At 66.0% G+C, this 52,874-nt stretch carries 54 protein-coding genes, 1 tRNA gene and 2 pseudogenes; 4 read left to right on the plus strand and 53 right to left on the minus strand.

Going from position 1 to position 52,874, the window contains the following annotated elements:
- Positions 1–111 precede the first annotated feature (111 nt).
- The 36 genes and pseudogenes from BT108_RS10910 to BT108_RS11085 form a co-directional block, all read right to left on the minus strand.
- Positions 112–606 carry a JAB domain-containing protein gene (locus tag BT108_RS10910; RefSeq protein WP_072293666.1) on the minus strand — a complete coding sequence of 165 codons (495 nt, stop codon included), beginning with the start codon at positions 604–606 and terminating at the stop codon, positions 112–114.
- 181 nt (positions 607–787) lie between these two features.
- Positions 788–1,570, minus strand: coding sequence for a DsbA family protein (locus BT108_RS10915; protein WP_072294563.1), 783 nt, complete (start codon positions 1,568–1,570; stop codon positions 788–790).
- A 13-nt stretch (positions 1,571–1,583) separates the two neighbouring features.
- Positions 1,584–4,451 carry a conjugative transfer ATPase gene (locus tag BT108_RS10920; protein ID WP_072294564.1) on the minus strand — a complete coding sequence of 956 codons (2,868 nt, stop codon included), beginning with the start codon at positions 4,449–4,451 and terminating at the stop codon, positions 1,584–1,586.
- The gene (locus BT108_RS10925) at positions 4,451–4,891 is read right to left on the minus strand and encodes a TIGR03751 family conjugal transfer lipoprotein (RefSeq protein ID WP_072294565.1); all 441 of its coding nucleotides are present in this window, start codon (positions 4,889–4,891) and stop codon (positions 4,451–4,453) included. Before BT108_RS10925 ends, BT108_RS10920 begins: the two co-directional genes overlap by 1 nt.
- Entirely contained in the window at positions 4,872–6,278 is a 1,407-nt protein-coding gene (locus BT108_RS10930; protein ID WP_072294566.1) for a TIGR03752 family integrating conjugative element protein, read from the minus strand. The genes BT108_RS10925 and BT108_RS10930 overlap by 20 nt, the downstream gene beginning before the upstream one ends.
- On the minus strand, positions 6,268–7,185 hold the full coding sequence (locus tag BT108_RS10935) for a TIGR03749 family integrating conjugative element protein (RefSeq protein ID WP_072294567.1): 918 nt from the start codon (positions 7,183–7,185) through the stop codon (positions 6,268–6,270). Before BT108_RS10935 ends, BT108_RS10930 begins: the two co-directional genes overlap by 11 nt.
- Positions 7,182–7,874: a PFL_4703 family integrating conjugative element protein gene (locus tag BT108_RS10940; protein WP_072294568.1), complete on the minus strand. Its 693-nt coding sequence runs from the start codon at positions 7,872–7,874 to the stop codon at positions 7,182–7,184. The genes BT108_RS10935 and BT108_RS10940 overlap by 4 nt, the downstream gene beginning before the upstream one ends.
- Positions 7,871–8,269: a TIGR03750 family conjugal transfer protein gene (locus BT108_RS10945; RefSeq protein WP_023082303.1), complete on the minus strand. Its 399-nt coding sequence runs from the start codon at positions 8,267–8,269 to the stop codon at positions 7,871–7,873. Before BT108_RS10945 ends, BT108_RS10940 begins: the two co-directional genes overlap by 4 nt.
- A gap of 12 nt (positions 8,270–8,281) precedes the next feature.
- Positions 8,282–8,641: a TIGR03745 family integrating conjugative element membrane protein gene (locus tag BT108_RS10950; RefSeq protein WP_023095489.1), complete on the minus strand. Its 360-nt coding sequence runs from the start codon at positions 8,639–8,641 to the stop codon at positions 8,282–8,284.
- A 16-nt stretch (positions 8,642–8,657) separates the two neighbouring features.
- Entirely contained in the window at positions 8,658–8,891 is a 234-nt protein-coding gene (locus tag BT108_RS10955; RefSeq protein WP_003050225.1) for a TIGR03758 family integrating conjugative element protein, read from the minus strand.
- The gene (locus tag BT108_RS10960) at positions 8,888–9,268 is read right to left on the minus strand and encodes an integrative conjugative element protein, RAQPRD family (protein ID WP_072294569.1); all 381 of its coding nucleotides are present in this window, start codon (positions 9,266–9,268) and stop codon (positions 8,888–8,890) included. Before BT108_RS10960 ends, BT108_RS10955 begins: the two co-directional genes overlap by 4 nt.
- 98 nt (positions 9,269–9,366) lie before the next feature.
- A complete protein-coding gene (locus tag BT108_RS10965; RefSeq protein ID WP_072294570.1) occupies positions 9,367–10,116 on the minus strand; it encodes a TIGR03747 family integrating conjugative element membrane protein in 750 nt (249 codons plus the stop codon).
- Positions 10,113–12,305 (minus strand): type IV conjugative transfer system coupling protein TraD, encoded by a 2,193-nt coding sequence (gene traD / locus BT108_RS10970; RefSeq protein WP_072294571.1) that lies wholly within the window; start codon positions 12,303–12,305, stop codon positions 10,113–10,115. The genes BT108_RS10965 and traD overlap by 4 nt, the downstream gene beginning before the upstream one ends.
- Before the next feature lie 4 nt (positions 12,306–12,309).
- The gene (locus BT108_RS10975) at positions 12,310–12,849 is read right to left on the minus strand and encodes an integrating conjugative element protein (RefSeq protein ID WP_072294572.1); all 540 of its coding nucleotides are present in this window, start codon (positions 12,847–12,849) and stop codon (positions 12,310–12,312) included.
- Entirely contained in the window at positions 12,846–13,436 is a 591-nt protein-coding gene (locus BT108_RS10980) for a transglycosylase SLT domain-containing protein (protein WP_072294573.1), read from the minus strand. Before BT108_RS10980 ends, BT108_RS10975 begins: the two co-directional genes overlap by 4 nt.
- On the minus strand, positions 13,418–14,143 hold the full coding sequence (locus BT108_RS10985; protein ID WP_072294574.1) for a TIGR03759 family integrating conjugative element protein: 726 nt from the start codon (positions 14,141–14,143) through the stop codon (positions 13,418–13,420). The genes BT108_RS10980 and BT108_RS10985 overlap by 19 nt, the downstream gene beginning before the upstream one ends.
- A 14-nt stretch (positions 14,144–14,157) precedes the next feature.
- Positions 14,158–14,799, minus strand: a complete 642-nt coding sequence (locus BT108_RS10990) for a hypothetical protein (RefSeq protein ID WP_072294575.1) — start codon at positions 14,797–14,799, stop codon at positions 14,158–14,160.
- Entirely contained in the window at positions 14,796–15,395 is a 600-nt protein-coding gene (locus BT108_RS10995; RefSeq protein ID WP_072294576.1) for a PFGI-1 class ICE element type IV pilus protein PilL2, read from the minus strand. The genes BT108_RS10990 and BT108_RS10995 overlap by 4 nt, the downstream gene beginning before the upstream one ends.
- Before the next feature lie 159 nt (positions 15,396–15,554).
- Complete coding sequence (locus tag BT108_RS11000) at positions 15,555–16,424, minus strand: hypothetical protein (protein ID WP_072294577.1); 870 nt, start codon at positions 16,422–16,424, stop codon at positions 15,555–15,557.
- Between the two features lie 115 nt (positions 16,425–16,539).
- Positions 16,540–18,822, minus strand: coding sequence for a helicase-related protein (locus BT108_RS11005; RefSeq protein WP_072294578.1), 2,283 nt, complete (start codon positions 18,820–18,822; stop codon positions 16,540–16,542).
- A gap of 104 nt (positions 18,823–18,926) precedes the next feature.
- A complete protein-coding gene (locus tag BT108_RS11010; RefSeq protein ID WP_143142475.1) occupies positions 18,927–19,226 on the minus strand; it encodes a hypothetical protein in 300 nt (99 codons plus the stop codon).
- Between the two features lie 91 nt (positions 19,227–19,317).
- A complete protein-coding gene (locus BT108_RS11015) occupies positions 19,318–20,427 on the minus strand; it encodes a DUF6094 domain-containing protein (RefSeq protein ID WP_072294579.1) in 1,110 nt (369 codons plus the stop codon).
- Positions 20,428–20,492: 65 nt separating this feature from the next.
- Positions 20,493–21,143 (minus strand): hypothetical protein, encoded by a 651-nt coding sequence (locus BT108_RS11020; protein ID WP_072294580.1) that lies wholly within the window; start codon positions 21,141–21,143, stop codon positions 20,493–20,495.
- Positions 21,144–21,254: 111 nt separating this feature from the next.
- Entirely contained in the window at positions 21,255–21,596 is a 342-nt protein-coding gene (locus BT108_RS11025; protein ID WP_072294581.1) for a hypothetical protein, read from the minus strand.
- 70 nt (positions 21,597–21,666) lie between these two features.
- A complete protein-coding gene (locus tag BT108_RS11030; RefSeq protein WP_072294582.1) occupies positions 21,667–21,993 on the minus strand; it encodes a conserved plasmid protein in 327 nt (108 codons plus the stop codon).
- A 93-nt stretch (positions 21,994–22,086) separates the two neighbouring features.
- On the minus strand, positions 22,087–22,776 hold the full coding sequence (locus BT108_RS11035; RefSeq protein WP_072294583.1) for a DUF3275 family protein: 690 nt from the start codon (positions 22,774–22,776) through the stop codon (positions 22,087–22,089).
- Positions 22,777–22,833: 57 nt separating this feature from the next.
- Positions 22,834–23,751 (minus strand): DUF3577 domain-containing protein, encoded by a 918-nt coding sequence (locus tag BT108_RS11040; protein ID WP_072294586.1) that lies wholly within the window; start codon positions 23,749–23,751, stop codon positions 22,834–22,836.
- A 262-nt stretch (positions 23,752–24,013) separates the two neighbouring features.
- Complete coding sequence (locus tag BT108_RS14185; RefSeq protein WP_177257308.1) at positions 24,014–24,514, minus strand: XF1762 family protein; 501 nt, start codon at positions 24,512–24,514, stop codon at positions 24,014–24,016.
- A 148-nt stretch (positions 24,515–24,662) separates the two neighbouring features.
- The gene (locus tag BT108_RS11050) at positions 24,663–25,016 is read right to left on the minus strand and encodes a DUF3085 domain-containing protein (protein WP_072294587.1); all 354 of its coding nucleotides are present in this window, start codon (positions 25,014–25,016) and stop codon (positions 24,663–24,665) included.
- A gap of 105 nt (positions 25,017–25,121) precedes the next feature.
- Positions 25,122–25,934, minus strand: a complete 813-nt coding sequence (locus BT108_RS11055; protein WP_072294589.1) for a GTPase — start codon at positions 25,932–25,934, stop codon at positions 25,122–25,124.
- 283 nt (positions 25,935–26,217) lie between these two features.
- The gene (locus tag BT108_RS11060; RefSeq protein WP_047783378.1) at positions 26,218–26,496 is read right to left on the minus strand and encodes a hypothetical protein; all 279 of its coding nucleotides are present in this window, start codon (positions 26,494–26,496) and stop codon (positions 26,218–26,220) included.
- 96 nt (positions 26,497–26,592) lie between these two features.
- A complete protein-coding gene (locus BT108_RS11065) occupies positions 26,593–27,330 on the minus strand; it encodes a DUF5983 family protein (RefSeq protein ID WP_072294591.1) in 738 nt (245 codons plus the stop codon).
- A gap of 209 nt (positions 27,331–27,539) precedes the next feature.
- On the minus strand, positions 27,540–27,932 hold the full coding sequence (locus tag BT108_RS11070; protein ID WP_072294592.1) for a hypothetical protein: 393 nt from the start codon (positions 27,930–27,932) through the stop codon (positions 27,540–27,542).
- Positions 27,933–27,953: 21 nt separating this feature from the next.
- On the minus strand, positions 27,954–28,166 hold the full coding sequence (locus BT108_RS11075) for a hypothetical protein (protein ID WP_072294594.1): 213 nt from the start codon (positions 28,164–28,166) through the stop codon (positions 27,954–27,956).
- Positions 28,167–28,496: 330 nt separating this feature from the next.
- Complete coding sequence (locus BT108_RS11080; RefSeq protein ID WP_072294596.1) at positions 28,497–29,054, minus strand: hypothetical protein; 558 nt, start codon at positions 29,052–29,054, stop codon at positions 28,497–28,499.
- 243 nt (positions 29,055–29,297) lie between these two features.
- Positions 29,298–29,750 (minus strand): annotated as a pseudogene (locus tag BT108_RS11085) (DNA cytosine methyltransferase); the annotation flags it as partial.
- A gap of 161 nt (positions 29,751–29,911) precedes the next feature.
- Here BT108_RS11085 and BT108_RS11090 point away from each other — a divergent pair.
- Positions 29,912–31,612 (plus strand): IS1634 family transposase, encoded by a 1,701-nt coding sequence (locus BT108_RS11090; RefSeq protein ID WP_072294597.1) that lies wholly within the window; start codon positions 29,912–29,914, stop codon positions 31,610–31,612.
- Positions 31,613–31,648: 36 nt separating this feature from the next.
- Here BT108_RS11090 and BT108_RS11095 read toward each other — a convergent pair.
- From BT108_RS11095 to BT108_RS11150, 12 genes and pseudogenes are all read right to left on the minus strand, one after another.
- Positions 31,649–32,845 (minus strand): annotated as a pseudogene (locus tag BT108_RS11095) (DNA cytosine methyltransferase); the annotation flags it as partial.
- Between the two features lie 532 nt (positions 32,846–33,377).
- Positions 33,378–35,390, minus strand: a complete 2,013-nt coding sequence (locus tag BT108_RS11100; RefSeq protein ID WP_072294598.1) for a DNA topoisomerase III — start codon at positions 35,388–35,390, stop codon at positions 33,378–33,380.
- A 273-nt stretch (positions 35,391–35,663) separates the two neighbouring features.
- Complete coding sequence (locus BT108_RS11105) at positions 35,664–36,116, minus strand: single-stranded DNA-binding protein (protein WP_072294600.1); 453 nt, start codon at positions 36,114–36,116, stop codon at positions 35,664–35,666.
- Between the two features lie 73 nt (positions 36,117–36,189).
- Positions 36,190–36,723: a DUF3158 family protein gene (locus tag BT108_RS11110; RefSeq protein WP_072294601.1), complete on the minus strand. Its 534-nt coding sequence runs from the start codon at positions 36,721–36,723 to the stop codon at positions 36,190–36,192.
- A complete protein-coding gene (locus BT108_RS11115; protein ID WP_072294602.1) occupies positions 36,720–37,502 on the minus strand; it encodes a PFL_4669 family integrating conjugative element protein in 783 nt (260 codons plus the stop codon). The genes BT108_RS11110 and BT108_RS11115 overlap by 4 nt, the downstream gene beginning before the upstream one ends.
- A gap of 316 nt (positions 37,503–37,818) precedes the next feature.
- Positions 37,819–39,063, minus strand: a complete 1,245-nt coding sequence (locus BT108_RS11120) for an STY4528 family pathogenicity island replication protein (RefSeq protein WP_072294603.1) — start codon at positions 39,061–39,063, stop codon at positions 37,819–37,821.
- Positions 39,064–39,065: 2 nt separating this feature from the next.
- Positions 39,066–39,626, minus strand: a complete 561-nt coding sequence (locus BT108_RS11125) for a DUF2857 domain-containing protein (protein WP_065985248.1) — start codon at positions 39,624–39,626, stop codon at positions 39,066–39,068.
- A gap of 15 nt (positions 39,627–39,641) precedes the next feature.
- Entirely contained in the window at positions 39,642–41,297 is a 1,656-nt protein-coding gene (locus tag BT108_RS11130; protein ID WP_072294604.1) for a ParB family protein, read from the minus strand.
- On the minus strand, positions 41,290–41,538 hold the full coding sequence (locus BT108_RS11135) for a hypothetical protein (protein WP_023907650.1): 249 nt from the start codon (positions 41,536–41,538) through the stop codon (positions 41,290–41,292). Before BT108_RS11135 ends, BT108_RS11130 begins: the two co-directional genes overlap by 8 nt.
- Complete coding sequence (locus BT108_RS11140) at positions 41,522–42,397, minus strand: ParA family protein (RefSeq protein ID WP_072294605.1); 876 nt, start codon at positions 42,395–42,397, stop codon at positions 41,522–41,524. Before BT108_RS11140 ends, BT108_RS11135 begins: the two co-directional genes overlap by 17 nt.
- 42 nt (positions 42,398–42,439) lie before the next feature.
- Positions 42,440–42,652, minus strand: coding sequence for an AlpA family transcriptional regulator (locus BT108_RS11145; RefSeq protein WP_011347600.1), 213 nt, complete (start codon positions 42,650–42,652; stop codon positions 42,440–42,442).
- 118 nt (positions 42,653–42,770) lie between these two features.
- Positions 42,771–43,526: a hypothetical protein gene (locus BT108_RS11150; RefSeq protein ID WP_072294606.1), complete on the minus strand. Its 756-nt coding sequence runs from the start codon at positions 43,524–43,526 to the stop codon at positions 42,771–42,773.
- Positions 43,527–43,555: 29 nt separating this feature from the next.
- Here BT108_RS11150 and BT108_RS13840 point away from each other — a divergent pair, with 29 nt between their 5' ends.
- Together BT108_RS13840 and BT108_RS11155 are read left to right on the plus strand one after the other, a co-directional pair.
- A complete protein-coding gene (locus BT108_RS13840; protein ID WP_177257309.1) occupies positions 43,556–43,699 on the plus strand; it encodes a hypothetical protein in 144 nt (47 codons plus the stop codon).
- Between the two features lie 761 nt (positions 43,700–44,460).
- Positions 44,461–44,534 (plus strand) — tRNA-Cys (locus tag BT108_RS11155).
- A 188-nt stretch (positions 44,535–44,722) separates the two neighbouring features.
- Here the strand turns inward: BT108_RS11155 and BT108_RS11160 are convergent.
- From BT108_RS11160 to BT108_RS11180, 5 genes are all read right to left on the minus strand, one after another.
- Positions 44,723–45,316: a hypothetical protein gene (locus BT108_RS11160; RefSeq protein WP_072294607.1), complete on the minus strand. Its 594-nt coding sequence runs from the start codon at positions 45,314–45,316 to the stop codon at positions 44,723–44,725.
- Positions 45,317–45,443: 127 nt separating this feature from the next.
- Positions 45,444–48,515, minus strand: a complete 3,072-nt coding sequence (locus BT108_RS11165) for an error-prone DNA polymerase (protein WP_072294608.1) — start codon at positions 48,513–48,515, stop codon at positions 45,444–45,446.
- Between the two features lie 2 nt (positions 48,516–48,517).
- A complete protein-coding gene (locus BT108_RS11170; RefSeq protein ID WP_218184858.1) occupies positions 48,518–49,990 on the minus strand; it encodes a Y-family DNA polymerase in 1,473 nt (490 codons plus the stop codon).
- Positions 49,987–50,703 (minus strand): translesion DNA synthesis-associated protein ImuA, encoded by a 717-nt coding sequence (imuA, locus tag BT108_RS13585; RefSeq protein WP_072294610.1) that lies wholly within the window; start codon positions 50,701–50,703, stop codon positions 49,987–49,989. Before imuA ends, BT108_RS11170 begins: the two co-directional genes overlap by 4 nt.
- Before the next feature lie 23 nt (positions 50,704–50,726).
- Positions 50,727–51,320 carry a LexA family protein gene (locus tag BT108_RS11180; protein ID WP_072294611.1) on the minus strand — a complete coding sequence of 198 codons (594 nt, stop codon included), beginning with the start codon at positions 51,318–51,320 and terminating at the stop codon, positions 50,727–50,729.
- A 687-nt stretch (positions 51,321–52,007) separates the two neighbouring features.
- Here BT108_RS11180 and BT108_RS11185 point away from each other — a divergent pair.
- Positions 52,008–52,874 (plus strand): hypothetical protein, encoded by an 867-nt coding sequence (locus BT108_RS11185; RefSeq protein WP_072294612.1) that lies wholly within the window; start codon positions 52,008–52,010, stop codon positions 52,872–52,874.

Raw genomic sequence — 52,874 nt, forward strand, 5'->3', positions numbered from 1 at the left:
GCCCCAACAAACAATGCGCATCGCGGGCACCCCACATACCTGTTCGGTGCTGCCGCATGGAAAAAAGCAGAGGCCGAAGCCCCCGCTGTGATCAGTGAACCACGTGCTTTCCTACAAAAGACCCGACTCGGCGAACGAGTACGGCGTGCCCTGACCAATCACGAAATGGTCGAGCACCCGCACGTCGATAAGCGCCAAGGCGGTTTTCAACTGCTCGGTCAGCACGCGATCCGCATTGGATGGCTCGGTGGAGCCCGAGGGGTGCTGATGGGCGAAGATGACCGCAGCGGCGTTCAGTTGCAAAGCGCGCTGCAACACGACGCGCGGATAAACCGAGGTCGCATTGATCGTTCCATGGAACATCGGCTCCACGGCCAGCACGTCGTGCATACTGTTCATGAATACAACGACGAAGATCTCGTTGGACTCGGCGACCAGCTTCAAGCGAAGGTAGTCCCTGACCGCAGCGGGCCGTTCAAGACGTGGCCCGGCTTTGAAAACCCGTCGCTCCAGCAGCACGATGGCTTGCTGAACGATCCAGTCTTCGTGCTGAGCGGCAATATCGGAAAGTGACTCCAGACAGGAGTCATTGATGACGACAGACATGGCGAACCTCCAGAATGTGAACGGAGGACGCCACCCTGGGAGGGCAAGCCCTCCTGGGGATGGAAACAGCGGAACAAGGTGCATCCACCACCGCGCAGAGGTGATTGTTCGCAGCCAGGATGCGAAGCCAACGGGTAGCGGTCAGCGCGGCAAGCTGCGCCGTAGCCTCCAAGACCGAGGGCTACCTGGGCATGTCGCCGACAACGTCGGCAGGCATTTCGGATGTGGGGGTGGCGGGCGAAGCCGCCGCGTCGCTGGCCGTATCTTCGGCCGCCAGCATGTCCATGGCCGACAGCAAGGCATCGCCCTCGATCGGCCCCTGTAGCAGGATGGCCTGGCCTGTCTGGTGATTGAGCAGTCGCAGCGATGGCGTGGCGGTCACGCCGCTCTTGGTGGCTTCCGCAGCCTGGGCGCGGATGAGCACGTCGGCACGCTCGCTCGCCATGCACTGCTCGATGGCTGGCGTGGATTCGGGGTAGCGCAACCCATCGGGCAAGCCTTGGCCGTCACTGCGCGTATGGGCATAGACCCATTCGACGGCTTGCCAGAACGCGGCATGTCCGCCCGCTTCGGCGACGCATTCGGCCAGACGTGCCTCAGCCGACGCGGCAGGCTCATGCGCGGCCAGCGGCTGGTGATGCCATTGCAGTGCGACGTCGGTGTTGTTGCCGACCCACCGCTTGAGCTGCGGGAAGTACTCCCGGCAGAACGGGCATTCCAGGTCGGCATAGAACGTCAGCGTGAATCGGCCCTCGGGGTTGCCCATCTGCCAGGGCGGCCCCGAAGGCTGCGTCATGCTGACCGGAGCGGGCGACTGCGGCGGGGATTCGCCGGGCGGCCGGAACACTAGCCAGATCAGCAGACCGACCAGCACAGCAGCCAACACCCAGGGCCAGCGCAGCCGCCGATTGCGGCGGCGGAACGCCTGAACCTGCATCGGAATGGAAGGACGTTTCGGTTCCATGGCGTTCTCCGGCTTACGGCAGTTCCAGGGCTGGCGAATCGATGCCGCGCGCCTGGTCGATCTTCTCGGCCACCTTGAAGGCCGCTTCCAGTTCGGTGCAGCCGTACTGCTGCATGAGCTGGTAGCGCTCGGCCTTCTCCTCGGGCTCGGTCTGCGCGAGTGCGAGGTACAGACTCGGCGGCACGGCACGGAACAGCACTTCCATGCTTTTGGAGAGGATGACGCCCTCGGTGAACTTGCCCGCTTCTTTGCGCGCCGACAGCATCAGCGCTTTCTGTGCGGGCGAGAGTTCGCGGAACCTGGCGATCTTCTCCACCTCGTCCGGCGGCATCGACAGGCAGATCCACCACTCGATCATGTTGAGCATCGGCTCTGCGGCGCGTGGCAGATCGTCGATGTTCTGTGTCGCGAGCCAGAACCATGCACCGAGCTTGCGCCACATCTTCGTGATCTTGACTATGTAGGGCGCGAGCAGTGGGTTTTTCGTGATGATGTGCCCTTCGTCAGTGACGTTGATGATCGGGCGTCCCAGGTATTGGTCGCGCTCGGCGATGTTGTTCACCGTGCTGATCAGGCTGATGTAGGCGATGGAGAGCTGGGCGTTGTAGCCCTCGCGGGCGTATGTAGCCAGATCGACCAGGGTGATGTCGGCCTCGGGCCACGGCGTGCCATCGCGGTCGAACATCTCGCCGTCCGTGCCTTGGCAGAACATGTCCATCGCGTCCGCCATCTCCAGCAACCGAACGCGGCGCATCTCGGGCAGCGTCGAGTCCTGGCCGCGGGTGCGCAGTGCGTTGCGCACGTCGCGCGTAAGCACCGTGCGCTTCTCGGCCACGCAATGCTCGGCGGCGTCGAGGATGCACTGGCGGATCAGCGAGCGGTCGGCCCGTGTCATCCGGGCTTCCTCCTTGTCCTCGCCGCCGGTGATCATCAGCCGGGCCGTGATCTCCAGTTCGCCCAGCACGTCGCGCTGCTCGTCGGCTTCCATCGCCGAGGTGTCCGGCGACAGGTCTTCGTCCAGCGCATCGGCGTCGAGCGTTTGCACGTCGCTGGGCGTCTCGATCAGCCGGCGCGCGTCTGCGAATGGCGCGAGGCTGATACCCGAGCCGGGGGCCAGCTTGACCCGGTTCACGGTCAGGCCCAGACGTTTGGCGAAATCGCTGAACAGGCCGAAGCTGTTGCCGGCTTCCACGATGAACAGCCGCGGCCGGTAGATGGCCGTGACCTGGTTCAAGAGGTTGTTGAGCGTGGCGCTCTTGCCGGAGCCGGTGGGGCCGAACAGGAACAGGTGGGCGTTCATCTGCCGGTCCAGGCGGTTGAGCGGGTCGAAGGTGATGGGGCCGCCGCCGCGGTTGAACATCGTGATGCCGGGGTGCCCCGTACCCTGAGCGCGGCCCCACACCGGAGACAGGTTCGCCGCGTGCTGGGCGAACATCAATTGGGTGTACCACTTGCGCCGATCCTGGTCGGGGTTGTAGCAGCACGGCAGCCAGCGCAGGTAGCTGTTGAGCGGTGCCACCTCGTCATCCTCGCGCACCGGCTGCAAGCCGGCGTTGAGCATGACGTTCGCCAGGTCCAGGCCGCGCCGGTCCAGTTCCGCGTCGTCGCGCCCGCGCAGGTAGAACGCCAGCGTTCCCCGGTAGAGCTTGTGGGCGCTGCCGATCAGGGAGCGGGCTTCCTGCACGTCCTTGAGCGTCTGCTCCGACGCCAGCGTCTCGCCCACGGCCTTCTTCGCCAGGTGGTTGAGGTCCGCTTCCAGCACATCCTGCGGCGTGGCGACCATCGTGAGACACATCAGGGTGTCTTCCGGCATCTGGTCGAACAGCGTGTTGATGGCATCCCCTTTGCGGGTTTCGCCGGTCAGGTGTCCGGTGCCGGGCGGCATGCGCAGGCGGTCGGTGATCAGCACGCGGTGCGGCATGCCGTCGAAGCACCAGGTGCCGTGCGTCACGTCGGAGTGTGGTTGGCCAAAGAACAGCCGCTGGCTGAAATCCCGCCCGCTCGCCAGTTCGATTTCGCCGTCCTCGGTCTCGTCGGGGTAGCGGGCCAGCGCATAGAAGCGCTCGCGGTCCTCTGCCTCTGGCCCGAGCAATGCGGGACGCGGATTGAACCACCGCAGCAGCCAGTCGTGGACGTCGGCCGCGGCCATGCGCCGTGCCTGGATGCCGGCGTTGGCCAGCCCGCCGCACAGGCGGTCGCAGACGATGTTCAGCATCTGCTCGGGCGTCTGGCCGCGGCGGCTTACCTGTCCGGTGGACCGGCGATAGACCACCATGCGCACGCGCCGCGTCTGGCCGCGCCAGCGAAGGCGAGTCACCACCGTGTCCTCGAACAGGCCGCCCGGTTTGGCGACCGCACGCAGGTGGTGGCCGAAGAAGCGAAGGTAGAACTCGGTGAAGGCGGTATCGCGGGCGCGCGGCTGCACGTAGTCGCGCAGGGTCTGCATGTACTGGTCGAAGCTGGGCTCGTCTTGGGCGTAGAGCTGGAGCACCCAGGGGTTCTCGTCCAGTTCATCGAAGCTGTCTTGCAGGGCGTTTTCCAGGGCATCGCGGGCATGCGCCAGCCACCCAGGTTCCCGGCCCTCGGTGCCCAGCGGCACCAGCTCATAGAAGGCAGCGACCGACTGCCCATCCTCCAGCAGCATGGACTTCGAATGCGGCACGAACTCCACCCAAGGCAGCAGTTCCACGAACGACGGCGCGACGTCGTACAGCGCCTGCTCGTCGGCTACCGTCGCCGGCCTGCGGCCCTGGACCGCCGCGCCGGGTTCGGGGATGCCGGCCTGGCGCAACGCCTCGACGTGGCGCTGCCAGCCGTCCGGCTGCTCGCCATCGCCAGCGCCGGATGCGGCCTGCTTGAGCCAGGGGAACTTCCAGCGCATCAGTAGTCCTCCACGCGCTCGCCCGGCATGGCGTACTGCACGCGCTGGTACAGCGGGAAAATCGTCGTGTAGCCCGGCACGGGAACGGGGTCGGTGCCCGCTAGGTGGGGGAACACATACATCACCAAGTCGGGATTGGGCAGGCGCTGGAACTGGCGATGGACCTCGTTGCGCGCGGTACGCGTGTAGCGCATCTGCTCGGCGGGCGCAGCCTCTACGTCGGCGTCGGTCAGCGGCCGGCGCAGGCTCTGGCGCGCGTCGAGCAACTGCCGGCGTGCGACCTGGCCGGTGCCACTGCCGCCGCCCCCCGTTTCCTGCTGCCAGATGTCCATCATGGTGCGATCGCTATGGGTCAGCAGTTCTTCCTTGCTGGTGGCGCAGCCGCCGAGTACGGCGACAGCCGCGGCCAGCGCGAGGCCCTTAATCAAGTTCGAGAGCATGGCTTTCTCCTGCGCGGTGATCGACCTTGCGGCCTTCGGGATCAAAGTCGATGGTGAGCGGCTTTTCGAGGTGGACGGCGACCTGGGCGCCGGGCTGCACATAGACGGCTGCGAAGGCCTGGCCATAGAGCTTGTTGACCCAAGCCGACATGTCACGGGCGCCACCCGCGAGGATCTGGCCGACTGCTTCCTGCCCGCTGATACCCACGGTGCCGATGGAACCGTCTGAGCCGACGTAGGACATACGGCCGTTGTCGCTCTCGATGAGCGAGGCTACGCCGGCACCGGCCGCCGTGATCAGGGCCTGCGAGCCGAGGTACTGCTGGGCGTTGCTGCGCCGATCACCGCTGACACAGGGGATGCCGTGTGGATCGCTGATCCAGCCCAGGCCGTCGCGCTGCTGGTTGCCTTCGCGGTCTTCGGGAATGGTGCGGATCGTGCCGTCGTTGAAGACAAAGGTGATGCTGCGCACCTGACCGCGCACGCACGAGAGCGTCCAGTCACCCGATGCGGTTCCGCTGAACACGGCGCCGGCCACATCGGGAATATCAATCCCGTTGGCCGTGAGGTTGTCCGGCCCGACCAGCACCTTGAAGGGGTACGGATCATTCACCGTCCCGTCGATCGGCACGCGACCGATCAGCGCCGTCATCGCCACGGAGCCCATCAGCGTCGAGTTGGTCGGCACGGTATAGACCGGCTTGGCGCCCTTGACGCCTGCCGCACGTGCGCCGGCGTTCGCCATGGTTTCTGCTGTGGTTTCCAGCGTGCTTTGCGCCGGGCCGAAGCTCGTCGGGAAGCTCATGCCGCTGCCCGTGCCACGACTGCCGTTGCGTCCCTCGGTCTTCTTCGCGTCGTCCGGTTCGACCCAGCGCATGCCGCCTTCCATGCCGGCCTCGTCGCCATCGCGCAGCCCCAAGCCCACGGGCAGGTCGGCATGGCCGCCGCCGCGCCCGCCGATGCTGTCCAGGCGCCGCTGCAGGTCGGCGAGCAACCCCTCGGTCTGCTGGCGCGAACTGGCCGCCTGTTCCTGGTCGCGGCGCAGGTTCGAGCGTTCGGATTCGAGGGCCGAATTGATGCGCTGATCGATGGAGTTCTCGCGCTGGCGCAGCCGCTGGTTTTCCTCGCGCTGCGACTTGTTGTCGGTCAGCGCGCCCTGAAGCTCGGTGCGTAACTGCTTCACCTGGGCGACGAGCGTTGCCACGGTATCGCGCGGGGTATCGCCTTCGATGCCCAACACCTTCATTTCCTCGGGCGTGAGCTTGGAACCGGCATCCGCGACGGGCGGGGCCGACGTACTTCCGCCGGAGAACAGCCGGATGGCAACGAACAGCACCAGCAAGGCGACCGGGATCATCAGCCACTTGAGCAAGCCGTTACTGCGCATGGTGGATCTCCTTGCCGTCGCCGGCTTCAGCGTCCGGCTGCGGCAGGTGCGCAGCCGGGTCGAAGCGGTGGATCGCCGGCAGCAGCGATTGCGCGAGGCCGTGCCCGCGCGTCACCAGGTACAGGACGGTCGTGTCCTCGGGTGTGCCGCGGGAGCCGAGCGCTTCGTGCTGGAAGGTGGCGGTGAGGAAGTCGCCTTGCAGCACGCGCGGGTCGAGCGTGACCCAGCTCGCGCCGGTGTTGGTCAGGCGCACGGCAGTGACCCACTGGTCTTCCAGACGCCATGACGCGAGCGCGACCGCGCGCACGGGCAGCGTCGGCATCAGCGTGCCGAGGTCGAGGTCGCGGCGCAGGTTCACCCGCATGACGCCCGGCAGCGGCTCCACGGTGCGCAGCGGCGCGTAGAGGTTCTGCGCGGCGAAGCGCGTCAGGACGACCGACACCGGGGTTTCGCGCCGGGTCGCCCGCGTACCTGCTTGGTCCTGGGCGCGTGCGGGGGCCTCTTCGGCACCGCCGGCCTGATCGCCGTAGCGCGCTGGGGTGCTGCTGCCCTCGACGATGCGCACCGGCTCCACCTCGGCCTCGCCGTCCTTGGGCGGCTCAGCCGCGATGTCGAGCAGGATCAGCGCGCCCGTGTCGGCGTCCTGCAATTGCAGCCGCGTGGGCTCGATCGGTTCGTTGGCGCGCAGGTACACCGCGCCACCCGCGCTCTGCACGCGCAGGCGTTCGCCCACGCCTGCGGGCACGCCCACGCGGACGTTCCGGTCGATGAACACGATGCGCTCCTGGCCCACCTTCAGCGGCACCGCGAGCGGCATGCGTTCCCAGCGCAGAATCTCCACAGCATGGGAGACGGGTGCCGCGGCCACGGCCAGCAGCCCCAGCAGCACGAGTACAGGGTGCTTCATGGGGTGTTTCCTCCTTGGGGCGCTTGCGGAGACAGGCCGCCAGGTGCCGGGCGCGTCGGCTCCGGGGCGCTGATGCGCTGGGGGGTACCGTCGTAGCAGTCAAGCGCCAGGCCGAACGGGTTGCGGGCCGGATCAACGTCCACCCGCGTGACCTTCACCGGGTAGCGCACGAGAGCGCGCTTGACCTGCTCGGTGCCGTAGTACTCGTCGGCGGTGATGTCGAGCGTCACCACCCAGTCGCGGTCGGAAACCACGCGCACGCGCGCCGTGGGGTCGTCGCCGTAGCCGCGGCCGGGGATTTCGTAAATTCCGCGCACGCGCTGGCGCAGCTCGCCCGTGCTGCGGCGGTAGTCGTAGTCCGCGCGCAAGAAGGCCTGGCAGGACGGGGTGAGGTACGGCGAGAGCGTGTGGAGGTTGCGCGCGTAGTCCTCTTCACCGTTCGTCGGCCAGCGGTTCAGGGTCTGGAACACGTAGAACGTGAACGCATAGACCGATTCGGGCGGCACTTCCCACCACTTGCGGGTACTGCCGGAGCGCAGGTCGGGCGGGACGTGGATGGTCAGGTCGCGCGGCGCGCTCCACCAGCCACCGCCCATAACCAGGGCGACGATCACCAGCGCGCCTGCCCCCAGGCGAAGCGTCTTGATGTGCGCCTGCAGGTGGGTGATCTCGTTCTTGAAGCGGCTCATCGTGCGCTCCTTCGGGTGGACCAGAAGCCGGAGCGCGAGATCAGCACGTGCCCGCCTACCCAGCCCGCCATCAGCGGATGGCGCGTGGCGATGCGCCATTGCAGTTGCCGGTACAGCCAGGTATCGGGACGACCGCGCTTGAGCCGGCGCAGGATGCCGCCGCCGATGAAGACGCCCAGGGCCACGCCCAGGACGACGAACGTCGGCGCGATGGCGATCGTGCGGAACACCCAGGACAGCGGCGCGCCGACCAGCAGGCCGGCGGCGCCGGACAGGCCGCAGCAGATCCACAGTTCGTCGGCGGTGAGGCCGCGCACGACAACGGGATGGCGGTTGAGCCGGTGCGGAAGGAACGTGACCGTCCCGTCCGCACGGACGTGCTGCTGCTCGGACATACCGGCCTCGCCTTACAGGATGCCGGTGGCTTCGGTGAGCAGCCAGATGCCGATCACCAGCAGCACGGCACCGATCGCGACGGTGAGGCCGAACTGGCCCCAGGTCTTGCGGCCGGTGTGGATTTCCGCGTAGGTGCCGTAGGCGTGGTAGCAGACGCCGATAAACATCGATGCCACGACCAGGAGGGCTACGAGCATGATGATGTCGTAGCCATAGTTCCTGATCGTTTCCATGATGCCGTTGCCGGTGCCGCGGGTTGGGTTCTCCAACTGCGGCAAGCCTTGCGCGAACGACAGCGCGGGCAGCGCGGCGGCGCCCAGTGCCACAGCGGCGCGCTGGGCAAGACGGGAATGGAGGATGCGGTTTTGCATGGTCGTGCCTTTCAGGTCAGGAGAGGAGGAAGAAGCTCAGGACGAGGTACATCGCGACGAAGCGGATGCAGACGCCGAGGAACTGGCGCTGGTTGAGGCGGCTCTCGGACCACCCCACGTAGGCCGTTCGGATGGCCCAGACGCCCCACACGAGCAGGACCGCGAACACGACGCCGACCAGGACGGTCGCCATCGCCGAAGGCGCGATGCCGCTGTTGGCTTGAAATGCCGAGACCTGGGCGCCGTTCATTGCTTGGCTTCCGTAGTCGTCGGCGATGGCGAAGCGGACCGCTCGGTGCGGTAGTCGCCGGCCAGTTCGGAGGGGTCGCGCGGCTGGGCACGCGACGGTGTGAGATGGGCCTGGATGCCGGCGCGCACGCGCGCCAGGTCAGCCAGCAGCCGCGGGTAATCAAAGTGGTAGCGCTCGCCCGGTGTGATGGGGGTATGCGTCGCGCTATCTGCGACGGTGCGCTCCAGCGCGTCGAGCTGGCGCAGCGCGGCAACCAGCTCCTGACGCTGCATCGGGGATTCGGCCAACGCCATCGAAGACTGCCCCATCAGTAGGGCCGTCACGAGAAAAATGGGCACGCCGCGATGCGCGGCGCGCTGCCAGATCGGAGCCAACATCGCGCCATTCCTGTGTGATCAGCAATGGCTTGATCGTGGGCAGCGAGGGGCTTTTAGGCCGCAAACAATAGGAACTCGCGCATGCCCGGATTGATGGTCTAGAGGTACTTCTTGAAGCTGCCTGCGGTCAGGCTCACGGCCAGTCCCAGCAAGGCCGCGCTCGGCAGCAGGATCAGCAGCGGATGTACCGAGATCGGCAAGGCCAGATACGTGACCCAGGGCAGCACGGCCAGCGGCATCAGGCTCGCCTTCGCGCGGTGGTAGATGAAGCCGGATTCCCGGCCTGCGCCGAACCGGCGCACGTCCCGGCGCACAAGACCGTCGATCAGGCCGACGAACGCCGCAGTGAAGATCAGTGGCAACGTGAGCACCAGAACCAGCAGGCGCACCAGGAACGTGAGGGTGGTGAAGGCCGCGGCGATCAGGTAGCTCTCGGCCCAGACATAGACCTGGCTGATGTAGTAGCGGAAGTTGCGCGTCTGCCCGTGGCTGGGTGCGCGGGCGCGCTCGGCGGTCTGGCACATGCGCTCCAGCAGCCCGGAGCGAACGAATACCCATTCGTAGCCGGTATCCACCAGGTCGTGCGCGGTGCGCCCCGGCTCCTGCACGACGACGCTGCGCGTGAAGTGGCTGGACAGGTGCCCCAGTTCGTACTGCAACATCTGCTGCGAGTGCCGCCAGCCCTGGTCCTTCCAGAACAGGTGCATGCCGATGCACTCCACGACGATCGAGAACAGCAGCGATCCGATCAGCACCCCGAGCAGCCGGAAAGGCAAGGTGATGGTGCCGACGATCAGGCCCTGGCGCTGGTTCTGCTCCCGTTGCGCAGTCGAGGCGGCGTCCTTCATGGCGAGGCCTCGTTGCCGGTGTCCTCGTCGGTGGCAATGGCCACCGCGGCAGGTTCGGCCGCAGCGGCGTCATCCAGCAGGTCGTCGGGCAGGTCCGTGTCCTGCAAGGCGTGGGAACTGGTGAACTCCCACCACTGCGTCGCTTCGCTGTAGCTCTGGCGCATGTACCCGGCCAGTTGCTGCAAGTCTGCCGGCATCACTTCGTCCGGGTCCGGCGCCGGCAGCGGCATGCGCACTTTCCAAAGCTGGCCGCCCTGCAGCAGTGCGAAGCACTGGCCTTTCGGCAGGCCGACGACGTGCGACGGCTCGATCATCGGCACGCTGGACATGCTGATGCGGTCCTGGGTGTTCGACGTGAAATCCGTCGCTCCGCGAATGTCCGAGCTGTCGGTCGCGCCGCTGACGATGGTGGTCGTATAGACCTCGACCTTCGGCAATTGCCGCGTCAGCAGTTCGGCCGTCGCGGTCTCGCGCACGCGCAGCATGAACAGGTTGTTGAAGTTCCCGATGACCTGACCGGCCTTGGCGCGGTTGCCGATGCGGGCCTCGATGTCCGAGAGGGTCTGCGTGTAGGCCGTGACTTGCAGGCCGGCACCGCCGCCCTTGTTAATCAGCGGGATGAACTCGTCGCCCATCAACTCGTTGAACTCGTCGGCGTGGACATTGATCGGCACGCGCGCACCGGCCGATGCGCCCGGTAGGCCATCGTCGATCCCGTGCTTGTAGATGTGCCCGGCGACCGACACGAGATCACTGAACATCGAGTTGCCGACCGCTGCGGCGACCTCGGCGTCGGAGAGCGCATCCAGGCCCACATAGACGATGGCCCTCTTACGGATGATCTGCATCCAATCGAAGATCGGGCGCGGGTCGGCCAGGTCGGAGTAGTTCGGGGCCAGGAGCTGCGCGATCTTGCCGCTGGTGAGTTTCTCCAACAGTGGCAGCAAGGACGCGACAATCTTGTCGAAATACGTCTTGTCGTAGCGGACGGCCGAGCGCAGGCCGTCCAGCACCGGGTCGTAGTTGCGCGCTTGCGAGAGGTACTGCTCCAGCGCCACCACGCGCTTCTCGCGCCCGATCATGTTGCGCGGGATGTTCTTCTCGTTGAGCTTGGCCTCGATCTGGACGATCACCTCCCAAGCCTTGGGCTCGGTCTTGGCGAAGTAGTGCTGGGCGTACTCGATGAACAGCGCGTCGATGTTGATGACGTGCCGCTGGATCAGCATGTAGTCCGGGCGCTGTCCCAGTTCCACCAACGCGCGCGCAATGATGTTGACGAAGCGCCAGGCGAACTCGCGGAACGCCGCGCTGTTGCCTTCGCCGGAAAGCTGCCCCGCGACACGGGTGGCCACCTCGCTGATGCGGCCGAAGCGGCCCACGGCGTTGTAGCGTGCGGAGATGTCCGGCCAGCCCAGGTGGAACACATAGAACTCGCCTTCGCGGCCGGCACGCAGGGCTTCGACGTACATCCGCTTGAGCAGGTCGGCGTCCCCCTTGGGGTCGATGACGATCACCACCTCGTGCTCGCCCGCGGTGTTCACGCGCCGGATGTCCTGGGTCACGAACAGTTCGGCCAGCCGCGTCTTGCCCACGCGCGTGGTGCCCAGCACCAGGGAGTGCCCGACGCGCTCGCCGAGCGGCAGGCTGACGTCCACCTCCTCGGGTTCGATGCCGTGCAGGCGCGGCAGGCCGCCCACAGGCGGCAACGGCCTCACCGGGTTGAAAGGCACGTCCCAGCCGGTGAGTTTCGACAGCCGGGACAGCGGGAACGGCGCGAACTCCAGCCGTTCTTCCAGCCGTCGCGCCAGCCGATAGGCTGGTGTGGGCTCGACGTAGCGGCGGAACTCCGGCCGGTACGTCTGCATGAGCCTATGGGTGTGCTTCTGCTCCCACAGGAACCCGCGCCCCACGAACAGCCGCTGCTGGCTGACCGGCACGTCCTTGCTGGTCATCACGTAGCGCGGCAGGCGGCGGATGTTGCACCGGTAGCGCAGGATGACGCGGGCATCGCGGTAGCGGATGGCACCGTAGGCGCCGAACGCCAGCGCACCGCCGACGCCCATGGCGGGGCTCAGCGCGAGCGACCACGGGGCCACCAGGGACAGAAACGCGGCGCCTGCACACGCCGCGACGGTATATAGCTCCACCGCTGGGCGAAGCAGCACCTCGACCGGCTGTTTCCCCGACATGGCTTCATTGCTCGATGCCGGTGGCCGTGATCAGCACCGGGTAGTGCCGCAGGCCCAGGCGCTCGGCCAGATCGTCGCCGGACACGGGCGCGAGGGGTACGCCGGGCACCAGGGCGCGCAGCCGCGCCAGGCCCTGCACGGTCTCGACGTTGACCACCAGGCCGACCGCGCCGCGCTCGCGCAGCGCTGCCGCCTGGCGGCGCAGCCAGGCCTGGGACGCCTCGTCGTCGCCGACGACCACGAAAGGCCGCAGGCCCGGTGCCTCGATGACCCGCCGCGCGACGGTGCCGGGCGTGAGCTTGGCGCTGCGCACCGGCAGCATCGCGGCCTCGTCTGTCGGCGTGGCGGGAACCTGGGGCGTCGGGATCGGCGGCCGGGCCGGCGCGTTGGCGCGCGGCTGGAGGTTCAAGGCTTCGTAGTACGGCAGCGCCGACGCGCCGCCGCGGTCTTCGACCACGATCAGCGGCTCGCCGGCAAGCGAGGCCAGCGGCAGACCCGCCAGCAATACGAGCAGGCCCTGCAAGGCCAGATGGGATTTCGTCATGGGGATGTCTCCTGACGTGCGGCGAGAACCGCGGCGGTTGCGCGCGCGCCCTGTACGCGGGCAAGGTGGCGGGATACGCTGCGCCGGTAGCGGGCAGCGGGCTCGCCCCCGGCAGGACGGTGGTAGCGGCCGATCGCCAGCAACCAGTCCTCGCCGGGGGTGTGCTGCTCGCGCAGGATCTCGGCGGCAATGGCGAGGTTGCGGTACGGGTCCAGCAGGTCGCACGCGCTGGCGTAGCGCTGCTGGTGGTAGCCGAGGTTGATCTGGCCCAGGCCCGCGTCGATGCGCGTGGGGGGCGTGGAGCGCATCGCCCGCTGCAAGCCGGCGCAGGCATCGGCGCGGGTCGCATAGCGGCGCGACTGGCCGGCGACATTGAGCGACCACGGCCACGGGACGATGCGCCCGTTGCGGCGGATGCCGCTCTCCTGCAAGGCCACGGCGTAGAGCACCGTCGAAGGAATGCCTGCGCGCTGCGCAGCGAGTTGGTAGGCCGGTGGCGGAACCTCCTGGGCCTGGGCGACGCAGGCGCACAGGCCAGCGGCGAGCACCAGTGCGCGCAGGGGTGCGGCTATGGCTGGCGCTGCCATTGGCCGTTCACCTCGCGCACGACCGCCGGCAGGTCACCGGGCACCCCCAAGGTCAACCAGCGCCCGCCGTCGTGGTTGAGCGTGATGCTGCCGCTGCGCACGCGCGCCGGATCGACGTTCGCGCGCTTGGCCCAGTCGCGGATGCGCCCGTCGTCCTGGCGGCTGCCGACCATGTACAGGTCGAACTCGGTCCCCGAGGATTGCAGGCGCTGCACGAGCTGGCCGCAGGCATCGCAGCCGTCCTTGACGAACACCGCCGTGCGGCCGGAGCCGCGCGTGGCTCCGGCGACCGGCTTGTCGTCCGGCAGGTTCACCCGCTGCATGCCGGGGTTCAGTCGCTGCCAGGCCTCGTCGTAGGCGCGCTGATAGGCAAGCAGCTTCTCGACGCGGCGCGCCTCGACCTGCACCTGCAGTTCTGCGTAGCGGCGCCGTTCCCCATCGGTGCGGGCCTCGATGCCCAGGGCCGACAGCGGGTCCAGGTTGGGCGAGTAGATGCCCAGCGGCCCGTCCATCAGCTCGCGGTAGCGTGCCCACTCCTGCGGTTGCAGACCCCATTCGCTCGCCACGCGGTCGTCCAGGATGCGGGCGACCAGCGGGCGCTCCTGGCTCTGCGCATTGCGGGCGGGAGGGGTGGCCGACTGCTGCGCCCACGCGGGCCACTGGGTGGACACCAGCAGGAGCGCGGAAAGGATGATCGATGGCTTCATGCGATCTGCTCCGGTCAGGGAATCGCCACGCGGCGGGTCTGGTCGCCGGCCTGGAACACCGCGGTGTTGCCCTCGACGGCCTGCAAGCGCCACGGGCCGACCGCATCGCCGGGTAGCAGCACCTGAAGCTGGTCGGGCGTGAAGTCGCCACTGCTCGGCGCGACGGACACGCTGCGCTCGCCGGCGCGCAGTTCGGCACCGACGATGCGGAACGAGAGCGGCGGGGGTTCAGGCTTGGCGGCTGACTTGCTCGGTGCGCGCGGCTGGGCGGGTGCTGCGGCGCGTGCGGCGGTCTGGCGCGCCATGACCTGCTCGACTTCGGCGCGCAATGCCTGAAGGTCGTCGGCAGCGGCATAGGCGCTCAGCGATTTCTCGACCTGGGCCGCACGTGCTTCCAGGATTTGGCGGGTGTCTTTGAGGTCTGCCGCCGTGGCGACGGCCGGACGCTGCTGGATGGCCTCGACGGTCTCGGCGAGGCCTGCTGCCTGCGCTTCGAGGCGTTGCAGGCGGGAATCGAGGCGCTCCTGGTCGGCCTGGTCGTTCATCGCCTGGTAGCCGAGGGCAACGAGGACACTGAGGCCGATCAGCCAGAGCCACATTAGGCTCTGCACCACCACGGCGGCCGTTGAACGATGGGCGGGCTGCGGGCCGTTCATGGCTGGCCTCCCGATGCCGTGGGCGCCAGCGGGAACGTCTGCACCGCCTCGGTGGCGGGCAGCGCGGGTGCGGTGTCGGAGGTCATGCTGTCGCCGGGCCGCTCGAAGCAGATTTGCCGCGCGCGGTCATCCGCGTGCAGTTCCCAGGCCGGACCAGCCAGCGTGAGCAGCGCATCGCGCAGGGTCATGGGGCCGAGGTGCAGGTGCGCCGCCGGGAGCGGCAGTGCGTACAGCTCGATCACCGCGTGCGCCGTCTGGCACAAGCCGTAACCGCTGCGCTTGAGCACATGCCGTAGCCCGTCGCCGACCGTGGCGCGTGCATCCTCGGGCATCGACACGTCGATGGTCTGCAACAGCAGGTCGCGCTGCGCTGCTGTCGGTGCCAGCTCCACGAGGGTGTAGCGGCCGTAGCGCACGACGGGGATGTACTCGGGCGCCTCGGGTACGGGCGCGGCCGAGACTTCCTCGATGGTGTCGGGCGCGACCGGCGCGCTCGTCGTCGCGCAGCCGCCAGCCAGCACCGACCAAAGCAGGCCGAGAAAACCCGCCAGCAGGCGGCGTTCGGGATGGTGAAACCAGGGTGGAGAGGGGCACATGGCGCGTCGTCCTGAAACATCGAGCCCTCACCATCGCCGCTCGGGCCACGAGCGGCAGCAAACAATGAGAACCAGGCAGCGCCCGATTTCCCGGCAGCCTCGCTCCAAAGAAAAAGGCCCCCGAAGGGGCCAGTGAAAACGCACATCGACCTCGCCGAATCAATCTCGAGCCAGCTTCAGGCCGGGATCGACCTGTGCCAGTTGGGTGTGCGCCCAGCAGCGCACGAGCTGGCCGTTCTCGCCGAGCGGCCGGTTCGCCACCGCCGCCGAATACTCGTCGGTGTCGCTGGTGTCGTAGCAGATGACCTTGATCTCGCCGTTGTCGCAGCGGATGGAGTGGATCTGGCCGTCGGTCATATCGACCACGACGACCTGCGGAACAAGGCTCAGTTCGCGGGTGGCCGACAGGATGGGGCCATATTCGGCAGCGTCGAAGCAGATGAACGGCCCTTCATACCGAGCTTCTTCGGCCAGGTCCTTGGCCTTGCCGTAGTGGATACCCAGGTCGTATTCCTCCTGGGTGATCCAGACCTTGAAGACCGGCATGTCGGGACTGCCAGAGGCATCGATGCAGGCAACTGCGACTTGCATCTCGATCTCACCGCCGTCGGCAGGTTCGGTCGAGGGGATGATGGCTTGGCCCGAGGGCACTTCGTCGGCCATGCCCATGCGCTCGCGCATTTCGTCGACGAAATCCTCGGGGGCCATCAGGCCATAGCGCGCCAGGCGCAAGGGAATGTCCTCTGCACAGAGGTTGCCATCCTCGATGCGCTGCTGCATGAAGGCGGCGATCTCGGATTCGAGCGCATCGCTGTTAGTTGCCGAGGGCAACTCGGTCATCTCGATCGACCAGGCATCCACCTTCGCGGCGGTCTCATCGATTAGCAATCTCTCGCCGATGGCGCGTACCCACATGCGTTGTAGGCGTGCCAGTATTTCCGACGCGGCCTCGCCGTTGAGCAAACAGGTCACGTCCAGCGTCAGGCGAGCCTTCACGGTTTCGGGTGTGGCTTGTGTATGGGTGTTCATGGAAATCTCCTTGGGATGAAAAGAAAGCGCAGCCACGTCCACGGAGACCGTGGGCGTGGCTGCAAGGTGGGAACAACGGAAGGCCGGCGGCGCGAGGCCGGCGTTGGCGTGGGGATCAGGCGGCGACCAGTTGCCGGGCCAGTGCGACCTCGACGGAATCACCGTCCTGGTTGAGCACATCCAGCCCGGATTCGGGTACATCGCCCGACGTGCTTTGGGACACGAGGATCTTCTTGGCCATCAGCGCGAGGCATGCCATCTGCGAAGAGGCGGCGTACCCCAGGTAGATCACCTTCACGGAGAGCTTCTGGCCGATCCGCCACGAGCGGCGTGCAGCCTGCTGCAGCGTGTACACGTTCCACCCCGATTGCAGGAAAACAATCGTCGGGAATTCGAGCAGGTCCAACCCCGTTTTCACGAGTTCGGGGTTCGTGATGAGCACGTCGATGCCGCGGTCGATCTGCTCGGCAATCCAGTCCTCGCGCTGGCTGGCATCCACGCTTGCGCGCAGTACCGCCACCCGAAAACCTTCCTGCTCCAGCAGCATCTTCAGCCGGCTCGTGGTGTCCCGCGTGCCGGTATAGACCGAGTACACCAGGGTCTTGCGACCCGCTTCCTTCTCCTCGCGGCAGATGTTGATCAGCTCGTGTTCCTTGGGCATCACCTCCAGTTCGTTGAACTGGGCCGGGGTGAATGCCAGCACCTCGCGCGTGCGCGGATGGCGGACCGTTTCTGCCCTGAAGCAGCAGTCGGGCCACGCCAATAGCGTGTTGAGGACCACGCCCAGCAAGGTGGTGTCCCGCTTGCGTAGCGCCTCCTTGAGCTGTTGCGTGAGGCTGGAAGCCAGCTTCTGATACGCCTCGCCTTGCTCGGCGCTCATCGCCACGTCCCGGAACTCCTCGTCATACGGTGGCAGCACGCCACCGATGTCTCGCAGTTTCAGGAAGATGGTGTACGGCAGGATGCACCGCAGCACGCCCTTGGGACCGAAGCCGGGAGCCTTGACCGTTCTGACCGTGACCTTGCTGCCCTTGGCCGTCTTGTGCGCCGGACCGTCGGACTCGGAGTAGATATCCCGCAAGACGCCGTGGTCCCTCATGAAGGCCATGGCGGCGGCGTTCATGCTGCCGTTGCGGCCGGGGATGTAGCCGTCCTCGATCATGCGGCCCGGAAGCGCGCGGAAGAGCAAGTGGAAAAGGTCGTCGGCATAGCCGCCCATCAGCGTGCCGGTGAGCGAGACCGCCTTGCGAACCTTGGATGCGATGACACCCATGGCTTGGCCTTGTGCCGAACCGCCCGTTTTGTACTCGTGCGCTTCGTCGGCGATGAGCAGGTCGAACGTGCTGCGCGGCAGATACCGCTTCACATATTCGCTGGGCTGGTAACCACCTTCGCCAAACCCGAACTCCATGTTTGCCATGGCCCGCTCCATGCGGTGCGCCTGGCGGTCGGAGAAGACCAGCTTCCCGCTCGCGTCCATCAGGTTGATGAAGTTGTGCAGGTTGTCGCCGAGCATCGAGGCCAGGAAGCTGTCCCCGAAGGTCTTCATCAGACGTTGCGCGGTGGCTTCGCCGATGGTGGGAATCCGTTTCAAGGCACGCAGCACGGCCGAGGACTGATCGCTGCCGGACAGTGCCCGCGGACGCATCAGCGTCCACAGCGCGCTGCCGCAGCCATTGCACTTGCGGCGGAACTCCTCCGCCTCCAGTTCCTGAGCACTGATCGGCTCGCCGTCGAGGTTGGTGACGACCTCCCCGCAGTGCGGGCAGGCCCCCACGGCGCCATGACGGGTGCGTTTGCGCGTGAAGGCAGGCTTCCAGTGGAACCCCATCCTCATGCGGACGCGACCGAGTACGAAGAACTCCTGCGCCGGTGAGGGCACGCCAAGCTGCTCGCGCAGCTTGATCAGTTTGAGCAGCGTGTCCGGGCCATTGAGCACCCAGACCTTCGCGCCCGCGACGGTTTCGAGAATTTCCCTGCGCCACTTGTAAACAAGGTGCGGCGGGCTCAGGACGAGCGTGCGGCGATAGCCTTCGGCATGCAGGACCGCGGCCAGCGCAATGCCGATCGTGGTCTTGCCGGTGCCCATTTCGCCGTTGACGAAGACGGCCCGTTCGCCTTGGTTGACGAGCAGTTCCGAAGCCGCATGCACGACCTCGGCCTGGGCGGGGAACAACTGGCGTTTCAGTCCGGCCAGCACCAGTTGCCGGTGCGGGCGCGGCGTGCCGCCATAGACGGGCGGGTTCGCCCGGTTGAGGGATTCCAGCAGCTCGTCCCCGAACTCGGAAACGAAGTCCTGAAGGCTCATGGACAGCTCGGACGATTCCTGTTCGAGCAGGTCGTCCATGGGGGAAGAGATATCAGCGGCCGAGGCCGCTTCGATGGCTTGCGCGTTCATGGTGATGCTCCGAAAAAAGAACGGGGCATGCACCACTCCCCAAGGGGCGGTGACATGCCCCAGGGTGGGAAGGAAGTTCCGGCGCGGGCCGGTGGTTGTGACGATCAGTACTCGCTGGGCAGCAGCACCGTGGTGACGCTGCGATCCCATTCGGTGATGACCCAGACCTTCAGGCCCGGGCCGACCTCGTAGGCCGAGAACAGGCGGTCCTCGCCCGACTTCAACGCGGCGTCGTTCTGGCGTCGGTCGCTGTCATCGAGGTCGCCCCAGTCAGCGGACAGATGCCGCAACAGGTACGGACGGGGATTGAGCTGGCCTTGTTGAACTAGGCTGGCAACGCCCGAGGTCATGACGACCTGGCCGGGGTTGAACCTGGGAAAAGCGTGTTGGGTAGCGGTGGACATGGAGATGGCTCCTTCAGAAAAAGAGGCACCTCGCCCCATCGGGGCGAGAAACCCCGGTGGGTGGAAAGAAAGGCGGCAAGCCGCCTTCGAGTTAGTGGATGGTGAGAACCTGGCCCAGCGTGGCTGAGTCGGGCGTCAAGTCCCAGGCCCGAATCACCGGCACAAACTTGTCCGTGAGGATGCGGGTCTCGGCAAAGGAGCCGTCGTCGCGCTCGCGGTATTCCACGGCGGAAGACTTCTGCTTGAACGTGTCGCCCTTGACGGCCAGAGTGCGGCCGCTGGGTGACTGCACGACACCGGAGATAGCACCAGCCGCGAGGGCCAGTGCCAGGTGCCATTGGGACAAGGCGCGTGCCGGAGCACGCAGGGTTTGCTGCGTCGCGCCCAAGTGAGTCTCGAACGCGGGCCACAGGCCTTTCAGACGCCGCACTTCGTCGGCAAACTGCTCCGGCTCCATGCTGATCCGGTAGAAATGCTCCGGTTCGGCCTGGACCGGGGGGACCACATACGGCAGCAGCGTCCATTCGGGCGGCAACTCGTCCACCTCCTGTTCGCCCAAGCCGATTTGCAGTAGCCGGGCGCGGGACGCTTTCACGTCATCGCCCGCCTGGTCGCGCTGCCGGACACGACGCCCGAACACCACGATCTGCTTGAACTGCTTGTCCACCGCCTGGAACACGGACAGGTCCGCGAAATGGCGTGTCAACCAGCCGACCATCTCCTGATCCAGCACGTGAGATGGGATGATGAAGATCAGGATGCCGCCGTACTGCAACAAGGCGAGCGTGCGCTGATAGAAGAGTTTTTCCAGACGACCACGGCCCTTGCCTTCGTAGCCCAGGTTGCCGTTGGCATCCTTTGCGAGATCACCATAAGGCGGGTTGAGCCATAGGAGGCCGAAGGCCTGCCGCGAGATCATGGTGTCCATTAGGTCACCGTGGATGCAGTGATCAACCAGCAACCGGGCATGGTTGGCCCGCTCCTGGTCGAACTCGACGGCATAGGCGCTGGCCCGCTCAGGCCCGAGGGCGTGGGCGGCCTCGGCGATGGCAACGCCTTCGCCTGCGCAGGGATCAAGAATGCACATTGGCCCATCGCTGGGCGCGAGCGCGCTGAGGGTTCTTTCGAGGGTGGCTTCGTCGGTCGGGTAGTACCCGTTCTTGGCGAAATTCCGAGCGAGCCTGGGGAACATGAGTGCCATGGGAAGTCTCCTGTCTGGCGGGGATGAAGGACGGAAGCACGCCAAGGCGTGCTTCCGCGGTGGGGTCAAGCCGCTACCACTTCCGGCGTCCAGATCTTGGCCGGATAGGGATAGGCGGTGAGCACGCCCTGGCGGATGAGGTCGCCCAGCGCGTTGGTGAGCGCGGGCACGTCGATGGCGAGCCGGAACCCTTGCAGCGGCCCGAGGGCCATGCGCAGGGAGCACAGCATTTCGCGCTCGCGCAGCATCGCCAGGACTGGCGATTGCCAGTGGTCCAGTAGCGGCAGCGGGCACGTGTCCTTGACCAGGTGCCACAGGCGTGACGTGGGATCGGCCGCGGAGCGCGGCAGCAGCGCCAAGGCGCTGGCCGAACTCTTGTCGGGCCGGATGCAGCGCCGATCGAACAGCCAGAGATTGACCATCGAGCCGAACAGCGTGCGGCGATAACTGCGGGTCAGGCGCTTTTCAAGGCGCTCGACCAAGCCGACGAACACAGGCAGCGAACCGCCTTGGTCGGTGACGACGTGGAACTGATCCAGGCCGTCCTCGCTGCGGCCCAGGGTGAGCCGCCCGATGAACTGCTGGATGGCGGTGTCGCGCGCCCAGACCGAGAGAAAGATCAGGTCGCCCTGGTCGCCGCAGACGCAGGCATCGGCCATGAGGTCGCTGCATTCGTCAATGCGGTACAGGGGCTGGTCGGATGAAATGGCAGGCATGGTGGTTTCCTCGATGTGAGGGGCGCACCGCCCGCAGGGGCAGTGAATGCCCCGTTAGGGATGAAAAGCACAGTGCCCGGGGCGAATGCCCCGGCTGCGCCGCGGGTGACGTCAGGCTCCCAGTTCGGCGAACGAACCATTGGCCTCATGCTTGACGACGCGATTGCCGACATTCCCCGCATAGTCCCTCTGGACTTCGGTGAACATGCTGTCGGGCACGTCGATGTGGAAATGGCCTAGGACTGCACGGTAGTAGTCCAGGCCGTGGCCGAACGGATCTTCCTCGTGCAGATTGCTGTACAGGAAATCCTCGTCCTCGACCTGCATGGCGCTGTCGATCAACTCGGCAGGCTTGCGGATCGTCATGAAGAAATAGCGCAGCGGCCGATCCCAGCCGAGCATGATGGTGATGGGAAATCCCTTGTGATGGGTCTCGAAGTAGTGCTGGCTCATGGTGGTGTCCTTGGATGAACAGGGACAGCACCGCCCGCATGGGCAAGTGCTGCCCTGGCGGGTGGAAGGATCAGTACGAACCGCAACCAGCCGGGCAGCAGCCCAGCGTGATTCCGTGCGAGCAGCAGTCGTTGTCGGCGAGCCAGTCCTGGGTTTCCTGCCGCTCGGCAGGTGTTGCGTAATCCCATTCCCGGGTCGCGATTTCCAGCGCCTGTGAGCGCTGGTCTTCCGGCAATCGACTGGCTTGCGTGTCGATCTCCGAACTGAAGAGCGTCACGTAGTGCTCGTAGGCCAGGCCGCAACCGCGCTGGGCGCGTTCGGCTGCTGCCTTGCAGAGAGCCCGCCACGCGGGTTCATCCAGGGCGGAGCGAGGGGTATCGCAAGCGATGGTGGACATGATGGAAACCTCCAGAAGAAGGGCCGGGGTCTCCCCCGCATGGGGAAGGAACCCCGGCGGGTGTGAAGATCACCGCGGATGCGGTGTCTGCGATCACGCAGGTTGCAGTTCGGCCTGACGGCTCCATTCCTGCGTCTTGAAGTCCAAAGTGAAACCCAGTTCGCCCAGGCGGGCGATCTGTGCGCGCAGGGCGCGGCGGTCGATGGTCGAATCCAGCTTCACCGATTCGCCCAGCGGCCACAGCGTGCCGAACAACGCGGCGTCACCATCTTCGGTACTGCCGGAGGCAGTGGCCGTAGCGGGCGGCGGCGCATCCACACCGAAGGGTGTGGTATCGACCAGCGGGTCCGCGGATGCCTGCACGGGTGCGGGCTTGGCGGGCCTGGACGCTTTGGCGGGCTTGGCCGGCGTTGCCGCAGGCTGCGTCCCTTGCTCTTCATCGAGCGGATCGACTTCCTGGGTGGCGAAGCTACGAGCTTCGTCACGACTCAGCTTGTCGATGCCATTGAGCGTCATCCCGTCGAGGTTGGCGCGGACTTCAAACCGCGCGCCACCTGCGACCGGGTAGGACTTCGCGAAGATGTAGCGAATGACGAAATCTCCGTCGTATTTGCCTTCGGGGTACTGCTCCAGCTCCGCGTCTTTGACCGCGAATTCACCGATGGGAGTGGTGAGGCGACCGACCGTAAACGGGCCGTTCTTGCCGCGGATGGTCCGCAACGTGAGCTGGCCCGGGACGACGATGGGCAGGACTGATCTTGCAGGTGCCGATGTGGCTGCCATGATGGTTCTCCTTGGGGAATAGGAAAAAGGCAAGGCCCCGTGAGGGGCCATGCCGTATCAGAACGAAGCAGCCAATGCCGGCTCCTGCTCCTCGACTTCACCTGCGGGCTCGCGCTCGGCGGGCTCGACCGGCTGGTCGGCAACGGTGTCGGCGGCAACCTCGACTTCGGGCGCGGGTGCATCCTCGGCCTGCGGCGCCTCGGCTTGCGCCTGTCTCGTCGGATAGACCTGGGTGCCATCGATCTTGATGAGACCGATGTGAACCAGCGTCGATTCCAGGCTTGCTCCCGGTTCCCCGGCGCGCTCGCCCTTGGTGCGGATGTACGGATCGATCTTCATGTCGTTCAGACGGAAGGCGATCAGCACCTTGCGGTCCCCTTCGATGGCCTGGATGCACCGGCGAACCAGATGCTCGGCCTCGGGGGTGGCGACGATGGTGTCGAAGTACCGATATTCCGGTTCATCGACAGGCCCGGTCAGGGCGGCGATGGTGCATGACAGGAAGGGGTCGCCATCCTTGGGGGTGACGTCCTTCACACGGCTGAGGTAGCCAATGCCGCGAGTGATCAGTTCATGCTGCTTGATCGAGGCCAGTTCGGCCCGGTCAATCAGTTCGGACTTGAGCAGACGTGCCTTGAGGGACGCGCCGGCCTGGCCCTTCTTTTCACCTTTGTCGCGGATGTACGGATCACCGCGCAGATCGCCGGTGCGGAAGCGCACCAGCGGACGCTGCTTCGGGTCGTCAACGCCGATGTAGCGTTCGACCAGCTTCTTGGCCTCGGCACCCGAAACTTTGACGTCGAAGTAGCGGTAGGTCGGGTCCTTGGCGGGACCGACCAGCGCGGCGATGGTGCATGCCAGGAACGGCTGCGCACGGCGGCCGCCCCGGACGGGAACCTCGCGGGCACGCTGGATGTAGCCGATGCCCGAGGTGTGGAGGTCGAAATACGATTTCTCGTTGGACGTGGTGTTCATGGTGAATCTCCATAGGGAAGAAGCGGAGACACACCGACCCACGCATGCGGGGAAAGGTGCGTAACCCCGCGGTGGGTTGATAAGGCGAAAGCATCCGCCACCAGAGACTGGTGGCCGCTCGCGGATGGATGCGGTGCGAGCTGGCTCGGTCACACAGTGGGAACTGCGCGCAACCTCGAAGACCGATGGTTGCCTGGCATGTCGCTGACAACGTCAGCAGGCATGGGGTCAGCATGGCCGGGCCTCGCGCGGGCGACAGCAATCAATCGGCATCCGGGCGTTTCCCTTTGTCCACGCCGCCCGGCGCTTCCCACAGGTACTTGGGTCCGCGCAGGTGCCGGGGCGTGTCGGCGCGAGGACGGCTTGGGCGGCCCCAGGCGCCGCCGCCGCGCGTGCCGACCAGTCGCCAGCCGGCGGCGCGCAGACTGGTGCCGCCTTCGGCGGGCAAGGTGTAGGTGACCAGCCGCGTGTAGCCCAAGGCCCTGGCCGCCTTCCAAGTCGCGCCGTAGAGCTTGCTGCACGCGTTCGGTGAGCCGTCGGTGCAGAGCCTGGTGACTTCGAGGGTCCACCCGTCGTCCAGGTGGCGGGCAACCGGCCGGCCGACGATCGCCACGCCGCAAATGCGGTCGCTGCCGGACAGCGTGACCGCCAGAGCGAACTTCGCTCCCTGGACCGGGCGGTGGTGCCGGTGATGCCCCTGCACGAAGGCATTGGCCGCGCGCAGCGACACGGGCAGCAGTTGCAGACATGGTGAGTCGTGCATGCGGTCGTCTCCGTGGGTATGTCGGCGGACTGGCCGACGAGGCGGGCCATGCCGGCCGGAGACGAACGCGCCCGCGGGCGATGGCCGCGGTGCGGAAAAAGGAAGCCCCCGATACGGGGGCTACGAGGGCCGTGCGGCGGTTGCCGCGCTAAGCCGATGGGACCACCTCCAGCGACAGGTGCGTGGCGGTGGCGGACAGCATCAGATCGTCCGTGCCGTGCAGGATGCGTGCGAAGACGCCATCCTTCGGATCGAAGAACTCGCCGAAGTCGTCGCCGCCCAGCTCGATACGCGCCAGGTCCCACCAGTCATCGAACGGGTCGGTATCCGGGTTGCAGCCGACGGCATACGCCAGCAGCTTCACGCGGCCGTCCGGGCGGCGCTCGGCGCGCTCGGCGAGGAAGTACACGCCCTGGTCCTTGGCAAGGACGACGCGGCATTGGTTGGCGACGGCCTCGGCCAGCACGGGTCGCAGATCGGTGCCTTTGAATCGCAGTGACATGGTTGGAATCTCCTGTGGGGATGAAGAAAAAAAGGCCCTCCACCCGAACGGATGGAAGGCCTGTGGGGGCAAGTTGCCGTCAGGCTGCGAACTTCGCCTGGGACATCACGCCGGCAGCGCCTGGCGTCGCCGGGAAGCCTTGGCGTCGATCACGCTCACGTCGATCCGGCGCCAGTTCCCGTCGTCGATGAGTCTCTCCAGCACTTCGCCGAGCATGTCGAAATACACCTCGTCATGCCGATCGACCAGTTCGCCATCCCTATGCAGTTCCACCACGTAGGTGTCGCCGCCGCGGTCGTAGAGGATCGTCACCTGGCCTTCGAACTTCGCGGTCGAGACCGTGAAGCTGATCGCCGGAGGCGTGTCGATGATCTTGGACGGCTTGGGATCGACCCAGGTGAAGTCGCGGGCGCCCGCATCGACCAGCATGTGGGTGATGCGCCGGAACCCGTCGGGCGCCGGCATTTCCTCCAACTGCTGGATGAGCTGGCCCAGTTCCATGCACTGCGGCACGGGGATGGGCAGCTTGGCCGGCGCGGAGCCGAGGATGTGCGTCTTGATGGTGTAGGGCCTGCCATCCGACGTGTACTCGGTGCGCTCTTCCGGCGTGTCCGCGCGCAGGCCGTCGAAACGGCGCCGTGCGTAGGGCTGGACATGCACCTTGACGCCCTCGCTGGGAACGGTGGTGACCAGGTTGGGATCGAGCACCGCGAACTCGCTGGGCTTGAGCTTGACGACGATGGCGTCGTCGTTGGCCGCGACCACCTTGCCGTCGAAGGGCTGGGGGTCGACGGCGAAGCCCAGCGACGAGGACTGCGGCTGGTCATCGAACACGCGATATTTGAACGACCGCACGTTGCGGGGCACATGGCCTGCGACGAGCGAGGGCATCAGGGTCTTGATGAGGGAACGGTTCATGGGAATCTCCTTGAGGAAGAAACAAGGGATTCCCCGCCCGCAAGGGAGAGGTCCCTTGTGGGTGGATGGACGCGGTGCGTCCGTAGGAAGAAACGACCAGCACGGTCTCCCGTACTTGCAACCTCGAAGGTCTTGGCTGCCTGGGCATGTGTCGGCGACGCCGACGAACATGAGTTAAAGATGGCCCCGGAATGGGCGGATTGCCCGCAGGAAACCGCACCGCGCCGTACCCACTTTCCTGATCCGTGGGCAAGAAAAAGCCCCTCGAAAGGGGCTGGTTGGGTCAGGCTTCGTACACGAAGTAGTGCTCGCGCTGACGCGGGAAGAAGACATGCTTCCATGTGTCGCCGCTGGTGTTGCCACCGTCGAAGACGACCATTTCGTAGTCGTCGATGTCGGTGTCCGCCAGGTCGGCGCTGGCGATATGGCGCATGTGCAGCGTGCCGCGCATGCGCTCGAATACCAGGATCTGGCCGATGGCGTCGTCCTGACCCATAGCGTTGACGCAGGCCCCGAGCTGATGCTCGAAGTCGCTTACGGGCGAGATGAGGTCGGGGAACATGAGGGTGCTCCTATGAAATTGGACCGGCCCGGCTCCGGGCAGGAGACGGGCTGGCATGGGGAGAACGAAGAGGAAAGACGGCGCGTAGCGCGGCTGCTAGGACTCGGCCAGCGGCAGGCCCAGCAGCGCGGGTGCGTCGGCATCGAGGATGAGGATGCGCACATCGGCCTGGCCGGCCAGTTCAAGGATGTTTGCCAGGTCGTCCGGCATGCCCTTGCTCCGGTGCTCCTGCCGAAGCTGCTCGGCGGTGATGCCCTCGGCGTGCTCCAGGTTCTGGTCCGTCCAGGGCGTGGAGATCAGCTTGACGCCGATCGCCGGGCTGTACGGCACCCGGAAGGCGATGAACAGCATGGCCTCCGGCGTGGCGAGGTCCGCCAGGTTGGCGAGGTAGTGCCAGGTCTCGACCGTGATGTGCTCACGGCTGATCTCCCAGCACCGGCTGTAATAGCCGGTCTCGAAACTTAGGCGCTGCACGACTTCCCGCGCGGCTTCGGCCGAATAGGTGTCACCGATGTGGGCCGCGCGACCGTCAAAGTCGTCGCCACGGATGGCATAGACCACGGCGCCGATCACGCCTTCGCCGCTGACGCCTCCACCGGCACTGCATTCGGCCAGTACCTCGGCACCCACGGGTTCGGGGCCATTGCTGACCACCGCGAAATCGTTGGTGACGATGCAGGACGAAGAGATCAGCGTCTCGTCGGAGAGGTGATCTTGGCTCGCGTGGATGGTTCGCCAGACATGCGGTCTTCCATCGTCGTAGCTGATGCACAGCGTGCGGACGATTTTCAGATTCCAGTAGCCGCGGAGAAAGGGATTGGGTTTCTGGGACATGGAACTCTCCAGATTGAATAATGGAGCCAATTCCCGCCACCGGGAATTGGACCCGGTGGGTTGAAAATGGAAAATGCGTCAGGCAACGCTGACCTTGGCGGTGTCAGCACTGCGCTGGACGACGGGAAATGAATCGAGGGACATGGCCTTGTGGGCGCATGTCCCTCGTGGGGCGTGAACAGAAACGCGGTGATGTGCCGGAGACCGGCTCACCAGCCGTTGTAGTTCACGAGCAGGTCGGCGATGACCTTGCGGCGTTGCAGATCGAGACCGTCGAAATCCGACAGTCCGTGGAAGTGGCAGCGCTTGAGCATGGCACCGCCCTCGCGTGCGTTGTAGAAGCTGACCATGGCGGACAGGAACATGCGTTCCCCGCTGCTCAGGACGCCGAGGGCATCGTTGAGCCGCAGCATGTCGGGACGCAGATCCCACTTGCTCTTGGCCTGGTTCAGACCTTCACGGGTGCCGTCGCCGAACCACTCGGGGCCAGCGATCTCGACGCCGCGCTTCCACGCCTCGAAAAAGGCTTGGGGCGCAGCAGCGAAATGCTGCTCTTCCCGCATGATCTGATCGACGACTTCCTGCGGCAGTAGCTGGTTCATGACGTGATTCCTCCAGTTGGATCAGGGGATGGCGAGCTGGGACCAGCCGCCTCTTTCGAGGGCACGTTGAGCCGCGGCGTAGCTGCGGAAGTACTCGCGGGATTCCCGCGAAACGGGGCCTTCGGTATCGCGCGTGCCGATGTAGTGACCGGCGGCGCTTTGCAGGACTTCGAGCGGCAGGAACTTGCCGCAGTAGGTCAGGGCCAGTTGGCCGAAAGAGGCTTGCTCGGACATGGACGGGCTCCTTGGAAAAGCGGGGCCTCGTCCCTCACGGGATGGCAGCTCCCGCACGCGGTTGATAAAAAGCATCAGCGTCACGAGGACGCGCGTCCGCGGAATTGATGCGATGCGGACTGGTGGGCAACGCGGGAGAGACCCGCGGCAGCCTGGAACCCTGGCTGCTGGCATGTGCTGACGAATCAGCGAACATGCGGGCAGCTTCGTGCGCGGGCCGCGTCGCGTCAGTTGGAAAACGGCAACCGGCCCACCCCCGATTGATGTGCGCAGAGAAAAAGAAACCCCGCATCGAGTGCGGGGCTGTCAGGAGAGTGCGTCGGTGCTGTGTCAGTCGGGCTTGTCGCCCAAGACATGCTGCTTCCACAGCTCGAATGCCTGCTCGGGCGCAAGCTCGGCGAGGATGACGATGGGCTGGGCCTGCCGAGCGCGCAGCGAAGCGAAGTACGCCTTGCGGTCGGCGATGGCCTTGAGCTTGATGCCCTTGATGAACAGCAATTTGCCGTCCTTGATGAACAGCACCTTGTTGCCGATGTCGCGGTTGAACGCGGCTCGCACCTTGCGTTCCGCGTGCATGGCGTCGGCCAGTTCATCGACCAGGAAGTCGAGCGTCATGTCGATGTAGTGAGGGTCTTCGCCCTCCTGGCCGAGGTCGAGCGGCGCAGGCGGCAGGCCCTTGGCGAAGGCTTCGGCCTGCGCCAGCAGCGCCGCCTTGCCGTTGAGCGCGTGGAGGAACGTCGAGCCGCCGTGGCCGTCGTTGCGGGCCTCGGCGATGGGAGTGCCGTCGAACACGACGGTGGCGCTGAAGCACATCGTTTCCTCGCTGGCGAAGTCGGCCACCTTGAGGTTCTTCAGCGTGATGCGGTCTTGCTTGGTGATGTTGTCCATGGGAAGTCCTGAAATCGACCGGGTGGCGACATGCCCCCGACGGGACGTGGCGGCCATCCCGTGGGTTGGAGAAAAGAGGCATCGATGCCCCGGTGGGCAGCGTTCGCCGGTGAGATGCCGAGGCGAACTGGCGGGTGGCGCGGGTGGAACCCGCGGCAGCCTTGACACCCTGGCTGCGGGCTGCTGCCGATACATCGGCAATGCAGGAGGGAGAATGGCGCGGCCCGCAGGCTGCGTCGCCGATCAATCCGAAGCGGTCGAGCCCGTCTTGTGCAGGCACTGCACCAGGCGCCGGCCCAGCCATGCCATGCACGGGACAGCCATGGAGTTGCCGATCGCCTTGTAGCGTGGAGCGTCGGCGGCGGGCTTGCCGCGATACGGAATCAGCGTGTAGTCGTCGGGCATGCCTTGCAGCCGCTCGCACTCCACGGGCATCAGCCGCCGCACCCGCCAATGCGACCAGTCGCCGGGGCCAAGGGCGTTCCAGTCGTAGCGGAAATGCGCCTCGAAGTCGGGAGCCAGGACATAGGGCTTGTCCGCGCCGCCGCCGCTGGTGCGCAGTGCGCCCGCTACGCTGCCGCCCAGCTCGGCGGCAAGACCCTGCTCGCGGCCGCGCAGAGACACGCAGGCCACCATAGGCACGCCGTAGCCCGGCTTGCCGTTGGACAGTACGGTGCAAGCGACCTGGCCATGGCCCCCGGGGTTCGACACTTAACCCCGATTTTCGCGCCTTTTCGGAAAGTGACTCCAGTTCCGGCGCGGGTTTGAAGGCCATGATCGCAAAAGTGCTGTGGTGGCACGTTTGTAACAGCCACCGCCAAACTTGACGGCACTTTGTAGGTCGCTAAAGTGGCGGCATGCACGTCAAGCTCACCACCTCCGGAGGCCGCCGCTACGTCCAGCTCGTCGAGTCCTATCGCGACGAAGCGGGACGGGTGAAGAAGCGCACCGTCGCCACGCTCGGCCGCGCCGAACAGGTCGATGGGTCGCTCGACGCGGTCATCAACGGCCTGCTCAAGATCACCGGTCGCGAACCGATGGGCGCCAAGCCGCCGGCGCCCACGGTGTCGTTCGAGTCCGCGCGTGCGCTCGGTAACGTGTGGGCGCTGACCGAGCTGTGGAAGTCGCTGGGCTTCTCGGAGCTGCGGCGGGTATTTCGCCGTACGCGCCGCACCACGGACGTGGAAGCGCTGATCCGGCTGATGGTGCTCAACCGCCTGTGCGACCCTGAATCCAAACTCGGCGTGCTGCGCTGGGTGCAGACGGTGGCGCTGCCCGACTTCGGGCCGAAGGCGGTCACGCACCAGCAGTTGCTGCGCAGCCTCGATGCGCTGATGGATCATCAGGACGAGGTCGATGCGGTGGTCGCCGGGCTGCTTCGCCCGTTGATCGATCAGGATCTCTCGGTGGTCTTCTACGACCTCACGACGATCCGAAGCGAAGGACTCAGCCAGCAGGCCGGCGACGTGCGCCAGTACGGCATGGCCAAGGAGGGGCTGATTGCCCGCCAGTTCATGCTCGGCGTGGTGCAGACCGCCGAGGGGCTGCCGATCTACCACGAGGTGTTCGACGGCAACACGGCCGAGACGCGCACTCTGCTGCCCACGCTCACCAAGGTGCTCGAGCGCTTCCCGTCGGTGCAGCGCCTGGTGCTGGTGGCCGACCGGGGACTGCTCAGCCTGGACAACCTCGAAGCGCTGAAGGCCGTGCGCTTGGCCAGCGGCAAGCCGCTCGAATTCATCGTCGCCGTGCCCGGTCGGCGCTACAACGAGTTCATCGAGCTGCTCGAACCCTTCCACGAAGCGCAGTGCGCTGGCGCCACGCAGGAGGTCATCTCGGAGCACACCTGGAACGACCTTCGGTTGGCGGTCGCGCACGATCCCGCGACGGCCGCAACCAAGACCGAGCAGCGCAATGAGCGTGTCGACGCGCTGATCCGCCAGGCGGACCAATGGTCGGGCAAGCTCACCGAGCAGGATGAAGGCGTGAAGCACCGAGGGCGCAAGCTCTCGGACAGCGGCGCCAAGGCGCGCTTCTACCACGCGGTCAGCGAAGCGCACCTGTCGCGCATCATCAAGGTGGATCTGAGCGAGGAGCTCTTCAGCTACCACATCGACGACAAGGCGAAGCGTCTTGCCGAAATGATGGACGGCAAGCTGCTGCTGGTCACCAACGCCGAGGGCCTCGCCGCGCAGAGCGTGATTCAGCGTTACAAGTCGCTCGCCGATATCGAGCGCGGTTTCAAGGTGCTCAAGTCCGAGATCGAGATCGGCCCGGTGTATCACCGCCTGCCCGAGCGGATCCGCGCGCACGCGTCGATCTGCTTCATGGCGCTGATCCTTCACCGGGTGATGCGCAGTCGCCTGAAGGCGGCCAATGCGGGCTACACGCCCGAGCGGGCGCTCGAGCAACTGCAGCGCATCCAGCATCACCGCGTGCGCCTGAACGGCGGCGAGCCGGTGGCGGGGGTGTCGACGCTCAGCACGGAACAGAACGAGGTGCTTCATGCATTGGGGATAGAAAAACCAGCGGCGCCGGAGCAGTTGGCGCTGTTGTAGTGGCATTTTTGAAAGTGCGATCTAGCAAAAACAAGCACTTGCGAGCGTAACTGTCGAACTCGGGTGGCCCGACTCGAAGCGCACTTCACCGCGGTTGTTCTGCGCGAACGCGATGGCGGGCACGACCCCGGCGTTCGCATGGCTGTTGCGATGGCCGCCAGCGCGCAGCGTCGGCGTCAGGTCGAGCGTGGCATCCGCACCGCTGCCCTGGGCGGTGAAGGCGATGATCGGAACGCCCTTGCCGGTGCCGTCCTCGCTGCTGCCCTTGCCGTTGTTGGCGGTGTCGAGGGTGTGGGCGATGCTGCCGGCGACCGACTGCACCATGAACGTCTCGGTGCGGATGTCGTGCTTGGGGCCTGCGGCCATCAGGCATGCGGCCACATCGACGGGGCCAATGCCGCCGCTGAATCCGAACGTCGTCGTGACCTTGCCGTAGGGCTGCTTCAGTCCTGCGAATCCTGCAAGTCCTGCGCATGCGCCTGCTGCTTCAGCACCCGGTCCAGCATCGTGGGCAGCTTCTTGCCACGGCGCGCGGCCCGCACAAGAATCCCCGAGCAGGCCTGCGCGCTCAAAAAGTACTTCTGCGGGATCGAGGTCATCTCCACCACTTGCCACAAGAAACACGCGCTTGCGGCGTTGGGCGACACCGAAATATTGAGCGTCGAGCACGCGCCACGCGATGCGGCGGCGGGGTCCAGACACACAACCAGCGTGCGCCCACCGATCCCCTGGTGGCTGGAGCGCACGGCTTTCTCCTGCCAGTGCCCCCAGGAAATGCCCGAAGGCATTGCTGCGGTCGTTGAGGACGCCGGGGACGTTTTCCCAGACGAGCGTTGCCGCCGGGCGGCGGTCTTGGTGGCGGGTTTGATCGATGGCATCGGCTAACTCCACGTAGGCAAGGGTCAAGGCACCGCGCGGGTCATCCAGCCCGCGCCGCACACCGGCAACGCTGAACGACTGGCACGGCGTGCCGCCGACCAGGATGTCGGGCGCCGGCACGGTGCCGGCGCGCACCTGGCGGGCGATCGTGGTCATGTCGCCCAGGTTGGGCACGCGGGGGTAACGGTGGGCGAGCACGGCGCTCGGGAACGGCTCGATCTCGGCGAACCACGCGGCTTCGAGGCCGAGGGGTTGCCAGGCGAGGCTCACGGCCTCGATGCCGCTGCACACGCTGCCGTACAGCAGTGGCGCGGCCTGGGGCGCACCGCGTAGGGTGCGAGGTTGCGGGTTCATGTCGGGTCTCCTGTTCGTGTGGCCCTGGACCGTGTGGCCTGGCCGGACGTTGATTGGCAGGAGAAAGGCGCCGAAGGCCTTGCGGCCTTCGGCTCGGGAGGACGGAACCACCCGTGGGCTGTTGCAGGCCGGTCGTCGCTAGAACCGTCTGCTGTCAGCAATCGCACCCGGCGCATATCGTGGTTGGCGCCGGCATCTTCTGGCGCACATCCGCGCACAAAAGGAGCCCAGTTTTTCGCCGTTGGGCACGGCATCGAATACCGCTGACCGCGAAGGGTCTCCGGGTGGCTCGCAGGCTGGCAAGCCATCGGGGGACCCTTCGCAGAGGCGGAAAATGCAGATCAGCAGAACGCGCCGGGAAACCCCGGACATGGTTCGTGGAGAAGCTACCTTCAGGCCCCGCGGCCGGGGACGGCTGGGCGGGACGCGCACACGGACAAGAGAAGGCGTTGCGCGCTGGGCGTCCCGCAGGGCGTGCGGGACATGGGCCACGCCGCCGATGGCGGGCACGGCTCTCGGGGAACGGGGTCGGTCAAGAGCCTTTGCGGCCGCTACTGCGCGGGCGCGAGGCACCGCGCTTGGACGCGCCGGTTTCGACCGGCAGCGTGCCTTTGCAGTCGGGGTAGCGACTGCACGACCAGAAGGGGCCGGCCTTGCCGGTGCGTTGGCGCGTCGGTGCGCCGCACTGCGGACAAGCAGGCCCCTGGGGAACCTTGATGGACAGCGAGGTGCTGCCGTACTGCGCGATCAGTTGCGAAATCCATGCGGCCTGCTTGCCGATGAACACGTCCAGGGTGAGTTGTCCGGCCTCGATCATGTCGAGCGCCTGTTCCCACACGGCGGTGGTTCCGGGGTCGGCAATCGCCGCGGGTACGGCATCAATTAAGGTGAACGCCGCATCCGATGCGCGAATGGAGCGCCCCTTCTTCACGATGTAGCCGCGGGTGATCAGCCCGCTGATGATGTTGGCCCGTGTCGCCTCGGTGCCGATGCCGACCGTATCCTTGAGCTTCTGCTTCAGGCGCGGGTCTGTCACCAGCTTGGCGACCCCCTTCATGGATTTGACCAGTTCGCCTTGCGTGTAGGGCTTGGGCGGCATCGTCTTGAGCGCCTTGATCTCGGCCTCGGCCACCTGGCACGCCATGCCCTGGCGCAGCGCGGGGAGTACCTGGCTGCGCGCGGTGGTTTCCCCGTCCTCGTCCGCTTGCGGCTCGGCCAGCACCAGGCGCCAACCCTGGGTGGCCACCTGCTTTCCGGCGGCCGCCAGCTTCTGCTGGCCGCAGGACAGCTCGGCGATCGTGCGGTCGAACTCGTGGTGAGGGAGGAACTGCGCCAGGTAGTGCGCGCGGATCAGCCGGTACACCGCCAGTTCCTTCTCGCTCATGGCCGAGAGGTTCGCGGGTTCCAAGGTGGGAATGATGCCGTGGTGCGCCGTCACTTTGCCGTCGTTCCAGGCGCGCGAGCGCTGGGAGCGGTCGAGCTGGCCCATGATCGGGCGCAGCGAGGGGTCGGTCTTGAGCAGGCTGTCCAGAACAGTCGGCACCTCGGCGAACATGCTTTCGGGCAGGTAGCCCGAATCGGAACGCGGGTACGTGGTGGCTTTATGGGTCTCATACAGGGCCTGGGCGATCTCCAGCGTCTCCTGCACATCCAGCCCAAGCTGCTTGGAACAAACCTCCTGAAGCGTTCCCAGGTCGAACAGCAGCGGCGGGCCTTCGCGCACGCGCTCGGTCTCCACTGACGCCACCTGGGCAGCACCCGCCGCGCGGATCTGCTGCGCGGCCTGTTGGGCGACGGGTTGCTGCAGACAGCGGCCCGAGTCATCGGTACAGCCATCGGGCGGAACCCATTGCGCGGTGAAAGCCTGGCTGCCTGCGGACAAGGACACGTCGATGGCCCAGAACGGCACCGACTTGAAGGCCGCGATCTCGCGGTCGCGGTCCACGACGAGCTTCAGCATTGGCGTCTGGACGCGCCCGACGGACAACACGCCGTCGTAGCCTGCCTGCCGCCCCAGCACGGTGAAAAGTCGGCTGAGGTTCATGCCGACGAGCCAGTCGGCGCGCGAGCGCGCCAGCGCCGAGTAGTACATCGGCAGCGTGTCGCCCGAGGGCCGCAGCTTGCCGAGTGCGGTGCGGATCGACGCATCGTTGAGCGCCGAGAGCCACAGGCGTTCGATGGGGCCGCGATAACCGCAGAGTTCGATGATTTCGCGGGCGATCAACTCGCCCTCACGGTCGGCATCGGTGGCGATGACGAGATGGGTCGTTTTCGCCAGAAGCGCCTTGACGACCTTGAATTGTGTGGCGGTCTTCGGCTTGACCTCGACCCGCCACTGCTGCGGAACAATGGGCAACTGCTCAAGCGACCAGCGCTTGAGCGCCGCGTCATAGACCTCGGGAGCTGCCGCTTCTACGAGATGGCCGATGCACCAGGTAACGGTGACGCCGGAGCCGCTGAGACAGCCTTCACCGCGCTGCGTCGCGCCGAGGATTCGACCAATGTCTTTGCCTTGCGATGGCTTCTCGCACAAGAACAGCCGCATGTCCGTCCATCCGAATTCCGTGGTTCATTGAGTTGCTGGAATCGAGGATGCCGAGCACCACCTGGGGCAGCAGCAAACAAGCCGCATGCGGTGGCGACCACTTTCACGGGATGGAATGGCGGGGACGGGAGTGGCGTGCGGCCGGGAGGGTGCGGTTCGGGAGCCGCGGTTTTCGGGAGCGCGTAGAAGCCGGTGGACGTTGATGGAGCTATCCCCTGGGGATAGCTCGCACGGGCATGGGGCGACGGACGGCTGCCGGCGCCCCATGCAGAATCACTTCCTGCGCTTCGGCTCCTTCGGCGCGGTCGGTTCCTGGGCGGCCTGGGGTTTCGGCTGCGTGTCCTGCGCGGTCTCCTGCTGCTTGGGGCTGAGAGTCACGGACTCGATGCGGAACGGCAGGATGCCGACGCTGCGCGCGTTGATCTGCCAGGTCTCGCGTGGCTGATCCTCGTTGTCCGTCCAGGGTTCGCGCTCCATCCGGCCGACGACCAGCACGCGCATGCCCTTCTGGTAGAGGTCCTTCCAGCGTTCGGCATCGCGGTGCCGAAGCTCGACGGGCGCCCAGAAGCCCCTGCGGTCCTCATAGGTCCCGTCCTTCTTCGGCACCGGGTTGTCGAAATAGACGTTCAGGCGCAGTAGGCGTCCCGGCTCGTCGTTGCCATTGGGAAACTCCCGGTACTCGGGGGGCGAACCGATGTTGCCCTCGCCAGAAAAATGCGTGCTCATGTTGCAATCTCCTTGGTGGTTGAAATGCCCGCACCTGGTCGGCGGCGGGCGCGTGCTGGGGTGCCTGGCGCGATCACCGATCGCGCAGGGTGGGCGGTGTGGACTTGAGCCGGCGCAGGTAGGCGTCTTCCGCCTCGGCGGCCTTGCTGGCGCACTCCTGCGCCTGCCTGCCCAAGGTGTGCAACAAACTGATCTGCATGTTGAGCGTGATGCGCTGAAGCTCGATCGCGTGCAGGTCGGCCAGAAGGTTGACCGGCGTGCTGGTGCTCGCCATCAGCTCCTGCCACAGGGCCACGCCCATGGCCGAGCGGTCGTGCTTGCGCCAGCGCAAAAACGCCGTTCCCGCGCCAGTGGTCTGCAGGGCCAGTTCGATGGGGAGCAGGTGGAAGGGATGTCCGAGGGCCTGTTGCAGCACCTGTCGCTGCGCCAAGCCAATCAACTCGTCGCGCATGGCGAAGCACTGGCTGGCCCAATCCTCCAGACTCCCCTTACCTTTAAAAGGAAAAGGTCTTAAAAAGCCTTTTAGAGAGCCTGCGTGTTCCAGTCGCATGAAGGCGGTCTGTTGCAGCGGGCGGAAGTAGCGGGTTTCGCGATTCGGGTCGCTCATGCCTGCTCGTCCTCGCCGGCCGTCGCTTCGGGAGCCTCGGTGGCGGCGGCTTCGTCACTGGCGGATGGTGCTGCGGCAGGACCGTCACCGCGCTGCTGCAGGCCACGGCGCACGATGGGCGGCGCGAACTTCGAGCGGCGCGTGCCTTCCAGCACGTCCTGCGGCAGCTCGCCGAACTTCTCCAGTGCCGCCCGCGCTGCGGCATTCTTCGCGGCGAAGTCGTCGCGGGTGCAGCCCGAGTAGCGGTACTGCTGCGCCAGGCTGAAAAGACTGCGCAGCGCATGCGCGCCTTCGTTGAGCCAGCGTTCGAGCGTCGAGCGATCGATCAGCGCGGTGTGGTGCGCGAGGATCAGCTTGCGGGCGATGTCGTCGTAGTCGGCGAGCAGATAAACGGCGGCAAAGCCGAGCTGCGCATTGACGAACAGCGGCAGCTTGACCGGCTGTACGTTGAGGTTCTCGCCCAGGGTGAGTGCCGGCGGCACGCTCGCGAGAGCCTGGTCCACCTGTTCGCGCAGCGATTGCAGCGTGGCCTTGGTCTGGTCGAGCTTGTCCTCGATGCGCAGCATCCAGAAGTCGCTGTACGGGTCGTCCTGCTCCGAGCCGCGCCGCATCTTGTTCATCTGGGCGATGTAGCCGTTCAGGCCGACGATGCCCGGTCGCCCCTCGGCGGCGGCGCGGCCGTGCCAGATGCGCGAGGCGTGGTGCGTGTGCAGCGTCAGCGACATCGCGCTGCGCAAGGAGCCGAGATTCAGTTGCAAGGGTTCGTTGGTCGTTGCCATGGTGTCCGCTCGTTGTTGGAAATGAGCGGCCAGCTTCGGCAGGAAGCGGAAGGCAGTCAGTCAACAAACCGAAACCCGCCCGTCCCCGGTTCAGGGCGCGGTGGGTGCATGCGTCGCGAGCTATCCCCAGGGGATAGCTCCATGGAGCGCCAAGGAACGCTGCACAACCGGCTCAGCCCGGACGAGGCCGATCCCGCCGCAGGCGATTAAGGCCTGGCATGCAGCGGTTCGACGTCGTAGCCGTCAGTGGAACTATCCCCTGGGGATAGTTCCATCAACGTCCACCGGCATCCACTTCACCGCCTTGCACACCTGATCACTTGCTGGCGAGCAGGTTGCGCAGCCGCTCGATGTGCTGCTTGGCGACTTCTGGCGGCACTGGCTTGCCCTGCGGCTGGGATGGTGGCGGTGCTGGTGGTGGCGGCCGCTCGTTCGGCGCAACGGGTGCCGATGGCGCGTCCTTCTTGGCCCAGGCGTTGAACTCGCCATGGATGGCCCGCTGGATGATGCCGAACAGGTACCCCGCAGGATTGCGGATGCCATGGTTGCTGCATCGTGCAGCCCATTCGTCCAGCACCGCCTGCCTCAGCGCAGCATCGACCTGCTGTAGTGCCACCCGCGCACCCGTCTGCTGCTCTGCCTTCAGTTCCGCGAAGCGCTTGGGCCATTGCAGATCGCCCAGCGCGCGCGCATGCGCGGTAGTACGTACTTCATCAATACGACTACTACGTACTGTACGGGCCTGCTTCGGATTCCGAAGAGAGGCGTCTGGCGCGGGTTTCGACCCTGCTTCGGATTCCGAAGTGAGGTCATCGGAATTCCGAAGAAGGCTTGTCGGCCCTTCTTCGGATTCGTGTGTGGCATCCTCCTGTGGATAACTTGCGGTCGCCGTGATGCCTGGGCTGGCGAGGCGTTCGGCCAGGACCTGCAGCCGTGACGGCAGCGTGCGGCCGGACAGCAGCGGGTCTTCCGCGATTTCCTTGAGCGTGTTCAGGCCGACCATCTGGACGGCCTTGGCCGAGTGGCCGAGGGACTGGCTGACCAGCGCCAGGTAATCGGCGTCGAGCTGCATCGCTTCAAAGGGCGTCAGCGGCTCGTCGTGCAGGACATAGAGGTTGCCGAGGATGCGGCCGGTCTTGGGGTCGCGGCGGCGCCGCACCAGGCTCAACCATCGGGTGAGGCGCAGCAGTGTCAGGGCTCGCGCCACGGTTTCGTGCGAGGCTTGCCCGGCGCAGGGCATCGACGCCAGCCAGGGCCGAAGCTGTTCATACGTCGGGAACGCCGTCACGCCATCGTCGTTGAGCATCAGCCGGAAGACCTGCCAGGCGTTGCGCTCCAGCGGCGTCAGGCGACGGTCGAGGAACAGCCGTCGCGGTACGGTCTCGTGCCGGTTGCCGCTGAACAGGAAGGCATCGCCAGACGCCGGGCCCGTGGCCATGGCGACAGGTGTGGGCGGGGGCGCGTCGGCGTTGGGCTTGGGCACAAGGTCTTTCAGCGCAGCGTCGAACAGGTCTGCGAGTGCGATGGGGCCACGACGTGGTGCGGTGTCGTCCACGGCCATGGTCAACCTAATCCCTGATCGACCCAGCTCTTGATCGAGGCCCAGACCACCGACAGAGGCAGCGACATGCCTTCGGCCAAGTCCATGGCGGCATCGAGGATGGAGGTCTCGTCTTCGAGATCGACGTTCCTGCTGCTGGTCACGGCCTTCCATTGCCGCCACAGCTCCGTGTCCTGCTTCTCGTCCAGCACGGGATGGCGACCCTTGCGCTTGGGCAGGCCGAGGATTTCGCGGCGGAGCGCCACTTCCTGGTGGGTGAGGCCGTAGAAGCGGCTGACCATTTCGGTGCTCGCGCCGACGCGCAGCATGCGATCGACCGTGGCGATCTCCTTCTCCACATCCTGCGCCTGCCTGAGCAGACGCCGGAGCACTTCGCGGTTGACCGTCACCGAGCACCACGAGACGTTGGCGTTGGCCAGCACGCTGATCAGCGCGGGATGCTTGAGGGCGTCCAGCTCTTCCTCGCCAAACCCCATCAGCTTGCAGCGGCGCAGTTGCCCATTGCGCAGGTCATAGAGGGCCTGGGCGATGACGGCCTGGTTGAGTGGGTGTGGTGCGGACATGCTGGTCTCCCTCGGTCACGTTCCAGGGTCCGCAGCGCCGGCGTCCAGGTCGAGCAGACGGCGGGCCAGCCGCAGCAGCCGGAACAGCTTGACCAGTGCGGTGTCGCTCAGTCGCCGGGTTGCGTCGCCTTGTCCGTGCAGCAGCGCCGACAGGTCGATGACGAATTGCCTGTTATCCAAGCCGACGTCGGCGGGCTGCTGACCGGCTAGGCATGCCAGCAGCGCCAGGGCGGCACGGCCCAGCGGCCCCGGGTCTTGGGCGTGGGTACGGCAGGCGAAACCGATGCCGTCTGGACGGTCATCGATGCACTCGTCCAGGCGGGCTTCGCCCGCGATCTCGCGGGCGAACTGCGCGACGTGGATGCGCAGGCGCTCGGGCGTGTCCAGGCTCGCGTCGATGTACCAGACATCAGAGATCGGATAGAGCCCGCCGGCCTGCACGGGGATGGACTGCAAGACGTTCGCCGAGAAGTCGGGCGGCAGCGCATCGCCCAACCGGTCGGCGACCATGCGCTGGATGGACTGGAGCCGTTCGGTCGTTGGCGCCGGTGAGACGATGTGCTTCTGAAGCAGGTGGTCGTTCGCTGTCGGACTGGCCGTGCCCGCCTCGTTGGCATCTGCGTCGCTCTCGCGCGTTGAGGTGGGAGACGCAGGGCCTGCAGGCTGCGCTGCCGGTGCTGGCCCTGTGGTGGGCGGAGAGCCGTTGGCAGGTGGGCGCGCGATAACCCCAGGCTCCGGCAAGGTGGGCGGTGTCGAGGATGGCGTCGGATCGCTGACCAGAGCGCGCTGGCGGATCTCGGATTCGGTCATGTCCAGCGCGAGCACGTCGTAATCGACGCCCAGCAGCTCGGCTATCTGACCGATCAGTTCGTCCTGTACGCGCTGCGCGGAGAACTCGTCGGCCTGTACATCAAACTGCGACAAGACTTCCTGGAAGAACTCGTCGAAGTCCTGGACCAGCGTGCGGCCCTTGGCGTAGCGCTCCCACGCGAACATGCAGGCCTTGCGCATGACGGACAGGCGTTCGACCTGGTGGCGGCCGAGGCCGCCATAGAGCACGGCGGGGATCGCCGGCAGGAGGTAGCGCACCGCGTCGTTCATGCGGCTGATGTGCGACTGCTGGACCGGGAAGCCATCGGCGGCCAGGCGGCGGGCCAGTTCGGACTGGCTCAGGGCGGCGCCGCTTTCCTGCTCGTAGAACTCGCGCGCCTTCTCGACGCCGAGGGCGCGCTCGATGAAGGTGAGGCCGCCGCGCAGTTCGTTCTCGGCCAGGTGGCCGGTCAGCATGACGACTTCGCCGCGGCTGGGCCACGGCCGGAACAGGCACGATATGCGGAAAAACTGCTCGTCCTTGGTCTCGGACCACAGTTCGCGCAGGATCGCCAGCCGCGTGTTGCCGCCGTTGCGGATGATGTAGTGGTCCTCGCCAGGCCGTCGGGTGATGGCCGGTGCCGCATCCAAGCCGCGCTCGCGGATGGATGCCTTGATTTCCTCATAGGCCGGATTGCGCTTCTTGCGCGGGTCATGGTCGTAGGGGCGTAACTGGTCCAGGGTCACGACCATGGGTGTGTCGGCGATCGGGTCGCTCAAGGCCGACGCGGCCGGGCCGCTGCGCTCGAACCCTGCCGCGAGCAGCTTGCCGGCCATTTGCTGGGAGGTGATCTCAGCCATGGCTGCCTCCCTGCGCTTGGGATCGTGCCTCGCGCTCGGCGCGGCGGATCTGCGCACGGGCGTTGAGGGCGGCCCGGTGGTCGCTGGCCGTCGAACTGGTGTAGATCGCGGCACAGCCTGCCTTGGTGAATTTGAGGTGGCCGCCCGGCGTGCGCTTGACGTGCCAGCCTTCACCGACAGCGAACTCGATCAGGGCGCGCAGCCGTTTGTGCCCTCGGGCAAGTTCATGTGCGTTCGCCATGGGGCCTCCCGGTATCAAGAGGGACTGGCGAACGGCCGGACACCGCGGCAAATCGGTGTTGCCACTGCGGGAACAGCTCGCCGGCGAGGCCGCGCATGGTGTCGAGCGCGGCGGGGGCGACTCTGCCCGGTGGCTGGCGGTATTCGACCCGATGCACTGGCAGGCCGCGCGTCGCGGCGCGCGGATAGGCTTCGATGGCCGGCACGTCGGTGGTCAGCACGCGGATGCCGGCATGGTCCTGGAACAGGTCGCGCAAGGCCTGCTGGATCAGTCGGGCGTTCGCCGACACGGGGTGGACGCGGTTGATGAGCAGGTGCAGCGGTGGCGGCTCGATGCCGAGGTGCCGGTACGGTGCGATGTCTTCGAGCAACTGCATGGTGCCGCGCCGCAGCTCGCGCGCCGCGAGGATTTCCGGGGTCACGGGCGACAGCGCAACGTCGGAGGCGAGCACCGCCATCTCCAGCAGCACCGAGCGCGCGCCCTGGGTGTCGATAAGCACCAGGTCATAGAGGGGAGCCAGGACCGGCAGCAGGTGCCGTAGCCGCAGGCGCCCATCCGGCGCGTGCAGCAGCAAGGTGTTCAACTCGCCCCGGTGGTCGTTGGAGAGCACCAGGTCCAGGCCCCAAATGATTGTGCGGGACACGAGCTGGCCGAGGTCGCGCTCGTTGAAGGCCAGCAGCTCATAGATGCCACCAGGCGCACGGTGTTCCAGTTCGTAGTAGGACGACAAGGTGGGCTGCACGTCGAGATCGAGCAGCAGCACGCGCAGCCCCGCGTCGGCGACGAGCCCGCCCAGGTTCGCGGCCGTGGTGGTCTTGCCGACGCCACCTTTCGTTGAAATGATGGATACAACCTGCATGGCGTTCTCCGTGTGAGGATGGAAGGTCCGCGGGAGAACGGGTCAGGCCCGGTTGTTGACGCGCTCGGCGATCCACTGATCGATTTCGATGGAATCCCAGCCGACGGCGCGCACACCCAGGCGCAGCGCCTGCGGGAACTGGCGCTTCTTCATCAGGTTGTAGATGTGGGCGCGCTTGAAGCCGGACTTCGCTTCGACTTCTTCCAGACGCAGAATGCGGCGCTCGTTGGGTGGCAGTACAGGTGTTTGCGACATGGCGGTCACTCCTGAACGCTCAGTGGCGTTTGTTGGCGTGACCTCTATTCAATAGACACGGCTGCGGAAAGACATTGCAAATGCAATCTCCGCGACTGCACATACAAGCTGGCAATCCTCAGAGCGTGGCGCTATGCAGCCGGCGTCTGGCCGTGGCGAACTTGCCGTTCAACGTCCGCTCGGCGATCCCCATGACGCCGTGGTGATGGGCGACCAGTGCGCTGACCACAGCCTCCTGCGTCTTGAAGCTGGAGTACGGCGTGCCCGATGGCGACTGGCCGAGCATCAGCTCCAGCATGCCCCCGATGATGTTCAGGTAGGTGGCCTCGGCCCGATCGCTGATCGGGCACTGCGCGCAGGCGGGAATCACCGTGGACTGCTTGAGCAGCGCGTCGTGCTTGTCCTGCAGCTCGCGAAGTTGACGCTTGGACTGTTCCAAGGCGGATTTCAGGGCGAGCTGCTCAACCAGCATGGCTTGCCCAGTCTCCAGCGAGATGAAGGGATGGGTGATGCGCTCGCTGCGGGAGAAGAGAAAGCCTGGTCGCTGTTCGGGGTAGTGCTGGCGCATCCAGCGCTTCAGATCGACATGGCGGACGGTGAGGTCGGGAGAGTCGATCAGTTCGGTGTCGTGCATCGTGATGCCGTCCCGCCCGAAGGGCAGCTCCCCATTGAGGATGCCGTCATAGATGCGTTCGGTGTACAGCCGCAGTTCGCCCCAGCGTGGGCAGTCCAGCGAAAGTGGCAGGTTCCGGGGCGACGAAATCGAGGCCAGGATCACCTGCTCGTACCGCAGCAGCCCGGTCCAGCGGATGGACGCTTCGATCGGGCGATAGAACACCTTTGATGTGGGTGCATCATTCTTGTTCTCTTGCATGCTCCGTCTCCTTCCAGGAGAAGAACTACATGGCCGACTCCTTTGCCGCCGACCTCATGGCCGGCGTGTTGTTGTCTGTGCAGGAAGCGAGCCCCAAGGGCGGCTTCGTCATTGGGCTTGAGTACCTCTTACCAGTCGGCGCTACTGGTAGCCGTCGTGTGCTCGATGTGTAAAAATTCATCGATTAGAAGGTCGAGCATCAGGACGCAGGCTCGACAGTGACGCTCACGCTATCAGGGTCGTAAGAAGTTGCGGCCCCTGCAAAACCGTCTGGGTATGGCCTGATATGCCAACGGTCTCAAGGGGTGCGAAGGGGATGGCAATCGTCATCCAACGTCCAGCCGGACGCAGCGAATGCGCTCCCGTCATGCTCATCCCGGCATCCTGATATATCCATAAAGAATCGCGCGCCGACGCACCATGGCTAGGGTGTGCGTTCTTCCGGCGTGGCTTGCGCAGATGGGCGCCGCGATGTGCGGTGCGCGCCTTTCCACCGTGGCATCCGAACTGCCCCGACATCGGAAGCCTGCTGCCTAGTCGGCATCGCGGTGAAGACGCAGAAGCAGAGAACGGGATATGGGTGGCTAGTTCGAGTCCACGCGGATGGCGATGTGCGGGGTGCGGGTCTGGTGCGCGGAGTGTGCGTCTCTGGACGTCGATGGATTTCTTTGGACGAACTTGTTGCCGGGGACGAAAAACAAGGCTACAATTGAGGTCTTCGCTGGCCACCTCGGCGAAGAAAGTGTTCGGGAAACAACGACTTACGCGCTTAGTAAACGTCTCGTTTCCCGCTCCAGTTCGAAGGGAAAATGGATTCTTCAGCAGGGCCGTGCACGTGCAGACCATGCGCCCTCGCAGAAGCCGTTTTCCCTTTTTGGTTTCCATGTCGTTTTCTGCATCGCAGTGCCGGGCGGTGGTTTCCGGCGCATCAAATGGCGGGGTGGCAGAGTGGTCATGCAGCGGCCTGCAAAGCCGTCTACGCCGGTTCGATTCCGACCCCCGCCTCCATTGAATCAATGATTTACACGAGGCTCGGCAGGGTTTTAGGAAACGTTTCCTACGATTGCCTGTCTTCGACATTTGTCATATCTGGATTTCTGGATTTCTGGATTGGAGATATTCTTTCCCCGACGCTCGGGCGCACATATTTTACGGTCATCGACTCGATAGCATGGCGTAGCAGTTTCTAGAGCGTCCTACCCAGCCAGCACCAGCCACTGATTGTTTCTCACCGTTTTCCAGCATCGCCCCAGGATCTGCACGTTCAATCCCTGCTTGCAAAGGATGCCGGCAGATTTCTCGCTCACGGCTCCGCATTCGATCACGAAGCGCAGGAGTTGCACCAGTTGCTCGTAGTTCCGCAGTATCTGGAGCTTGTAGGCGCTTCGGGCCTCTGCGTTGCTGGTGAGATTCTTGACCATTTTATTTTCGGCGCGCGCGACCTTGAAGATCGTGATGACCGCGCTGCCGAGATCTGCGAACGTTCCTACCGCGGCGGATATTCCGCCAGGATCGCCGAGGGACAGGTTGGGGGCCGGCCCGAAGTATGCATTGTCCGGGCTGCGTTCGTTGCCCACGATGCCGCCAAGTTCCTTCAACAGGCTCTTGGGCTTCGTGATATATCTGAGCGTTCCCAGATCGGAGGAGATTTCTCCTTCGAGGCGGATCAAACCTGAGGCATCCAGCTGTGGGGGACGCTGTTCGCGGCCGGGCTCGTGCCTGTAGAAATTCTCGACCAGCGTTTTCATCTTCCCGGCGTTGTTCTTGCACCATTCATGCTCTTCGCTCATGTCGTCGCTCCTGTTGCAAAGCTTGATTATGGGACTGGACCCCATCAATTTCAACTGCTTCAGGATAGCCCGCCACCGAGAATCCGTACGGGGAACGATGATTCTCCCATACGGGTTGCGCTGAGGCTCAGTGGAAATCCCGGCTCTCGGTCTCCAGGCTGCCCAGCAGGCCGCTGTGGTCGAAGAGCCGGCGGGCGACCAGGTGAATGACGTTGTCCTTGCGCTCGACGATGCCGTACACGCCCAGGAGGCGTGAGCCGAGAAGCTCCCGGCGCTGGCGTTCGACCAGATCGCTCCACACGACCACATTGATATAGCCGGTTTCGTCCTCCAGGGTCACGAACACGACGCCGCTCGCCGTGCCCGGCCGCTGGCGGCCGGTGACGATCCCTGCGACACGAATGAGCTGGTGGTGGCGTGCGTTCCTCACATCCTGGGAATTTCCGAAGCGCATGGCCATGAGCCTTTTTCTGAGCAGCGTCAGGGGGTGGCGGCCGAGCGTGAGCCTCAGCCGCCGGTAGTCGGCTGCAATGTCCTCGCCTTCCGTGGGCGGCGCTAGCATGGGCTCGGTTTCCACGCGCTCGCCGAGCGCCAGCGGGAGATCATCCGGTATGAAGGCCAGCGTGCGCCACAGGGCCATGCGGCGGTGGCCGGCCAGTGCGGACAGCGCGTTCGCTTCGCCCAGGGCGTCGAGCTCGCACCTGCCGAGCTGTGTCCTGTGGAGAAAATCGTCCGTATCGATGAAGGGAGCGGCTCGCCGGGCCGCGACGATGCGTTGCGCGCCCGTTTCGGGGAGTCCCTTGATCGCGCGCAGGCCGAGCCGTACGGCCGGCGCTCCGCGCGGGCCCGGCTCCAGCGTCGCCAGCCAGTCGCTCGCGGCGACGTCGACGGCCCTCACCTCGACGCCATGGCGTCTTGCATCCTGCACCAGCTGAGAAGGGGAATAGAAGCCGAGAGGCTGACTGTTGAGCAGTCCCGCGCAGAAGGCGGCAGGCTCGTGGCGCTTGAGCCAGGCCGACACGTAGACGAGCAGGGCGAAGCTTGCGGAATGGCTCTCCGGGAAGCCGTATTCACCAAAGCCCTGGGCCATCTGGTAGATCTGCCCGGCGTATTCCTCGGAGTAGCCGCGCTCCAGCATGCCCTCGGTGAGACGCTCCCGGAAGGGCTCCAGTCCACCCTTGCGCTGCCAGGAAGCCATCGCGCGCCGCAATCGGTCCGCCTCGCCCGGCGTGAATCCCGCGGCGACCATGGCGATCTGCATCACCTGTTCCTGGAAAATCGCCACTCCGAGCGTGCGCTCGAGCACTCCCTGCACCTCCGGCGACGGATAGCTGACCGGTTCTTCCTTGGCGCGGCGCCTGAGATAGGGGTGGACCATGCCGCCCTGGATCGGTCCCGGGCGCACGATGGCGACCTGGACCACGAGATCGTAATAGCAGCGAGGCTTCAGGCGCGGCAGCATGGACATCTGCGCGCGCGATTCCACCTGGAAGACGCCGATGCTGTCGGCGCGGCCGAGCATGGCGTAGACGCGCGGATCCTCGGCGGGGATGTCCTGCAGACGGATGGCCGAGCCGCGATAGCCGTTCACGAGATCCAGCGTGCGCCGGATGCAGGTGAGCATGCCGAGCGCCAGCACATCCACCTTGAGCAGCCCCAGCGCGTCGAGATCGTCCTTGTCCCACTGGATGACGGTGCGGCCCCGCATCGCCGCGTTTTCGATCGGGACGAGGCGGGAGAGCCTGCGCCGGTCGATCACGAAGCCGCCGACGTGTTGGGAGAGATGGCGCGGGAAGCCGACGAGCGTCCCGACCAAGGCCTGGAGGTGGCGCATGGCCGGGTTCGCCGGATCGAGGCCCGCGGCGGCGAGCCGGTCGTCTCCGACGGTGCGTCCGTCCCACCAGGCCAGGTCGCGGGCAAGCCTGCCCACCTGGTCGAGGCCGAGGCCGAGCGCCCTGCCCACGTCGCGCACCGCGCTCCTGGGCCGGTAGGTGACGACGCTGGCGGCGATGGCCGCACGATCGCGGCCGTAGCGATCGAAGACGTACTGCATCACTTCCTCGCGGCGCTCGTGCTCGAAATCCACGTCAATGTCGGGCGGTTCGTTGCGCTCCCGGCTGATGAAGCGCTCGAAGAGCGTCTGCATGCGATCGGGATCGACCTCGGTGATGCCGAGGCAGTAGCATACCGCCGAGTTGGCGGCGGAGCCGCGGCCCTGGCACAGGATCCCCTTTTCGCGCGCAAAGCGCACGATGTCCTCGATGGTGAGGAAGAACGATTCGTAGCGCAGTTCCTCGATGAGCGCGAGTTCGTGCTCGACAATGTTCCGCACCTTGTCCGGAAGACCGCCCGGATACCGGGCCGCGGCGCCCGCATAGGTGAGTTCGCGCAGGTGGCCGGCGGGCGTCCCTCCCTGCGGCACCAGCTCTTCGGGATATTCGTACCGGATCTCGTCGAGCGAGAAGCGGCATCGATCGGCGACGGCCTGCGTCTCGAGCAGAAGCGCGGCGGGATAGATCGCTGCGAGCCGCTCGATCGCGCGCAGGTGCCTCTCGCCGTTCGGATGGAGGGCCGAACCCGTCCCGGCGACGGGGAGGCCGAGGCGGATGGCGGTCAGCACGTCCTGCAGCGGCTGGCGTGCGCGCACGTGCATGTGCACGTCGCCTGCCGCCACCAGGGGCAGTCCGGTGGCGGCGCCGATCCCGGCGATCCGGGCGAGCCGATGCGCATCGTCCGGGCCGCGATGCAGCTCGACCGCGATCCAGGATTGGCCGGGGAAGGCTCCTGCGATCCAGTGCGCCTGCTCGCGCTCGGGGGGATCGTCCGGCAGCCACAGGACGGTGCAGGCCGACATGCCGGCGAAATCCGCGCGGGCGAGGCGGTATTCGCCCTTGGGAGCGCGGCGCCGGCCGAGCGTGATGAGCTCGCACAGGTTGCCGTAGCCGGCCAGGTTCTCGGCGAGCAGCACCAGGCGCAGCCCGTCCTGGAGGCGGAATTCTGCCCCGATGATGAGTTTCATGCCCGTTTCCGCAGCCTTGACGTGCGCGCGCACCGCGCCGGCCACCGAACATTCGTCGGTGATGGCGAGCGCGGCATAGCCCAGCCTGGATGCCTGCGCGACCAGTTCCTCCGCATGCGAAGCGCCGCGGAGAAAGGTGAAGTTGGTGAGGCAGTGCAGTTCCGCGTAGGGGGGCGGCATGCCTATCCAAAAACGCCGTGGAGATACCATGCGCTGTCGCGGTGCTCGCGGTAGATCCAGAGCGTTTCCCCGCGCGGGTTGCGCGCGACGTAGTAGTCCCGGTGCGCCGGTTCGTCATCCCACCAGCCCGATTCGATGCGCTCCGGGCCGGCGAGGAGATCCAGCCGGCCGTGGCACATGGGATTGCCTGCGTGGATGGGCAATGCGCGGGGCGGCTGCAGCAGCCACAGCGGTCGCGGCCCGGGCGCGAGGGGGACGGCCCGGCCCGGGCCCGCCGGGCCGGCGGCCTCGCGCAGCCGCCAGCCGCGCTCGGGGCGGTGTCCGTCCAGCGGCTGCACGCCGTAGATCCTGCCGTGGCCGAGCCGGGCGGCGAGCCTGTCCATGAGGTGCCCCCATCCGATCGCCCGGGTACGTGGATCGGGAAAAAGACTGCGGCTGCATGCCTCGTAGGGGAGCAGCCGGTCGGCGCAGATCTCGAGCGCGAGCACCGGGGCCATCAATGCCGTGCGCGCGAGCCGCTCGCGGGCGAGCGCGAGGAAGCGTTCCGCGCTGCGTTCGGGGGCAACCACGCCCATTTCGATGCGCGTCCTGCCGTGGTTCATGTGTTCGAGCAGCAGATGCCACCGCTGGACGCCGGCGCCGCGGCCGCGCAGGAAACCCTCCAGTTCCTGCAGGAGGCGCTTCAACGGGAACGACAGGGCCAGTGCGTCCGCGACCTCGAAGCCGAATTCGGCGCGGGCCGAGAATCTGTCCGGAGGCGTGAAGGCAGAGTGCGGATCGGGGGCGGTGCCGAGGATCTTGTCGAGATCGAGTTGCGCCGCGGCGCCGAAGCGACGGATGAAGCCGTCGCGCGGCAGGGCCAGGCATGCCCCGATGCGGCGGATGCCCAGCGATCGGAGCGGCGCGGTCGTGCCCTCGGGCCAGTCGAGGAGCGAGAGCGGCAGGTTTGCCAGACGCTCCGGCAGCGTTGCCGGAGCGGTGCACATGCGTACCCGCAGGCCGGCATGCCGCGCCCGGGCAAGCAGCCATGCCGCCCGGGGAGTGGGTGCGATACCGGGTTCGGCATGATAGCCCAGCCCGGCGATGCCTTGCCGGATGCGTCCGAGCAGGCGGGCCAGGCCGCCGTGCAGGTTCAGGGTCGATGCGACTTCGAGGATGAGTCCTCCGGCGGGATGGAGCGTCACGCCCGGCGTGAACTGGCAGGCCCAGCAGGCGAGATTGTGCAGCGCCCGTGTCTCGGCGGCTTCATCCCGCTGCACGACGGCCAGTTCGCCGACGCGCGCCCGTGCGGCTGCTACGGACATGCCGGGCTCGACGCCGCGATCGAGGGCGGCCGGATTGGCGCAGCGCACCACCGCCTGGGCCGCCGGGCCGTCGACGACGGCACAGGGCCGCTCTTCCCTGTTCGCGCGCTGGGCCAGTTGCAGGGGCAGGTCGGGCAGGCAGATCGCGATCCAGAGCATGCCGGCGCTCATCCGGCGCTCACCCGCATGCGGGCGGGAGGCGATGCGGTCGCCGGGAAGACGGAAGGCGTCGTGACGTCCGACGCGATCCAGTGCGCGGGGAAGGGATACACCGGGATCGGGCGGGCGCGCGCCGCACCGCGGCATTTGGCGATGTGGATCCGCAGTGCGCCGTCCGCGGTTTCGAGCCGGAGCCGCAGCGGTGCGGGCGACGGCGCGGCCTGCGCGTGCGTGCCGCGGTATGCGATGCAGAGCGCATCGCCCTTGCCTGCGGCCAGATGCAGCCGCTGCAGGGCGCGGTAGTCCAGCACGCGGCCGGCGGCCGGCATCCATGCCAGAAGGGCGCCGCATTCTCCCGACTGCAGGATCTGCTCGGCCGACCACAGGAGTTCCGCGCCCTCGGCCTCGACGACGAGGAGACGATCGAGCGGGATGCCCGCCGCATCCCAGGCACGGGCGTGCGGCAGATGCGGCGGCGCGACGAGCGCGACACGCCTGCCCTCGGCGCAGACCGTGCGCAGCGCCGGCATGAGCAGCGACAGCTCGCCCGCTCCGGTCCTGTCGACGAGCAGCTCGACCAGCGCGCCCATCGGCCAGCCAGCCTCAGGCAGCGCGCGATCGAGCGCGGGGAAGCCGCTGGAAATGCCCCGGTACGCTGCCGGCGCGACCTGCCCCCCATACCAGAGGGCGGGATCGCGCAGGATATTGTCGAAGACTCGCTGCATCGGGGCGTGGAGGGAGAGGAAAGCTATCGCCGGTAGGAGCGGAAGCTGCCCGTCACCACGCCCAGGATTTCCAGGGGATCGGGGCGCAGGACGGGGTAGTTCCCGGCTCTGTTTTCCGGCCTGAGGGCATAGCGACCGTTTTCCCTGATCAGCGTCTTGACCGTCGTTTCGTCGGCGAGGAGGGCGACGACGATGTCGCCCGCATCGGCCACGTGGCGGCGCTCGCAGACCGCGGTGTCGCCGGGCATGAGGCCCACGTCGATCATGGAGTCTCCCTTGATCGGGACCAGGAACGTGATCGAGGGGCGGTGCACGAGCATGGCATCCAGGTTCACCATGTCGGGAGGCGCGTCGATCGCCGCTTCCGGCATGCCGGCCCGCACCGCGCCGATGAAGCGCGGCCGCTCGAAGAAGCGGTCGGTGGGGACGAGGCGATGCTCGGGGGTGCGCCTGAGATAGCCCGCCTTCTCGAGGCGGCCCGCCAGCGCGGCGGCGGCATTCCTGGCGCGAAAGCCGAGCAGCCGGCTGATCGCCGCATAAGAGGGGATCAGCCTGTGCGCCGCGTAGTAGTCCTGCAGGATGGCGAGATGCTTCGGGTCGTGGTTCGGGCGGGGCATGGCCCAATATTATTGTACAAATGAACAATAATCAAGAGGCGAGGGATCGATGGGGTACAGAAGCATGTGCGACGACCTTGAGATCGGATGCACGTCCATTCCGAGGCGGCTTCACCCTTTCCTGCCGCAGCGTCGGCGGGTTCGAGCCTGTCAGGACGCGGACACGGAGAAAAAGTAGGAAAGCCTCGGTTAAATCTGATTTTTTATATTTAATAATCAGTATATTATAATATATTATTCAAGTAGATTCATGATTCATGTCGGTTGCGGGCGCGCGTAGCCCTGCTGATCCCTTTCTCTCCATTCCTTCGTGCATTACGGCTGCCATGAACGGCATCGGTCCAGGTGCTGCAAATCAAGAGGTCAAGCATGATTGAATACCCATGATGGGATTCGGGTGTAAATACCTAATTTTATGAGATAAGATAGATGAGGAGATGGCAATGCGCTTTTCTGGATAATCCGAGCTTTATATCGACGGGACGCTGAAGCCCGACCTGTCCAGCCCGGGGATTGTCGCTGTCCGAACGATCCCGGGTGAGCCCCGGCCTTCCACGGCCATGGCAATTCCAGGTTCCGCAGCAGCCGGGCACCATGCACTTCGCGTGGTGCCCGGTAGCCGTCTTGACTTCTGCCTGCGGATTATGCCGGCACTGGACTTTTGAACCATCCATGGAGGAATGACCCATGCAATACTTGCTTGACCCGATACGTCCCAATTCATGCATTTCCGCAGCGATCTTCTGCAGCGCCGTGCTGGCATTTCCATTGCCGGCGTTTGCCGGAGACGCGCGGACGCAGGCTCTGGAGCAGTCGCTGCGGCAGTTGGAGGCAAGCCTGCGGGCTGTGCGCGAGGAACTGGATCAGATCAAGGCGGAGTCGGCGCGCGAGTCGCGCAAGCTGGCGGAAATACAGGAGCGCTCCACCCGGCTGGAGCGACAGCAGGATACCCGGCAGGCAGCACCCGCGGCAGCGGCTCTTCCGGAACAGTCCGGCAAGCGCCACATGGTGTTCTTCCGGGGCGGCTACTCCCACAACTTTGACCATCGCGACGGTGTCTCCATCCACAGCGATGGCGCCGGCGGAGCCGGTGGGCGGCCAGACCGGGATGCCTGGTACATCGGGGCAGGCTTCGACTGGAATCTGACGAATGACGCCTGGGGCCTGGCGCCAGGCATCAGCGTCGCCTCCGAACTGATGTTCGAGTACAAGGAGTTCGCCTCACGAACCCGTGGCAATGCGCTGACACCCGTGGGAGCCGGAGTGAACGTCAGCCAGTTCACCCTGACGGCAGCACCCAAGATCAGATTCATGGAAGGATCGGACTTCCGCCCCTGGATCATCCCCGCCGGCCTGGGCATCCACGTGATCAGCCCCCCCTCCGAATCCATCACGGTGCTGATCCCGGGCATCATGTTCGGTGCCGGTGTCGACTACAGGATATGGAAGGACTTCTTCGTGGGAGTCGATACACGCTACCACCTGAGCGGCAGGAACGATGGCGTCAAGGTCGACGGCCTCACCGCAGGAGCATACCTCGGAATAGGCTTCTGA

Source organism: Nitrosovibrio sp. Nv17, assembly GCF_900119085.1.
In the GTDB taxonomy this organism is placed as follows: Bacteria; Pseudomonadota; Gammaproteobacteria; order Burkholderiales; family Nitrosomonadaceae; genus Nitrosospira.

Bases quoted from the DNA above. Each gene is read 5' to 3' on its own strand.
- BT108_RS10910 (WP_072293666.1), bottom strand. From the start codon at position 606: ATGTCTGTCGTCATCAATGACTCCTGTCTGGAGTCACTTTCCGATATT.
- BT108_RS10915 (WP_072294563.1), bottom strand. From the start codon at position 1,570: ATGGAACCGAAACGTCCTTCCATTCCGATGCAGGTTCAGGCGTTCCGC.
- BT108_RS10920 (WP_072294564.1), bottom strand. From the start codon at position 4,451: ATGCGCTGGAAGTTCCCCTGGCTCAAGCAGGCCGCATCCGGCGCTGGC.
- BT108_RS10925 (WP_072294565.1), bottom strand. From the start codon at position 4,891: ATGCTCTCGAACTTGATTAAGGGCCTCGCGCTGGCCGCGGCTGTCGCC.
- BT108_RS10930 (WP_072294566.1), bottom strand. From the start codon at position 6,278: ATGCGCAGTAACGGCTTGCTCAAGTGGCTGATGATCCCGGTCGCCTTG.
- BT108_RS10935 (WP_072294567.1), bottom strand. From the start codon at position 7,185: ATGAAGCACCCTGTACTCGTGCTGCTGGGGCTGCTGGCCGTGGCCGCG.
- BT108_RS10940 (WP_072294568.1), bottom strand. From the start codon at position 7,874: ATGAGCCGCTTCAAGAACGAGATCACCCACCTGCAGGCGCACATCAAG.
- BT108_RS10945 (WP_023082303.1), bottom strand. From the start codon at position 8,269: ATGTCCGAGCAGCAGCACGTCCGTGCGGACGGGACGGTCACGTTCCTT.
- BT108_RS10950 (WP_023095489.1), bottom strand. From the start codon at position 8,641: ATGCAAAACCGCATCCTCCATTCCCGTCTTGCCCAGCGCGCCGCTGTG.
- BT108_RS10955 (WP_003050225.1), bottom strand. From the start codon at position 8,891: ATGAACGGCGCCCAGGTCTCGGCATTTCAAGCCAACAGCGGCATCGCG.
- BT108_RS10960 (WP_072294569.1), bottom strand. From the start codon at position 9,268: ATGTTGGCTCCGATCTGGCAGCGCGCCGCGCATCGCGGCGTGCCCATT.
- BT108_RS10965 (WP_072294570.1), bottom strand. From the start codon at position 10,116: ATGAAGGACGCCGCCTCGACTGCGCAACGGGAGCAGAACCAGCGCCAG.
- traD (WP_072294571.1), bottom strand. From the start codon at position 12,305: ATGTCGGGGAAACAGCCGGTCGAGGTGCTGCTTCGCCCAGCGGTGGAG.
- BT108_RS10975 (WP_072294572.1), bottom strand. From the start codon at position 12,849: ATGACGAAATCCCATCTGGCCTTGCAGGGCCTGCTCGTATTGCTGGCG.
- BT108_RS10980 (WP_072294573.1), bottom strand. From the start codon at position 13,436: ATGGCAGCGCCAGCCATAGCCGCACCCCTGCGCGCACTGGTGCTCGCC.
- BT108_RS10985 (WP_072294574.1), bottom strand. From the start codon at position 14,143: ATGAAGCCATCGATCATCCTTTCCGCGCTCCTGCTGGTGTCCACCCAG.
- BT108_RS10990 (WP_072294575.1), bottom strand. From the start codon at position 14,799: ATGAACGGCCCGCAGCCCGCCCATCGTTCAACGGCCGCCGTGGTGGTG.
- BT108_RS10995 (WP_072294576.1), bottom strand. From the start codon at position 15,395: ATGTGCCCCTCTCCACCCTGGTTTCACCATCCCGAACGCCGCCTGCTG.
- BT108_RS11000 (WP_072294577.1), bottom strand. From the start codon at position 16,424: ATGAACACCCATACACAAGCCACACCCGAAACCGTGAAGGCTCGCCTG.
- BT108_RS11005 (WP_072294578.1), bottom strand. From the start codon at position 18,822: ATGAACGCGCAAGCCATCGAAGCGGCCTCGGCCGCTGATATCTCTTCC.
- BT108_RS11010 (WP_143142475.1), bottom strand. From the start codon at position 19,226: ATGTCCACCGCTACCCAACACGCTTTTCCCAGGTTCAACCCCGGCCAG.
- BT108_RS11015 (WP_072294579.1), bottom strand. From the start codon at position 20,427: ATGGCACTCATGTTCCCCAGGCTCGCTCGGAATTTCGCCAAGAACGGG.
- BT108_RS11020 (WP_072294580.1), bottom strand. From the start codon at position 21,143: ATGCCTGCCATTTCATCCGACCAGCCCCTGTACCGCATTGACGAATGC.
- BT108_RS11025 (WP_072294581.1), bottom strand. From the start codon at position 21,596: ATGAGCCAGCACTACTTCGAGACCCATCACAAGGGATTTCCCATCACC.
- BT108_RS11030 (WP_072294582.1), bottom strand. From the start codon at position 21,993: ATGTCCACCATCGCTTGCGATACCCCTCGCTCCGCCCTGGATGAACCC.
- BT108_RS11035 (WP_072294583.1), bottom strand. From the start codon at position 22,776: ATGGCAGCCACATCGGCACCTGCAAGATCAGTCCTGCCCATCGTCGTC.
- BT108_RS11040 (WP_072294586.1), bottom strand. From the start codon at position 23,751: ATGAACACCACGTCCAACGAGAAATCGTATTTCGACCTCCACACCTCG.
- BT108_RS14185 (WP_177257308.1), bottom strand. From the start codon at position 24,514: ATGCACGACTCACCATGTCTGCAACTGCTGCCCGTGTCGCTGCGCGCG.
- BT108_RS11050 (WP_072294587.1), bottom strand. From the start codon at position 25,016: ATGTCACTGCGATTCAAAGGCACCGATCTGCGACCCGTGCTGGCCGAG.
- BT108_RS11055 (WP_072294589.1), bottom strand. From the start codon at position 25,934: ATGAACCGTTCCCTCATCAAGACCCTGATGCCCTCGCTCGTCGCAGGC.
- BT108_RS11060 (WP_047783378.1), bottom strand. From the start codon at position 26,496: ATGTTCCCCGACCTCATCTCGCCCGTAAGCGACTTCGAGCATCAGCTC.
- BT108_RS11065 (WP_072294591.1), bottom strand. From the start codon at position 27,330: ATGTCCCAGAAACCCAATCCCTTTCTCCGCGGCTACTGGAATCTGAAA.
- BT108_RS11070 (WP_072294592.1), bottom strand. From the start codon at position 27,932: ATGAACCAGCTACTGCCGCAGGAAGTCGTCGATCAGATCATGCGGGAA.
- BT108_RS11075 (WP_072294594.1), bottom strand. From the start codon at position 28,166: ATGTCCGAGCAAGCCTCTTTCGGCCAACTGGCCCTGACCTACTGCGGC.
- BT108_RS11080 (WP_072294596.1), bottom strand. From the start codon at position 29,054: ATGGACAACATCACCAAGCAAGACCGCATCACGCTGAAGAACCTCAAG.
- BT108_RS11090 (WP_072294597.1), top strand. From the start codon at position 29,912: ATGCACGTCAAGCTCACCACCTCCGGAGGCCGCCGCTACGTCCAGCTC.
- BT108_RS11100 (WP_072294598.1), bottom strand. From the start codon at position 35,390: ATGCGGCTGTTCTTGTGCGAGAAGCCATCGCAAGGCAAAGACATTGGT.
- BT108_RS11105 (WP_072294600.1), bottom strand. From the start codon at position 36,116: ATGAGCACGCATTTTTCTGGCGAGGGCAACATCGGTTCGCCCCCCGAG.
- BT108_RS11110 (WP_072294601.1), bottom strand. From the start codon at position 36,723: ATGAGCGACCCGAATCGCGAAACCCGCTACTTCCGCCCGCTGCAACAG.
- BT108_RS11115 (WP_072294602.1), bottom strand. From the start codon at position 37,502: ATGGCAACGACCAACGAACCCTTGCAACTGAATCTCGGCTCCTTGCGC.
- BT108_RS11120 (WP_072294603.1), bottom strand. From the start codon at position 39,063: ATGGCCGTGGACGACACCGCACCACGTCGTGGCCCCATCGCACTCGCA.
- BT108_RS11125 (WP_065985248.1), bottom strand. From the start codon at position 39,626: ATGTCCGCACCACACCCACTCAACCAGGCCGTCATCGCCCAGGCCCTC.
- BT108_RS11130 (WP_072294604.1), bottom strand. From the start codon at position 41,297: ATGGCTGAGATCACCTCCCAGCAAATGGCCGGCAAGCTGCTCGCGGCA.
- BT108_RS11135 (WP_023907650.1), bottom strand. From the start codon at position 41,538: ATGGCGAACGCACATGAACTTGCCCGAGGGCACAAACGGCTGCGCGCC.
- BT108_RS11140 (WP_072294605.1), bottom strand. From the start codon at position 42,397: ATGCAGGTTGTATCCATCATTTCAACGAAAGGTGGCGTCGGCAAGACC.
- BT108_RS11145 (WP_011347600.1), bottom strand. From the start codon at position 42,652: ATGTCGCAAACACCTGTACTGCCACCCAACGAGCGCCGCATTCTGCGT.
- BT108_RS11150 (WP_072294606.1), bottom strand. From the start codon at position 43,526: ATGCAAGAGAACAAGAATGATGCACCCACATCAAAGGTGTTCTATCGC.
- BT108_RS13840 (WP_177257309.1), top strand. From the start codon at position 43,556: ATGGCCGACTCCTTTGCCGCCGACCTCATGGCCGGCGTGTTGTTGTCT.
- BT108_RS11160 (WP_072294607.1), bottom strand. From the start codon at position 45,316: ATGAGCGAAGAGCATGAATGGTGCAAGAACAACGCCGGGAAGATGAAA.
- BT108_RS11165 (WP_072294608.1), bottom strand. From the start codon at position 48,515: ATGCCGCCCCCCTACGCGGAACTGCACTGCCTCACCAACTTCACCTTT.
- BT108_RS11170 (WP_218184858.1), bottom strand. From the start codon at position 49,990: ATGAGCGCCGGCATGCTCTGGATCGCGATCTGCCTGCCCGACCTGCCC.
- imuA (WP_072294610.1), bottom strand. From the start codon at position 50,703: ATGCAGCGAGTCTTCGACAATATCCTGCGCGATCCCGCCCTCTGGTAT.
- BT108_RS11180 (WP_072294611.1), bottom strand. From the start codon at position 51,320: ATGCCCCGCCCGAACCACGACCCGAAGCATCTCGCCATCCTGCAGGAC.
- BT108_RS11185 (WP_072294612.1), top strand. From the start codon at position 52,008: ATGCAATACTTGCTTGACCCGATACGTCCCAATTCATGCATTTCCGCA.